Annotated in this window: 43 protein-coding genes and 2 pseudogenes (1 of these 45 running past the window's edge); 12 read left to right on the top strand and 33 right to left on the bottom strand. The window is 50.4% G+C overall.

The genetic code is table 11. The annotated features are described in order from the left end of the window. The 10 genes and pseudogenes from QW71_RS26510 to QW71_RS26545 form a co-directional block, all read right to left on the bottom strand. Positions 1-1,068: pseudogene (locus QW71_RS26510) on the bottom strand (hypothetical protein); the annotation flags it as partial. 125 nt (positions 1,069-1,193) lie between these two features. Beyond that, positions 1,194-1,331: a helix-turn-helix domain-containing protein gene (locus QW71_RS39295; protein WP_235441559.1), complete on the bottom strand. Its 138-nt coding sequence runs from the start codon at positions 1,329-1,331 to the stop codon at positions 1,194-1,196. After that, complete coding sequence (locus QW71_RS26515; RefSeq protein ID WP_039306402.1) at positions 1,328-2,095, bottom strand: hypothetical protein; 768 nt, start codon at positions 2,093-2,095, stop codon at positions 1,328-1,330. Before QW71_RS26515 ends, QW71_RS39295 begins: the two co-directional genes overlap by 4 nt. Before the next feature lie 125 nt (positions 2,096-2,220). Further along, positions 2,221-2,751: a helix-turn-helix domain-containing protein gene (locus QW71_RS26520; RefSeq protein WP_039306404.1), complete on the bottom strand. Its 531-nt coding sequence runs from the start codon at positions 2,749-2,751 to the stop codon at positions 2,221-2,223. 125 nt (positions 2,752-2,876) lie between these two features. Beyond that, on the bottom strand, positions 2,877-3,521 hold the full coding sequence (locus QW71_RS26525) for an AraC family transcriptional regulator (RefSeq protein ID WP_083442737.1): 645 nt from the start codon (positions 3,519-3,521) through the stop codon (positions 2,877-2,879). Next, positions 3,475-4,095, bottom strand: a complete 621-nt coding sequence (locus QW71_RS26530; RefSeq protein WP_039306407.1) for a hypothetical protein — start codon at positions 4,093-4,095, stop codon at positions 3,475-3,477. The genes QW71_RS26525 and QW71_RS26530 overlap by 47 nt, the downstream gene beginning before the upstream one ends. 27 nt (positions 4,096-4,122) lie before the next feature. Further along, on the bottom strand, positions 4,123-4,245 hold the full coding sequence (locus QW71_RS41875; RefSeq protein ID WP_268794634.1) for a hypothetical protein: 123 nt from the start codon (positions 4,243-4,245) through the stop codon (positions 4,123-4,125). A 49-nt stretch (positions 4,246-4,294) separates the two neighbouring features. Next, a pseudogene (locus QW71_RS26535) lies at positions 4,295-5,398 on the bottom strand (transposase); the annotation flags it as partial. 444 nt (positions 5,399-5,842) lie between these two features. Beyond that, positions 5,843-7,420, bottom strand: a complete 1,578-nt coding sequence (locus QW71_RS26540) for a response regulator (protein ID WP_039306409.1) — start codon at positions 7,418-7,420, stop codon at positions 5,843-5,845. Then, positions 7,417-9,327 (bottom strand): histidine kinase, encoded by a 1,911-nt coding sequence (locus tag QW71_RS26545; protein WP_039306411.1) that lies wholly within the window; start codon positions 9,325-9,327, stop codon positions 7,417-7,419. Before QW71_RS26545 ends, QW71_RS26540 begins: the two co-directional genes overlap by 4 nt. Before the next feature lie 486 nt (positions 9,328-9,813). Here QW71_RS26545 and QW71_RS26550 point away from each other — a divergent pair, with 486 nt between their 5' ends. Next, positions 9,814-10,704 carry a hypothetical protein gene (locus QW71_RS26550; protein WP_039306414.1) on the top strand — a complete coding sequence of 297 codons (891 nt, stop codon included), beginning with the start codon at positions 9,814-9,816 and terminating at the stop codon, positions 10,702-10,704. Between the two features lie 383 nt (positions 10,705-11,087). Here the strand turns inward: QW71_RS26550 and QW71_RS42295 are convergent, their stop codons facing one another. The 9 genes from QW71_RS42295 to QW71_RS26595 all read right to left on the bottom strand — a co-directional run bounded on the left by QW71_RS42295 (position 11,088) and on the right by QW71_RS26595 (position 21,252). Beyond that, on the bottom strand, positions 11,088-11,282 hold the full coding sequence (locus tag QW71_RS42295) for a DUF6199 family natural product biosynthesis protein (RefSeq protein WP_039306418.1): 195 nt from the start codon (positions 11,280-11,282) through the stop codon (positions 11,088-11,090). Positions 11,283-11,439: 157 nt separating this feature from the next. Next, positions 11,440-12,018 (bottom strand): TetR/AcrR family transcriptional regulator, encoded by a 579-nt coding sequence (locus tag QW71_RS26560; protein WP_039306421.1) that lies wholly within the window; start codon positions 12,016-12,018, stop codon positions 11,440-11,442. Further along, on the bottom strand, positions 12,008-13,414 hold the full coding sequence (locus QW71_RS26565; protein WP_235441560.1) for an MFS transporter: 1,407 nt from the start codon (positions 13,412-13,414) through the stop codon (positions 12,008-12,010). The genes QW71_RS26560 and QW71_RS26565 overlap by 11 nt, the downstream gene beginning before the upstream one ends. A gap of 171 nt (positions 13,415-13,585) precedes the next feature. Next, positions 13,586-14,818: an MFS transporter gene (locus QW71_RS26570; RefSeq protein WP_047013989.1), complete on the bottom strand. Its 1,233-nt coding sequence runs from the start codon at positions 14,816-14,818 to the stop codon at positions 13,586-13,588. Positions 14,819-14,851: 33 nt separating this feature from the next. After that, positions 14,852-15,436, bottom strand: coding sequence for a TetR/AcrR family transcriptional regulator (locus QW71_RS26575; protein ID WP_052770264.1), 585 nt, complete (start codon positions 15,434-15,436; stop codon positions 14,852-14,854). Between the two features lie 555 nt (positions 15,437-15,991). Then, positions 15,992-17,956 carry a glycoside hydrolase family 127 protein gene (locus tag QW71_RS26580; protein WP_039306424.1) on the bottom strand — a complete coding sequence of 655 codons (1,965 nt, stop codon included), beginning with the start codon at positions 17,954-17,956 and terminating at the stop codon, positions 15,992-15,994. A 55-nt stretch (positions 17,957-18,011) separates the two neighbouring features. Further along, a complete protein-coding gene (locus QW71_RS26585; protein WP_039306427.1) occupies positions 18,012-18,869 on the bottom strand; it encodes a carbohydrate ABC transporter permease in 858 nt (285 codons plus the stop codon). Between the two features lie 3 nt (positions 18,870-18,872). Continuing rightward, positions 18,873-19,796, bottom strand: a complete 924-nt coding sequence (locus QW71_RS26590; RefSeq protein WP_039306430.1) for a carbohydrate ABC transporter permease — start codon at positions 19,794-19,796, stop codon at positions 18,873-18,875. A gap of 103 nt (positions 19,797-19,899) precedes the next feature. After that, on the bottom strand, positions 19,900-21,252 hold the full coding sequence (locus tag QW71_RS26595; RefSeq protein ID WP_039306433.1) for an ABC transporter substrate-binding protein: 1,353 nt from the start codon (positions 21,250-21,252) through the stop codon (positions 19,900-19,902). Positions 21,253-21,411: 159 nt separating this feature from the next. Here QW71_RS26595 and QW71_RS26600 point away from each other — a divergent pair, with 159 nt between their 5' ends. Beyond that, positions 21,412-22,302, top strand: a complete 891-nt coding sequence (locus QW71_RS26600; RefSeq protein WP_039306436.1) for an AraC family transcriptional regulator — start codon at positions 21,412-21,414, stop codon at positions 22,300-22,302. 128 nt (positions 22,303-22,430) lie between these two features. On the opposite strand, the gene QW71_RS26605 is transcribed toward QW71_RS26600, so the two are convergent. The 6 genes from QW71_RS26605 to QW71_RS26630 all read right to left on the bottom strand — a co-directional run bounded on the left by QW71_RS26605 (position 22,431) and on the right by QW71_RS26630 (position 32,986). Next, the gene (locus tag QW71_RS26605) at positions 22,431-26,009 is read right to left on the bottom strand and encodes a DUF5695 domain-containing protein (protein WP_083442738.1); all 3,579 of its coding nucleotides are present in this window, start codon (positions 26,007-26,009) and stop codon (positions 22,431-22,433) included. A 214-nt stretch (positions 26,010-26,223) separates the two neighbouring features. Beyond that, a complete protein-coding gene (locus QW71_RS38280) occupies positions 26,224-28,080 on the bottom strand; it encodes a sensor histidine kinase (protein WP_083442739.1) in 1,857 nt (618 codons plus the stop codon). 31 nt (positions 28,081-28,111) lie between these two features. Beyond that, complete coding sequence (locus QW71_RS26615) at positions 28,112-29,647, bottom strand: helix-turn-helix domain-containing protein (protein ID WP_039306439.1); 1,536 nt, start codon at positions 29,645-29,647, stop codon at positions 28,112-28,114. Between the two features lie 103 nt (positions 29,648-29,750). Continuing rightward, positions 29,751-30,584 (bottom strand): carbohydrate ABC transporter permease, encoded by an 834-nt coding sequence (locus QW71_RS26620; RefSeq protein ID WP_039306441.1) that lies wholly within the window; start codon positions 30,582-30,584, stop codon positions 29,751-29,753. Continuing rightward, positions 30,581-31,534, bottom strand: a complete 954-nt coding sequence (locus tag QW71_RS26625; RefSeq protein ID WP_083442741.1) for a carbohydrate ABC transporter permease — start codon at positions 31,532-31,534, stop codon at positions 30,581-30,583. The genes QW71_RS26620 and QW71_RS26625 overlap by 4 nt, the downstream gene beginning before the upstream one ends. 21 nt (positions 31,535-31,555) lie before the next feature. Then, positions 31,556-32,986 carry a sugar ABC transporter substrate-binding protein gene (locus tag QW71_RS26630; protein WP_039306443.1) on the bottom strand — a complete coding sequence of 477 codons (1,431 nt, stop codon included), beginning with the start codon at positions 32,984-32,986 and terminating at the stop codon, positions 31,556-31,558. Positions 32,987-33,263: 277 nt separating this feature from the next. Here QW71_RS26630 and QW71_RS42045 point away from each other — a divergent pair, with 277 nt between their 5' ends. The 6 genes from QW71_RS42045 to QW71_RS26655 all read left to right on the top strand — a co-directional run bounded on the left by QW71_RS42045 (position 33,264) and on the right by QW71_RS26655 (position 40,434). Beyond that, on the top strand, positions 33,264-33,695 hold the full coding sequence (locus QW71_RS42045) for a hypothetical protein (protein WP_306766070.1): 432 nt from the start codon (positions 33,264-33,266) through the stop codon (positions 33,693-33,695). A 536-nt stretch (positions 33,696-34,231) separates the two neighbouring features. Then, on the top strand, positions 34,232-35,056 hold the full coding sequence (locus tag QW71_RS42050) for a sensor histidine kinase (RefSeq protein WP_306766071.1): 825 nt from the start codon (positions 34,232-34,234) through the stop codon (positions 35,054-35,056). Continuing rightward, a complete protein-coding gene (locus QW71_RS26640; RefSeq protein WP_047013990.1) occupies positions 35,049-36,650 on the top strand; it encodes a response regulator transcription factor in 1,602 nt (533 codons plus the stop codon). Before QW71_RS42050 ends, QW71_RS26640 begins: the two co-directional genes overlap by 8 nt. Before the next feature lie 87 nt (positions 36,651-36,737). Continuing rightward, the gene (locus QW71_RS26645; RefSeq protein WP_039306445.1) at positions 36,738-37,694 is read left to right on the top strand and encodes a sugar ABC transporter permease; all 957 of its coding nucleotides are present in this window, start codon (positions 36,738-36,740) and stop codon (positions 37,692-37,694) included. 9 nt (positions 37,695-37,703) lie between these two features. Further along, entirely contained in the window at positions 37,704-38,606 is a 903-nt protein-coding gene (locus tag QW71_RS26650; RefSeq protein ID WP_039306448.1) for a carbohydrate ABC transporter permease, read from the top strand. A 76-nt stretch (positions 38,607-38,682) separates the two neighbouring features. Then, positions 38,683-40,434 (top strand): ABC transporter substrate-binding protein, encoded by a 1,752-nt coding sequence (locus QW71_RS26655; RefSeq protein ID WP_039306451.1) that lies wholly within the window; start codon positions 38,683-38,685, stop codon positions 40,432-40,434. A 415-nt stretch (positions 40,435-40,849) separates the two neighbouring features. On the opposite strand, the gene QW71_RS26660 is transcribed toward QW71_RS26655, so the two are convergent. Next, entirely contained in the window at positions 40,850-42,073 is a 1,224-nt protein-coding gene (locus QW71_RS26660; protein ID WP_039306454.1) for a helix-turn-helix domain-containing protein, read from the bottom strand. A gap of 175 nt (positions 42,074-42,248) precedes the next feature. On the opposite strand from QW71_RS26660, the gene QW71_RS26665 reads away from it, so the two are divergent. After that, a complete protein-coding gene (locus tag QW71_RS26665) occupies positions 42,249-43,601 on the top strand; it encodes an MFS transporter (protein WP_039306457.1) in 1,353 nt (450 codons plus the stop codon). Between the two features lie 951 nt (positions 43,602-44,552). Here the strand turns inward: QW71_RS26665 and QW71_RS26670 are convergent. Continuing rightward, on the bottom strand, positions 44,553-45,200 hold the full coding sequence (locus QW71_RS26670; protein WP_039306460.1) for a FusB/FusC family EF-G-binding protein: 648 nt from the start codon (positions 45,198-45,200) through the stop codon (positions 44,553-44,555). A gap of 331 nt (positions 45,201-45,531) precedes the next feature. Between QW71_RS26670 and QW71_RS26675 the strand changes: the two genes are divergently transcribed. After that, entirely contained in the window at positions 45,532-46,311 is a 780-nt protein-coding gene (locus QW71_RS26675) for a helix-turn-helix domain-containing protein (RefSeq protein WP_052770268.1), read from the top strand. A 27-nt stretch (positions 46,312-46,338) separates the two neighbouring features. Here QW71_RS26675 and QW71_RS26680 read toward each other — a convergent pair whose 3' ends face one another. The 5 genes from QW71_RS26680 to QW71_RS26700 form a co-directional block, all read right to left on the bottom strand. Continuing rightward, a complete protein-coding gene (locus QW71_RS26680) occupies positions 46,339-47,676 on the bottom strand; it encodes a glycoside hydrolase family 30 beta sandwich domain-containing protein (RefSeq protein WP_039306463.1) in 1,338 nt (445 codons plus the stop codon). Between the two features lie 200 nt (positions 47,677-47,876). Next, on the bottom strand, positions 47,877-49,886 hold the full coding sequence (locus QW71_RS26685; protein WP_039306465.1) for a beta-galactosidase: 2,010 nt from the start codon (positions 49,884-49,886) through the stop codon (positions 47,877-47,879). Positions 49,887-50,037: 151 nt separating this feature from the next. Next, on the bottom strand, positions 50,038-50,862 hold the full coding sequence (locus QW71_RS26690; protein WP_039306466.1) for a carbohydrate ABC transporter permease: 825 nt from the start codon (positions 50,860-50,862) through the stop codon (positions 50,038-50,040). Between the two features lie 12 nt (positions 50,863-50,874). Then, positions 50,875-51,765 (bottom strand): carbohydrate ABC transporter permease, encoded by an 891-nt coding sequence (locus QW71_RS26695; protein WP_039306468.1) that lies wholly within the window; start codon positions 51,763-51,765, stop codon positions 50,875-50,877. 77 nt (positions 51,766-51,842) lie between these two features. Beyond that, positions 51,843-53,183 (bottom strand): ABC transporter substrate-binding protein, encoded by a 1,341-nt coding sequence (locus tag QW71_RS26700; protein WP_039306486.1) that lies wholly within the window; start codon positions 53,181-53,183, stop codon positions 51,843-51,845. A 193-nt stretch (positions 53,184-53,376) separates the two neighbouring features. On the opposite strand from QW71_RS26700, the gene QW71_RS38285 reads away from it, so the two are divergent. Together QW71_RS38285 and QW71_RS26710 are read left to right on the top strand one after the other, a co-directional pair. Continuing rightward, entirely contained in the window at positions 53,377-55,179 is a 1,803-nt protein-coding gene (locus QW71_RS38285; protein ID WP_052770275.1) for a sensor histidine kinase, read from the top strand. A 257-nt stretch (positions 55,180-55,436) separates the two neighbouring features. Then, a complete protein-coding gene (locus QW71_RS26710) occupies positions 55,437-57,026 on the top strand; it encodes a response regulator (RefSeq protein ID WP_235441561.1) in 1,590 nt (529 codons plus the stop codon). 166 nt (positions 57,027-57,192) lie between these two features. Here the strand turns inward: QW71_RS26710 and QW71_RS26715 are convergent, their stop codons facing one another. After that, positions 57,193-57,671, bottom strand: the end of a protein-coding gene (locus tag QW71_RS26715; RefSeq protein WP_039306471.1) for a glycosyl hydrolase 115 family protein. The gene runs 2,365 nt beyond the window's last position; only the last 479 of its 2,844 coding nucleotides appear in the window; the start codon falls outside the window, past its right edge; its stop codon occupies positions 57,193-57,195.

Below are 57,671 nucleotides of genomic sequence, written 5' to 3' on the forward strand. Positions count from 1 at the left end.
CCACATTTCATAGGCCAGCACCTGATTGGTTACTTTGGGATCAGAAATCCGCTCCATATAATACTTAAAGGTTGTCTCATTTTTTTTGTTGCTGGCGTTAATCGGAGTGCCATCCGGCAGTTCCAGCGGCGGACCGTTCAGCCGTCTTGCAGCTTCGATCTGCTCCTGGACCTGCCTCACAGCCTCAGCGATCCTGATCTCCTCCCGCTTCACTTCCAACTGGCTTCGCGCATAGGCTCCAGCGGCACTCTTCTCCATCGCCAGCCGCAGCAGCAGGAGATATTCTTCGTTATGTATGAGCGGTACACTCTCCGCCGTGATCGACGGATCATAATCACAGGCCTTAACACCTGCCTGCTTGAAATAGCCGCTTAGATCCTTCCCTGCTTCATATTGAACCTTGGCTACACCCAGGGACGCCAGCTTCCGGCGTGCTTCCTCAGCCTCCGAGTGGACGGCTTCCATCTGCGTCTTGTTCCCGAACGCTTCGTAGACCTTGAAGGCCATCTGCGCCTTCGCGATCCCATCCCGCGCCGCGAAGATATCCTTCAGCTTGCTTAGCGCCGCAATACTCTCTACGGTCAAAAGCCCGGACGTTTGGATGATATTCCGCAGCTTCTGCACTGCCGGATCGTTATTCAGCTCATCCTTTCCCAGCAGGACGGTAACCGAAGTGATCAGATGCGATACACTCCTCTGCACAAAGGCTGGAATGGAAACCCGGCCAGCGGTATTTGACGTCCCAAAGCTTCCGAATGCACCAGCGAGAAGACTAAACTGCTGCGTAAGCTTGTCGGCCTGCCGTTTATTCTCCTCTTGCAGTCCTGTGACCCCCTTCAGGGCTACCCGGATGATATCCTCCAATTTCTCGGCTTCTACGGTTAATTCATTGATCAGGACCTGGGCCTTCACCAGGCGGTCTCCCAGGGGAATCCCGTCCCAGCCGCTGGACTGGCCCTTCAGCTGCAAATACAGCCGGTTGGTGTCCTGGCTTACCTGGCCTATTCTGGTCTGCAGGCGCTGGACTTCATCCTCGTTAAATATAAGCTTCGTGGAAGACAATATCATCCCTGCTTCCTTGTCAATATATATCCATTATTGTTATGCAGATTCCTTCTTTATCGGATTAATCTTCCATAAATATAAGAGATAACCATTGAAATGAAAGAGTAAGGGATGGTAAACACTTCAGGTTATTGATCTATTGACGCAGACAATACTTTTTGCTGATTACGGTATTCTACCGGACTCACACCTTCACTTTCTTTAAATACGCGGTTGAAGTTCTTGGTGTTCTCAAACCCGGATTTCTTGGCGATCTCGTAAATCATATCATCCGTTGCTTGGAGCAGCTGCTTCGCCTTACCGATCCGGACTTTCTTTGCTTGAAATAGCCGCTTAGATCCTTCCCTGCTTCATATTGGACCTTGCCTACCCCCAGCGAAGCCAGCTTCCGGCGTGCTTCCTCGGCCTGCGCGTGGACAGCCTCCATCTGCGTCTTGTTCCCGAACGCTTCATAGACCTTGAAGGCCATCTGCGCCTTCGCGATCCCATCCCGCGCCGCGAAGATATCCTTCAGCTTGCTTAGGGCCGCAATACTCTCTACGGTCAAAAGCCCGGAGGTTTGGAGGTTATTCCGCAGCTTCTGCACTGCCGGATCGTTATTCAACTCATCCTTTCCCAGCAGGACGGTAACAGAAGTGATCAGATGCGATACACTCTTTTGCACAAAGGCTGGAATGGAAAACCGGCCAGCGGCATTTGACGTCCCAAAGCTTCCGAATGCACCCGCGAGAAGACTAAACTGCTGCGTAAGCATGTCGGCCTGCCGTTTATTCTCCTCTTGCAGTCCTGTGACCCCCTTCAGGGCTACCCGGATGATATCCTCCAATTTCTCGGCTTCTACGGTTAATTCATTGATCAGGACCTGGGCCTTCACCAGGCGGTCTCCCAGGGGAATCCCGTCCCAGCCGCTGGACTGGCCCTTCAGCTGCAAATACAGCCGGTTGGTGTCCTGGCTTACCTGGCCTATTCTGGTCTGCAGGCGCTGGACTTCATCCTCGTTAAATATAAGCTTCGTGGAAGACAATATCATCCCTGCTTCCTTGTCAATATATATCCATTATTGTTATGCAGATTCCTTCTTTATCGGATTAATCTTCCATAAATATAAGAGATAACCATTGAAATGAAAGAGTAAGGGATGGTAAACACTTCAGGTTATTGATCTATTGACGCAGACAATACTTTTTGCTGATTACGGTATTCTACCGGACTCACACCTTCACTTTCTTTAAATACGCGGTTGAAGTTCTTGGTGTTCTCAAACCCGGATTTCTTGGCGATCTCGTAAGAAGTGATCAGATGCGATACACTCCTCTGCACAAAGGCTGGAATGGAAACCCGGCCAGCGGTATTTGACGTCCCAAAGCTTCCGAATGCACCCGCGAGAAGACTAAACTGCTGCGTAAGCTTGTCGGCCTGCCGTTTATTCTCCTCTTGCAGTCCTGTGACCCCCTTCAGGGCTACCCGGATGATATCCTCCAATTTCTCGGCTTCTACGGTTAATTCATTGATCAGGACCTGGGCCTTCACCAGGCGGTCTCCCAGGGGAATCCCGTCCCAGCCGCTGGACTGGCCCTTCAGCTGCAAATACAGCCGGTTGGTGTCCTGGCTTACCTGGCCTATTCTGGTCTGCAGGCGCTGGACTTCATCCTCGTTAAATATAAGCTTCGTGGAAGACAATATCATCCCTGCTTCCTTGTCAATATATATCCATTATTGTTATGCAGATTCCTTCTTTATCGGATTAATCTTCCATAAATATAAGAGATAACCATTGAAATGAAAGAGTAAGGGATGGTAAACACTTCAGGTTATTGATCTATTGACGCAGACAATACTTTTTGCTGATTACGGTATTCTACCGGACTCACACCTTCACTTTCTTTAAATACGCGGTTGAAGTTCTTGGTGTTCTCAAACCCGGATTTCTTGGCGATCTCGTAAATCATATCATCCGTTGCTTGGAGCAGCTGCTTCGCCTTACCGATCCGGACTTTCTTCAAATAGTTCACAAAATTCTCTCCCGTATAATCCCGGAAGGCCTGGCTGAAATAAGAATAGTTAAAGGACACTAGATTAGAAATAATGGTCATATTAATATTCTGCGCATAGTTCTCGTGAATGTACTGGATCGCCTGCTTCATTTCTTTATTATCGATCTGTACAGATTTCAAGGTTTGGAGGTTGCCATCTAGCAGCAGGAACAAGCTCTCTACTTCACGGTAATAGTCTTGGAAACAGCTGAACTGATATAAATCGCTAACCTTGTTGTACCGTTGCAGTCTTTCCGTTGATTCTTCTTTACCATACGATTGAATGGTTTGATCAAATACAATATCGTTCAAGGCTCTGCTGATTTCCTCAAGATACCCGATATTCTTCGGGCTGATATCCGCAGCGTCCAATATTTCACGCAGCAGTCCCAGCATCTCCTTCTCCCGCCCTGAACCCAGCATATTCGCAACCCTTTTGATGCTTGAAATAGCCGCTTAGATCCTTCCCTGCTTCATATTGGACCTTGCCTACCCCCAGCGAAGCCAGCTTCCGGCGTGCTTCCTCGGCCTGCGCGTGGACAGCCTCCATCTGCGTCTTGTTCCCGAACGCTTCATAGACCTTGAAGGCCATCTGCGCCTTCGCGATCCCATCCCGCGCCGCGAAGATATCCTTCAGCTTGCTTAGGGCCGCAATACTCTCTACGGTCAAAAGCCCGGAGGTTTGGAGGTTATTCCGCAGCTTCTGCACTGCCGGATCGTTATTCAACTCATCCTTTCCCAGCAGGACGGTAACAGAAGTGATCAGATGCGATACACTCTTTTGCACAAAGGCTGGAATGGAAAACCGGCCAGCGGCATTTGACGTCCCAAAGCTTCCGAATGCACCCGCGAGAAGACTAAACTGCTGCGTAAGCATGTCGGCCTGCCGTTTATTCTCCTCTTGCAGTCCTGTGACCCCCTTCAGGGCGGTCCGGATAATATCCTCCAATTTCTCCGCTTCAACGGTTAATTCATTGATCATGACCTGCGCCTTCACGAGGTGGTCTCCCAGGGGAATCCCGTCTCAGCCGCTGGACTGACCCTTCAGCTGCAAATACAGCCGGTTAGTGTCCTGGCTTACCTGGCCTATTCTGGTCTGCAGGCGCTGGACTTCATTCTCGTTAAATATAAGCTTCGTTGACGCCATGTCACCCTCCCGCTTTTGTCCGCACAGCAATATTTCCTATGTAATTTACTCAACTTTCGCAGCCTAAATCTCCAAACAAACCCTTGATATAGCTGGGTAAACTAGAGATCCAATCCTGGAGTTGACAAAAAACTGCTGTTCTGTTCTTCTTGGTTTTGGCCTCTGACATTTCGAGAAATAAATTCATGAGTTGCTGAAGTGCGGTCTGGTAATCCAGATCACGGACTTCATCGGCAAAGAGAAAAAAGAGTCCTCCGAGTGTCCGGTTATCACTCGATTGACGCCGTTCGTATTCCATCGCCAAATAACGGGTGAATACAATCGTGGTATGGCTAATCAGTTGGTCAAAAGAGCGTCCCTGGAACTCCGTCCCCAGTTTCAAATAGCTTTTAGTGACTTTGAAAAAGGTCTCAATACTCCAGCGCATGCCATAGATTCGTACGATTTCAGCTGCATCCAGCGTGAGATCTGTACTCAAAATCGCCAGCCACTCCCGTTTTTTATTCCGGTTGCGGACAAACACAAGCTTCACGGACAGACCGCAGGTCGTTTGGACGATGACGGAGCCTTTAATGTCCTTGGCAGTCGAGGGGGGAAGACTTTGAAACACTTCGCGCAGCGTCATTCGCTTGCCTTGAACCAGATAGCGTTGTTTCATTTCTTTCACCATGCCAATCACGTGAAGACCTTTGGCAGTGAGCTCGCGAAGCAATGGAGCTTGCGTAAACCAGCTGTCCATAAGGACGTAGTCGGCGGTGAATCCTGCACGTAGCGCTCGATCCAGCAAGGCCACAACCGCATCCGGTTTCCGGGAAAAGGCCTCCATCCGCCGTTTGTATCCATTGCTGCGTTTGGAAAGATTCGAAGTCATTTCGCATAGGCGATTAGCCAGTTTAGCTGAAGACAGCATGACAAAGTCAAGCGGAGCGAAGCTAAAACCGTCCGACCAACCGAGCGTTAGCATGGTGTACCCTTTGATAAATTTACCAGTGGAATGGTCAAAGACTCGTGCCAAGAGCTCTGCCTTTTTGCTCCGGTTTCGGCTGAGCACCGAATCGTCGATGATGAACACCCGCACACGTGTAGAAGAAATAAGCGATTCGAAGCCCTGCACAATTTGAAGACTTAAGGTCTGCAAAAAGCGCCGCCAAGCAAAAGAAGCTTGATGCGAGAAGACTAAACTGCTGCGTAAGCTTGTCGGCCTGCCGTTTATTCTCCTCTTGCAGTCCTGTGACCCCCTTCAGGGCTACCCGGATGATATCCTCCAATTTCTCGGCTTCTACGGTTAATTCATTGATCAGGACCTGGGCCTTCACCAGGCGGTCTCCCAGGGGAATCCCGTCCCAGCCGCTGGACTGGCCCTTCAGCTGCAAATACAGCCGGTTGGTGTCCTGGCTTACCTGGCCTATTCTGGTCTGCAGGCGCTGGACTTCATCCTCGTTAAATATAAGCTTCGTGGAAGACAATATCATCCCTGCTTCCTTGTCAATATATATCCATTATTGTTATGCAGATTCCTTCTTTATCGGATTAATCTTCCATAAATATAAGAGATAACCATTGAAATGAAAGAGTAAGGGATGGTAAACACTTCAGGTTATTGATCTATTGACGCAGACAATACTTTTTGCTGATTACGGTATTCTACCGGACTCACACCTTCACTTTCTTTAAATACGCGGTTGAAGTTCTTGGTGTTCTCAAACCCGGATTTCTTGGCGATCTCGTAAATCATATCATCCGTTGCTTGGAGCAGCTGCTTCGCCTTACCGATCCGGACTTTCTTCAAATAGTTCACAAAATTCTCTCCCGTATAATCCCGGAAGGCCTGGCTGAAATAAGAATAGTTAAAGGACACTAGATTAGAAATAATGGTCATATTAATATTCTGCGCATAGTTCTCGTGAATGTACTGGATCGCCTGCTTCATTTCTTTATTATCGATCTGTACAGATTTCAAGGTTTGGAGGTTGCCATCTAGCAGCAGGAACAAGCTCTCTACTTCACGGTAATAGTCTTGGAAACAGCTGAACTGATATAAATCGCTAACCTTGTTGTACCGTTGCAGTCTTTCCGTTGATTCTTCTTTACCATACGATTGAATGGTTTGATCAAATACAATATCGTTCAAGGCTCTGCTGATTTCCTCAAGATACCCGATATTCTTCGGGCTGATATCCGCAGCGTCCAATATTTCACGCAGCAGTCCCAGCATCTCCTTCTCCCGCCCTGAACCCAGCATATTCGCAACCCTTTTGATTTTATCTGCCGGCACCTGATAGCCGTTATCCTTAAGGCAAACCTCTTCGAATGTTACGATACCGGGTGCGGGCAGCATGAAAGTATGCTTCAAAGAAACAGCCGCCTCCTCATAAGCAGAGTACAGCTTCTCCATCCCATAATTCAGCCCGCTTACGGCGATGTTGAGGTGAGAATCTGCCTGCATCAGCTGCCTTGTTACAGTCCGTGCAGCAAGCGCTCCCTCCGTCAGAATAACAGCCTGCGAATTCCGGTCAAAAAACCGCACAAAGCGAAAATGAAATAAAGGCTGAAGCTGTTCTATTAACGCATGTATCTGCGCCTTAAAGGTCATCGTCCCTAGTGCCTGCAAATCCCCGGCATATTTAATCATCACTGCATGAAAACCGTGATCCATCCAATCCAGCTCCAGCTGGGCGAGCCGTTCTCTAACCTCTTCCGGCTCCGCTGATGGATGGCCTGCGTAGAAATTCAGCTGGCTCTCCATGTACTCCTCCCGCTGCTCAGAGGATGCGGACAGTGCATCTATCAATTCCTCTCTTCGTCCAAGCTCCTCTTCAGCCCGCTTGATCGCAGCAGCCAATTCCTCGCGGATCACCGGTTTGAGCAGATATTCCTTCACTTCATAGCGGATAGCCGCTTTGGCATAAGAGAAATCATCATACCCGCTGACAATTACTATTACAGGCTTCAGATGGAAGTCTTGTACCGACTTGATTAATCCGATCCCATCCATCTCCGGCATACGAATATCTGTAATCAGAAGGTCTATATTCACAGCTTTCAGTATGTCCAGCGCCTCAAAAGCATCGCAAGCCAAGTGAATTTTATAGACATCTTTATATTCCCGCTCAATCATGGCCTGAAGACCGCGGCGGATATTCTTTTCATCATCCACAATCAGGAGCTTTCTCATATAATCTGCGTTCCTCCTCTACCTGATGTTAATAAAGGCAGCTTAACGGTCACTTGGGTATAGCTTCCCCGCTTGCTCTCTATCCTGAGTCCATGTTCATTACCGTACACCATCTGAATCCGCTGATTCACATTTCGCAGCCCGATGCCGCTGCCCTTATTCAGCTCCGTTGTTTCCGCCGTCTCCCGGGGCAATGCATTGAATTCCTCTTCACTCATAATCAGCTTACGATTCAGCTCCTGCAGCTTATCCTCTGCAATTCCGATACCGTTGTCAGTCACCTCAATATAGAAGTAACCCCCGTCTTCAAAAGTATGGATAGCCACAATCAGGCCGTCACTTTTCATCAGAGCGGAATAAACCCCGTGCTTCAAGGCATTCTCCACAATAGGCTGCAGCGACATCTTCAATATTTCGTGATCCCAAAATCTGTCCTCCACCTCAATCTCCAGTTTCAGCTTCTCATCATAACGGATGCTCATAATAGCTATGTAATGCTGAATATGCCCCATTTCATCTCTCAGCTGCACCCGGTCACCTGTCCATCTGAGATTGTAACGCATCATACTGCCCAGGGAAGTGAGCGCATCCGATACGGTATATTGCCCCTCAACCTCTGCAAGCATCTTCAAATTTTCCAAGGTGTTGTATAAAAAATGGGCATCAATCTGATTGTGCAACGCCTGGAGCTCGGCTTCTTTCGTGGCTGCGCTGCGCTTCACCGCATCAGCGATCATTCCATTGATCGTATTCAGCATCTGCCGGAAATGGTGGGCCAGCTCTCCGATCTCATCGCCGCCTTTGACATCAATATCTACGCCAAAGTCACCGCCGCGCACTTGTTTCATGGAGTCCCGCAGAATATTCAGTTTGTTCAGTATGATGGACTGCATGAAGAAGGTTGTAATTGCCAGAAGCATCAGCAGGATTAGAATGACCACAATAACGGTGTTTCGGGTTTGATCTATCTTGGAATATGTAGTGTGTAATGAAATCACATTGATAAGCTCTGCATTGATTTTATCGATATGTTCCACGAGGTATAGGAAATCCTCCCCTTTGTGGGAGAGCAGCAATGATGACTTGCCTGCTTGCTTGTAGTTGGCGACGGCCTGCTGAATATCAGCTTCATCCAATCCCGGTAGCGGGTCTGTGCTGTTGGCATGCAGGTTGCCCTGCTGATCAAGTATGTAGAACCGGGAGTCCCGGTCACTGCTGTTGTTATAAGCTTTTTTGAAGAAATTCCCGATGGGCATATCGACTTTGACGATTCCAAGATGCTGGAAAAGATTCTGGCTGTTCATTTGATTAACTCCCGCCATCAAGGAGACTATAGAGCTTGAGCTTGGGTTCACAGCATCGTTGCTGTCCTGTAATATTGCATCTTCAGGTTGAATCTCCCATAGATCGTTTCTAGTTTGATTCATCATTTTAGTATAAAATGGCTTGTCCTTAATCCTTTCTTCATGATAAATGATCGGCCAGAGCTCACTAATCCATGGATTGTTCACGAAAAAGTGAATATTTGCGATATCCGAATTATTGAACAACACGGTTTGTAAATAGGTGAAGGAGTATTCCTGAAACCGCTTGATATCGTTCAACCCGGGCTCCGATTCAACGGTTACATACTCCCTCAGCTGCCGATCCGAAACCAGTAATCCGATTGACTGCTCCATGACTCCGATTTTGCTCATAATCTCTTGTTTCTCATTATCGGTCTGGTAACGGTTCTCCTTGATGATGTCTTTGATCGTATTCTGATAGAACCCGGTAAACAAATAGTTGGAAATTACAATAACCGGAACCAGAATAATCACGATATAAGCCCCAATCAGCTTGATTTGAATGGATAGATCCGCAAGCCACCTTTTAAGCTTCTCTGCTGTGCTCCTAACCCTGGCCATCTCCTGCCCCTTTTCTTCCAACCGCTTCTGTTATCTCAATTATATTTCATCATGTTTGAATTCATAAGGCAGCAAATTTCAGTAAGGGTTGCAGAATTTTAGTTATATTCGTTTAATGCTGGCACCAATCACGGCTCTTTCCTTCCCCACCTGTAAAAAACGCAACGTTTCCTGCAGATTTAACGCCTAGCTGTTCATTAGGAGCATTTCCGCTAACATGCGCGGTGCTGTCATCCACTTATAACCTTTAACTGAGTAGCTTGATTGCCCCGAACAAAGCAAGATCTGCGTTATCTGATTGTCGCGCCAGCCGTAATCGTTTTATCATAGTTGTATTTCATTTCTTCGCCCAGATATTCTTCTGCCTCTGAATGGTTGTTAAAATATACTAATTAACATTTCTATATATTGGAATATATGATTCAATATATAAGTAAAATGAATTATTTTCCATTAATATATTATAAGAAATTAGGAGGAGTTTTCATGAGGTTAAAATCATTTGTTTCTGGCGTTTTAATGGTAACGATTTTATCTTTTGGTCCAAACGCATCTGCTGCTTCAGAACAATCAGTTTATGAAGGGGTTGCCTACAGTAAAGTTGATTTAAGTGAGGTTGGAAGCTTATCTAAGATTGCACTCATCCAAGAGAAAGAAAAGTTATCTGTAAGCTTCGAGCTAAACGGTAAAGAATACGATATTGATGCCGTAAGCTTCGGGAAGGATGAAAATGGAAGGAAATATGCTACAACTGAAACTGCAGATGGTGTTTCTTTTAACCTTCTCGAATCTAATGGTTCTGTTACAGGTGTAATTTCAAATACAAAAATATCACCAATTAATCAAACAGTTGAAGAAAGTTTTGGTTTTGTTATTTCTAAAAGTGTGAGCCAAGCGGAACTGGAACAAACAATACAACAAGCACAAATCGAAAACAGCGAAATTCTAGAATCATCCGTACAGAGTATTCATACATTGCCAGCAAAGAAGTCTTTTAGCGACTCTCGTCTTCTAGCGAGTGATCTTCATGTTTTAGCAAGCGGGACTAGCATTCCTTTCTTACTACCTAGCGGAATGTCGGAAGGATGGGTTTTCTCTACACATACAACGCAACAATACTTTAGAGTGAGTAACCTACGTTATAATATCGCTTACAACTGGCCTTCTGATGGCGTTTCGTTATGGTATGACTATATGAACAGTACTCAAGCATATCATTCACCAGCATGGCCTGCAGCCGGTCAAACGAGCGTTAGTGGACAATGGGATATTGATGCGACTAAAGGTAAATTTGTAGCTCAAACTTCCGTGACAGCCCTTGTAAAAAATGTACCTTTGGGCTATACGGTTTATGATACAGTTGATGTTGGTAACTAATCACTCTTAGAAAATCCCAAATTAACCCCCTTTGTATTAGGTCAACTAGAAATTACTAGTGGGCCTTTTTTTATATCCGTTTTGAATAATTTCACTGAATGAGGTTCCAATCCACTGCGACGAGCGCCCTATTGGGAGATGACATGAGCGTTTAGGGGAGAACTTATCCTCGGACATAGTGTTTTACGGCAGAAGAAAAGAGTGAAGGAAATCCCGATAAAATAACCGTAATTCCTTGTTTCAAGAAATCACACCATCACGTGTACGGCTATAATTATAAGAGGGGGAATCTTCACTCTTTAATTGAATCCAATTACCTCCATTTTAGTGGAGGTTTAATAGCGTGTTTTTTAAGTATTCCTAATGGATACGATCGGCTTTCGTTAGAGAACTTTCGATAGCAGCACAATACCAATTACAAGAAAGATAAACCCTCCCAATCGATAAAAAATCAAAGAGCCAGCACTTGGTTCAACCTCTCCTTCAAACCTCCACCAGTTTGACATATACCATGAACTTCGCGGGCTAATAAGAGCTACAATCCCCAACACTGTGAATACAACTATGAAAATCCACATTATACACCTCCATAATTATATATATATTCCCATATTTCCCTGGTTATTTATATTGTAACGTAAAAGAATTAATTTTGTATGTTTCTGTTTCATGTAACTGATCCTTTTCCATAATTCCCGCCGTTTGTTCCTTCAAGTGAACTGGTAAACCTCCACCTTAAGGCATTAACCCCCTGGTAAACGTCTGTACACTTTCCTTAATGAATGCCTCAAGTGAGATTGTGCCAATGTCCAGATTGTTGGCGAAAACCCCGTAATTCATCGAGATGAAGGAATAGGCCTGAATCTCCGGATTGACATCGGTCAGCTTCCCCTTGCCGGCCATCACCGTGAAATAATTCGTCAAAATACTTATAAATTGTCTGGGATGCTTCAATGTTCTTTCCCTGAACCCCGGTAAATTATCCGCTTCTTTCACGCTGATCATAATCATTTTGCGGTTGCGGTTCATAATTTCATGGTAGGTCCGGCTGATCAGCAGCAAGTCTGTCTGTAAATCCCAGATCAGTTTCTCTTCAAACAGCCTGGTCATTTCTTCAGCATAATGAAAGCGGTCAAAGGCAGCTTCGAGCAGGTTCTGTTTACTTCCAAAGTGGCGAAACAATGTTTTCTCACTGAATCCGGCTGCGGCAGCTATTTCCAGGGTAGTTACCCCTTTATAACCCTTGCTTGCGATTAAATCGATTGCTGCGAGCAGCAATTTGTCACTGTTGCTTATACTGCTGTCAACGCTCACTTAGTCCACCTCCGCTTTGTATTTTAGCACTGCGCCCGAATTGAAGGAAGTAGAGCAAGACTATTACAGCAACCAATAACGCAAGCGCAACGAAAATATTGCTGTACACGAAAGCCGTGCTATTGTGCGGGAACGGGTTTAGATGAATAGCAGTTGTACCCATATCAAGGATTTTCCCGAAGACAGCGGCAGAGACAGCCCCGGCAATGAAATTAAACATGGACAAGAGGCCCATCCCAATCCCGATCTGCTCCTTCGGCAGCGTCCGTGAAACGGTGTTCGTCAAAGCAATCTGCATCAACGATTGACCGAGAACACTGAAGATAAGGAAGACCGAAATAAATACCGGTGACATCCCCACGACGAAAGACAAGCATAAGAAACCAAAGATAAGAATGCTGGCCGCTGTATATAGCAGATACGGATTGCCTTTCTCATCCGCCAGCTTGCCCCCTTTGCGTCCCATAAATGCAGTTACAAGGGCTGACGGCAGCATAATGATCCCCGTAACGGCCGGTGAGAGCTGGTTCACCTGGGATAGCAGCTGAGGTGTAGTGAACGGAGTCCCGAAGCCTATAGCCGCCATTACAAAGTATATTGCTAAACCGAAGGTAAACGGTCTGTTGCGGAACACAGCAGGTTTGATGAAGGGATCAGCAGCATAACGGATACGCACCATGAACAGGATCAGCATAACAACTCCTGTCACAGCATACCCCCTCCCTCCGTTAGTCAACGCGAGCAATAAGGCAGCAATGGTTCCTGCCAAAAGAACTCCGCCGATGAAGTCGATTGTGCTGTCTTTCCCTTTCTCGTCATCCAGATATTTGCGGTAAAACGGCAGCGTAAACAGCGACAGCAGGGGAATCACAAACAGCACCTGCCAGTTCCAGGCGGTGGACACGAAGCCGGCAATAATCGGGCCCAAGGCCGCGCCAAGAGAAGTCCCGATTACGTTAGTGCCTAACATCCGGCCGCGTTTCTCAGGCGCAAAGTAACGAATGGGGATGATCATGGCCAGCGCAGGAATGACCGATGCTCCAACAGCCTGCAGAATTCGGGCGGCGATCATCATCCAATACTCGGTAGCCAGAAGCCCCACTATGGAGCCGGCAGCCAAAAATAACAGGCCGAACGTCAGCAGATTCTTCAAGCTGTATTTGTCCGTCAATTTGCCGAAGGTCACTGTGCCAATGGCGTATACGATCAGATAACCGGTCACGATCCAGCTCACCTGCGATGGTGAAAGCTGAAACTGTCTGCTGATCACCGGAAGAACCACATTGAACATTGTTCCATTCATCACGGAGATGATCAGTGTAAAGACAAGAATACGCATTAATGGCGCGCCATGATTCGCCTGCATAGTATTCTTTAATTGAACATTGTCGTCCATTGCATTCATTCACCTCGTTTCTATTCTTACTAATGACTGTCAGTACTTACTGACATTTAAATAGATAATAGCTTACTTTTTTATAAACTGTCAACGGATAGCGGCTAATTCAAGAATATCAACTTAAAAAGGCATACGATAGAATCATCGCATGCCTTCGCACAGTAACTGTTATTCTGCCGGTACAGCAGACACCTGTTCACTTGTGACAGGCCTTCTGGATGGCAGTTTTAATAGAAGAGAAACCAGGAATCCCAGGAAAATAATTGACCCCAAGATCCCGAAGGAAAGCGGGTAGTTCTCCGTCTTTAATAATTTCAGGGCTAACAAAGGGCCCGTGCTGGCGCCTAAGAATAGAATAAAGGCGTTGAATGAAATTGCCGATCCGCGCGCACTTCCGCCCAGTTGGCTGACGATTGATATGACCACGGGAGTTACCAGGGCAATCCCCGCCACAAACATAACGCTCATCAGGACGATAACCGGCAGGCCCGGGTTCAAGCCTAAGGCAAGCAGCCCTGCTGAAGCTAAAGCTAATCCGCCCCGCAGAACAGCAGCCATCCCCAGTCTTTGGGCAATTCTTCCCGAGAAAGGTGACAACAGCATTCCCGCGATTCCCGCTGCACGAATCGAAAGGATTGCCTGTGCGGAGAGGCCAAACTTGGCTGAGCTTAGGTAACTTCCTAATACGGTATACATCCCGACCAAGGATAACAGCAGCACGAAGGTTATGGCAAAAGCCAGCAGCAGCTGTGTTTGTTTGAGCAGCCCGGCCATCTGTTTGAACTTTAGCAGCACATTTTCTTTCGGGCGGTGCAATTCATCCTTCGGGAGAAAACGAATGACAATGACTGCCGTAATCCCGTACACTACTCCCAGAATAAAGAAAATTTCGTGCCAGCCCCAATATTCGTTAACCAGCCCGCTAAACACCTGGCCTACGATCCCTGCCATCAACAGTCCGGAGCTTATAAATCCGAGAGCTGTGAGTCTTTTATGGGGAGGGAACATTTCCCCCGCATACACGAGTGAAATCGGCGCAAATGCAGCGGCAATAAGCCCTTGGGCCCCTCTGAGAACAATAAGCCCGTAGAAGCTATCCACAAATCCGATCGCAACGGTGACTAAAGTTAACCCGATAATACTTGCCGCCAGGAATATTTTACGTCCGTATCTGTCAGAGAACGGCCCGTAGAGCAGACAACCGAGAGCATAACAAAGTGAGAACGAACTCCCAATCCATGCTGCCTCACCCGGGCTGATCTGAAAGGCCTGCGTAAATACATCAGCCAAAGGAATTGTGATATACATGCTGGTTAAGATGACCAATCCGCACCAGAATAAAATGACTGTCATTAAAGAGTAGCTTGGATTGCCGCTCTGCTTGCTTATCGTCTGATTCATGAAATAAAGCTCCCCCGGTTTAATAAGATTTTTTTAATTTGCAGCAGCAGCAATTCCATTCATCACATGGATCAACAGATCGTTGATGTAATCCTCATCCGGGATTTTTTTATAGATCAGAATCTGAAAGTAAATGGGACCATAGAGCAGATCCAGGACGACATCCAGGTTAACCGCCGACTTCACTTCACCTTTATCGATGGCTGCCTGGAGCGCCTGTTTGGCTGTATTTCTCTTGATGATTAAGAATAGGGTGTAAAAGTCTTTGGCAATCTCATCATTCTCCGTAACGATGGTTAAGGTGGACTTCCCGATCGGGCTGTTCAGAATACGCGCCAAAGCTTCAAGCTGCTGCCTGAAGTTATCCTGAATCGGTTTATCGGCGTCAAAATCAAACTCGGATTCCGCGGTCATGAGAAACGCATCCAGTACAAGACGCGCTTTATTGTTCCACCATCTGTAAATGGTTGATTTGCCTACTCCGGCCTGTGACGCCACCGCCTCAATGGTTAAAGAGGAATAACTGTTTGCAGCGAGCATCTCAATCGTCGCCTCCAGAATCCCCTGTTTACTGCGGGCTTCTTTGTGTTTCACATGAATGTTTATGTCCGTGTTCAATTGTTTCACCCCCTGAATCGCAACTAATGCACACAAACAAACGAAACGATACGTTTCGTTAAATTATCTTATAAAAATTCATAATTGTAAATTTAAAATAATTATTTTCAGAAAACAAGTATATGTGAGCTCATTCCACAAGCTTATGTGTGTGAGGAGTAGATTAGCCGGCTGAGTGCAAACGAAAGTGTCCTCCCGCAGAGCTATGCGGACTCAGGGGACCTTATTTCGCGGAAAAACCAGTTTTTCTGCCTGTTGCGGACTCAGGAGCCGTTATATTGTTCGCTCGGGCTTAAAATGAGGGGAGTCGGGTCCGATAAGTGCATCTGAGTCCGCATAGCCTGCAAAAAGGCCTGATTTGGTCAAATAACGGCTCTCCAGTCCGCAAAGGTGCTGCCGCTGATGGACCGCAGGAGTGTGACGGGTGCCATACACAAAAAGAGATGCCCCGGCCAGCCATGCAACGGCTCCGAGGACATCTCTGATTACTCTGGTTACTCTATTAAGCTACACCGGTTAAATTCTGTTCTGCGGCAGCAGGAATATTATATCCACTTATCTGCCGGCTTCCTCCTCAATCCAGACGGACATTTCACCAACTCCGCGGTTAGCCCAGGCAAAGTAAGGGATGAATTTCAGCTGCACCTCCCGGCCGGTCCAGGAGGCTCCGCTGCTGTACAATCCCTCCGCTGCCCACTCCCCTTCCGGCTGTGCCCTGATCCCCGGGACGCTCAGAGTCTGAATGCCCTCCGGAAATCCCGGTTCTTCGGCCAGAGTATAGGCTTGCCCGGCCGGCATCCGCAGCTGGTACAGCCGCTTTCCGTTATCCGCCTCCTCCAGACAATAGACGAACGGGCCGCGCTGCAGGGCGACTTTGGAGAAAATCTGGCGGATATGCGGATGTCCCTTCATCCGGCGCACCGGCATTGCGAAGCACACCTCAATGGCATCGCCGGGCGCCCAGCTGCGGCTGAGATGAATATACCCGTCAGCACTTCCGCCGCTGTATGTACGGGCCTGGCCTTTTATGGATACTATCGCCTCATTGCTCCACTCCGGCATGCGCAGGGCGATCGTGAATTCCCGCTCCTGCTCCGGATCGACCACAAAGCGGACCTTGCCATCCGTGCCGTAACTGGAATGCTGTTCGAGCCTTAACGGCAACCCGTTCACCACCGTTTCCAGCTCCCCGCCGATATAGAGCTCCACGTATAAGGTATCACCTTGCGCAGAATACATGTAATCTCCAAGCGAAGCCAGCAGACGTGCGACATTGGGCGGGCAGCAGGCGCAGGTGAACCAGCCTTGGCGCTCTGCTTTTACGTGCTTATAATTCTTGTTCTTGCCCAGGACCTCCGGATAAACCTCCAGCGGATTCACATAGAAGAACTTGGTTCCATCGAGCGACATGCCGCTGATTACGGTATTGTAGAGGGCTCTCTCCAGCACATCCGCATATTTGCGGTGATGATCCAGGGCCAGCATACGCCGGGCAAAAAAGATCAGCCCTACAGAAGCGCAGGTCTCGGCATAAGCCAGATCAGGCGGTAAATCATAATCGGCCGTGAAGGATTCCCCTTGTTCCATGGACCCGATGCTGCCTGTAATGTACATCCGTCTATTCACGATGTTATCCCACAGCTTCCGGCAGGCGGCAAGCAGACCCGCATCCTTCGTTTCCAGTGCGATATCAGCCATCGCTGTACACATATACACCAGGCGAACCGCATGTCCCTCTGCAGTGGCCTGCTCCCTGACCGGCACATGGGATTGGTTGTAGAGGGGATCATGCACCATGTCGAGTTCCGGGAAATGCAAGGTACGGCCGCGCCGCTCCCATTCCTCTTCGAAATAATACGGCTGCTGCCCCCGCTGCTCCAGGAAATAACGCCCCAGCTCCAGATACTTCTTCTCCCCTGTAGCATGGAATAATTTCACGAGTGCCAGCTCGATCTCCTGATGCCCGTCATACCCGTGCAGCTTGCCGGGTTCGGTTCCGAATACGGAAGCTATGTAATCGGCATAGCGGCTGACCGCATCCAGCAGCTTTCTTTTCCCCGTGGCCCGGTAGTAGGCTGTTGCCGCTTCAATCAGATGTCCGGCGCAATATAATTCATGGCATTCTGCCAGATTGCTCCACTCCTGTCCCGGTTCCTTCAGCAGAAAGTAGGTGTTCAGATAACCATCTGCCCGCTGAGCGGCAATCAGGAGTTCAATCACCTCATCGGCAATGTCCTCAAGCGCGGAATCCCGCTGGGTCTCCAGCAGATAAGCAACCGCTTCGAGCCATTTGCCGACATCGCTGTCCTGAAAAACCATTCCGTTGAACCCGCCCTCCTCCCGTCCGGCAGCAATCTTGAAATTGCGGATCGCATGGCTGGGGACAGCCCCCTCAATACGGTCATTCAGCGCTTCCCACTGATAAGGAACCATAACTTCGCGGACCAGACGGATATATTCGGACCAGAATACATCTTGGATCTGAACCTTGCCGGATGCGGCTGTGGTAATTTCATTCATTATATGGAACGCTCCTCTCATCTCTGTTACAGAAATTTTACTTTCCTGTACGCAGCTACCCCTTGACTCCGCCAACCGTTAACCCCTCCATGAAGAAACGCTGGAAGAACAGGAACAGGATTAATATAGGCAGAATAGCCAATACGGCTCCTGCGATTAAGGCTTCATAATTATTGCCAAGCGGGGATACGAAGGAAGCCAGGCCGATGGGCAATGTGAATTGCTCTGTTGTCCGCAGCACAATTAACGGCCACAGGAAGTTGTTCCAGCTGTTCATCGCCTGCAGGATGGTAATGGCTCCGAAAGCCGGGGCCATCAGCGGCACCATAATTTTGAAGAATATCCCGTATTCCGAGCATCCGTCGATTCTGCCGGCATCCATGAAGTCTTTGGGCAATCCAAGCGCGAACTGGCGGAAGAAGAAGATCGGCAGCGGCGAGACAATGAAGGGCAGGATCACCCCCCAGATTGTATTGATCAGCTTCAGGGAAGTCATCAATTTATAGAGCGGCAGCAGAATAATCTCCACGGGAATCATCATAACGACAAGGACCAGTGTGAAGATCAGATTCCGGCCCTTGAAGCGGTACATCCCCAGACCGTATCCGACCATCGACGAAAAGAGCAGACTAAGCAGAGTAAACAACGTGGTGATCAGCAGACTGTTCTTATACCAGCCAAAATAGTTGCCGGCTGCACCAATGCCCGAGAATATGCTCTGATAATTATCCAGACTCATCAGATTGAAATCGAGCCGGACGTTGAGGCCGTAACGGAACAATTCCGTAGCCGGCTTAAGTGAGGCCAGAAACAAGGCATACAGCGGAAATAACATCAGCACTGCCAGTATAACGAACAATAGCATCAGTACCGCGGAGGACAGGCTAAACTTGGATTTTAGTTGAGGCTGCATCGTCTAGTCCTCCTTCTTGAACATACCGGTAAGTGTTAATTGCAGCAGGCTGACCACTAAAGTGATTCCAAGCAGGACGATGCCGATGGCGGAACCCAAACCAAGATTGAAATATTGAAAGCCCTGCTGATAGATATAACCGACTATAGTAAGGCCGATATTCTGTGGTGAAGGTTTGCCTGCCCACAACATGTAACTCTCTGTAAACATCGCATAACCGCCGTATATCGTGATCGTCACGACGTAGATCGTGATCGGCTTCAGCAGAGGAACAGTGATTCTGATCAATTTGCGGAAGGCGCCAGCCCCGTCGATTTCTGCCGCTTCATACAGCTCGCCGGGAATGCTCTGCAGGGCGGACAGGAAATACAAGACATTAATCCCGATCCATCTCCACCCGGCCAGTACAAGCAGGGCAAACATCCCCAAGCTGGAGCTGTAGAGCCAGCGCTGGCTGGAGATCCCGAACAGATGCAGAATGGTATTCATCAGGGCTCCATCAAGCTCCCCGAAGATCAGGCGGAAGACGACACCCGCTACAACAACCGAAGTCAGAGCTGGAATAAACAAGGTGGAACGAAAAAAATTGCTCCACGGCATCTTTTTCGAGTTCAGCAGTACCGCCAGCATCATCGGCACGGGAATTAGCAGCAGTAAGGTCAAGAGGGTATATCGGCTGCTGTTAAACAACGCGGCGCCAAAATCCTCATTCCACAAGCCTCTATAGTTGTCGACTCCTACAAATGACACTTCTCCCGGCAGAACCTCCTGGAAGCTCATCACCACGGCATTGATCAGCGGATAGGCAAAGAAGACGGCGAAAGACAATAGAAACGGCAAAACAAACACATAGGGTGCTATTTTTTGAGAATTTCCCAGGCGGGCTTTCTTAATAGGTATGGGGGGCAACTCTCTTTCAATCTGCATAGCCAAACCTCCACTCTCTGCTGGTAAGCATACTCATGAATCCATGCCTTAAAGGGGGAGATACATCTCCCCCTCTCCGTCCCATTCCAGGAAGACAAACCGCTTATTTCAGACTGTCCTGCACATCCTTCAGTACCTGTGCCGGGTCTTTCATGTCGATGAAGATCTGCGGAATCGCTTTATTGCGGATGGCATCGAATACTTCCGGTGACTTCTCACGGATATGAACCGGAGCGATTTCATCCTTGACGCTGAGCAGGGTGTCGAAGATATCCGTACCGAAGTAATCGGTGAATTTATTCGACTCCTTCATGGCCGGATCACTCCATACATCCGTACGGATCGGGTCAAAGCCGAGCTGCTTCCAGATTTGCAGATTCCCTTCCTTGGACAGCTTGGCATAAGCCAGGAATTCCTTGATCAGCTCAGAATTCTTCGCCTGATTGGTGATGGAGGTCGCTGTTCCGCCCATTCCTGCTGAACGGTTGCCGCCTTCTTCCCAGGCCGGCATTGGACGGATAATGACTTTTCCTTTGAGATCAGGGATATGGTCTGTGAACCGGTTCATGAACCAGAAAGGCATGAAGACGGATGCCGCGCTGCCTGAATCCATATAGCCGAAATATTCTTCGGTATCATGGCCTGCGCCCGGAGCAACAGCTGCAACTCCTTCCTTCACCAGCTGCTGGAAGAATTGCATCGTCTTCACATTGACGGGTGTATCCACGGTAACATTGCCGTCCTGATCCACCTGATCCGAGCCCTGCTGGCTGATCGCCGGCCACCACGACCAGTTGCCGTTGCCTTCAAAGGTAATCATCGGCTTGCCTGTCTTCTCCAGCATTTGCTTGCCTGCGGTTTCGAAATCAGCCCAGGTCTTGATGGTGTCGGGATTAATGCCTGCCTGATCCAGCATTTCCTTGTTGTAATACATTACAGTCGCGCCTACATGGTAGTCGATTCCATAGTAGGTATCCTCTTTGCTGTAGATTTCCACTCTGGATTTCACAATGCTGCCCAGCTCCGGTTCAACAATATCATTCAAGGAGACCAGCTGCGGGGTTCCCTTCATGAAATTCGGGAACTTGCTCTGCTCGATATCCACCAGATCAGGGGCGCCTACACCGGACTGCAGCGCGACCAGCAGCTTGGTATGCATATCATCATATGGAATAGTGGTTGCCTCAAGGGCAATCTCCTGGTCCGGATGGCTCTCATTCCAGCTTGCCGCCATACTCTCATAGAACTTCTGATGCGCATCCACAAAGGTCCAGAACACCACCTTTTGCGCCCCGGCCGCCGGTGTTGCTTCACTGCCTTCCGCCGGTTTGCTTCCATTGTTCTGCGCCGGTGCGTTAGCGGGGGATGTCTCTGTATTCCCGTTACCTCCGCAGCCGCTGAGCCCCATAGCCACAATCAGCAGTAATACGGTCATACCCAGAAATGCTTTTTTCATTCAGCTTCCTCCTTGAATGATATTTACCAAGCCCTTTCCTTTCATCCTTCCAACTTAGAAGAAAGCGCTTTATTTATAATAATACATGTTGTATCATGAGAAAAAACGGTGATTTCCAACCTGAATTTTAATCATTTCAACCTACTGGAGGCTTAGCTAATGCTCTCACCGATTCTCCATTTCATTTCCCCGCCGATTCCTTACTTCGTAGATTGCGGCCATGCCACTTATACGGCTGGTGAACATCATATCAACCGCAACTGCATCGGGGTATTCGATCTGATCGTTGTGCTGAAGGGGACCCTATCGGTCGGTGAGGACGGGAAGGAGTGGCAGCTGAAGGAGGGCGAGATTCTCATTCTCCGTCCGGACGGGCATCATTACGGCAGCTCTCCCTGCACCGGGGATACGAAGATTATCTGGATTCATTTCCAAACCTTTGGAAGCTGGAAGGAATGTGCAGACATGGATGAATGTCTGGACAACCAGAGTGCCTTAATTGAGAGTCATAAGCAGAAGGCCTACCTCAATCATGCCGACGTCTGTTCCATATACATCCCCAAGCATATGAAGATTACAAGCAAAGCAATGGAGGTGCTGGACCTGTTCTTCGAGCAGGAGCATGAACCGCAATCCCTGCGGAACTGGAAACGCCAGGCTTCCTTTCAGTCCTTCCTCCAGCATCTGGACCGCGACCTCGCCTCCCCCTCTGATGCTACCGCCATCCAGCTTGCCGAGCGGATTGAGCTCTACATCCGCCGCAACTATACCCGGGACATTAACAATCCGCTGCTGCAGAAGGAATTGAACTACCACTCCAATTATCTGGCCAAAAGCATGCTGAAAGCCTACGGCATGACACCTATGGCTTACCTCCAGAACTACCGTGTCGAGCAATCGAAACGTCTGCTGCTGCAGACCTCCTGGTCTGTGACCCGGATTGCCGAGGAGGTCGGCTTTCATCATGTCTCCCATTTCTCCTCCTGCTTCTCGAAGAAAGAAGGCCTGTCCCCGTCGGACTTCCGCAGCAGGTTTATCCGGAAACGCTGAGTGTGCACAGCCGGATCACATTCCAGGACAGTCGCTCCGTCCGCTTCATAAACAACAAAGAGGGAGTCCCCTATCTCACGGGTTCTCCCTCTTTGCGATATGCACTTCTCCTGGAAGCCTTCCGGAGGTCAGCTTACAGGCACTTCAGGTGTCACCGGTGCTTCAGGTGTCACCGGTGCTTCAGGTGTCACAGGAACCTCCGGTGCACCTGGATCAGGAGCACTGCTATCCGGCAGCGGAGTGACTTCGCCTTCAGGATGCTGTCCATCCGTTTCTTCAAGCGGCGGTTGGGCAAGCCCGGAATCCGGCTGCAGCGCATCTGGCTCCTCCAAGGAATCGGAAGCCGACAGCGCCGGCATCGCCCCGCCGAAGAGCGCGGTAATCTCGGAAGCACTGAGGGCACGGTTAAAGATTATGAAATCATCGACAGCGCCGTTCAGATTAGGATCACCGTATTGCGATCTGCCGATATAATTCTGCGAGGTATTGCCCAGGCTGGAAGGCTTCAGTGTCATGCCCGTGTTGACGGCAACCTGCACGCCGTCCAGGTAGAGACGGCCTGTCGTGCCGGACAGGGTCACAACCACATGCTTCCATGCTCCGGTGGCCAGCGGTGCAGCTGCCGAAAGCTGCTGCTCTGTGCTATTGCCGCCGGTGGTAATGGCAAAGCGCATCCCCCCGCCGCCAATCTGGGGCGCCAGGAACATATTAGCGGTTGTTCCTGTGCCAAAATCAAAGATTCTCGCCCAGTCACTATTGGCTGTAATCTTGACCCAGGCGGAGATCGTAAAGTCGTTCAGCTGACTGACCACGCCTGCCGGAAGTGAGGCATAAGCGCTGGTCCCGCTGAGATTCAGCGCATTGCCTGCACCTGTGCGGCCGGTAACCCAAGTGGAGGTTCCGGTCAGTGCCGCATGGTTCAAGCCGTAAGAGGAATCCGTAACCGTTGTTCCGGAGGACTGGTTCATGTTGTAGTTGACAACGATGGAGGAGACCGGGGTAGCGGTTCCCTGCTGGATCTTCACTTCATAGGAAGACCCCGTGCCGATATTCAGGCTGGCGGTTGCAGTCTGCCCGTTCACCGCAGTGAAGCTGCCGGAAGCTACATTGTTCACCGTTACGTTATAAGTTCCGGGGGCAAATCCGTTAAAGGCCACCTTCGTAACATGTGCGGTACCCGGTGTTGCATTACTGAGTGTGAAGCTGGCACTGGTCTTCGCCTTGGCGACGGTTGCCAGATTGTATTTGTCCCGCTCCAGGCTCATGCCCCATTTCTCAGTAATCAGATTCAGGCGCTGATATACACCGTCCTTAGGTGTAACGATGTAATTCCCGCTGCTCTCCGTGACCTCGCAGCCGTAGCCGTACAGGCCGAAGATCGGATCAACTGCCACATCGGAGCTCAGCAGCTTGATCGCGCCGAACAGGCCGAGATCCGCTTCGCCGGACATGCCGCGCCAGCCATTGAACAGCGGCCCGCCGTCAAGGCCAAGTGCGCCGTTATTGCCCTTCATCGCCTGATACGTCCAGGATACGGCGCCGATATCCGCCGGATCGGAGCTGATCTGCCCGGAGTTGATCGCGGTCAGATTCGCGAGCTTGGCGGCATAGGTTAAGCGCTGCTCTACTTCCGGAGTGGCGGAATTATTACGCACCCAGTCATCCATTGCCGTTCCGGCAAGCGCTGCCGTGTATTGGAACTGCCACCATGGCTCCCCGTTGATCGTTACCGGATCGGAGTAGAAATACCAGACCGGCATTTTTCCACGGACGGCACGGGTTTTGGTGTTGATTTTACTCTTGATCGTATTGTTGTTGTTCATCTTCGCCAGCATATACACGGCTTCTTCGCCCGTATTGTCATAGTTGTATTCGGAGCCGTAAGGGTATGCGGTACTGGCGAAATTGTTGTATTTCGTGTTCATTTTCGCAATGATATCATTGGCCTGGGCAGTATAGCCCTCTGCCTGCAGAGCCTTGATGATCTCCGGAGTAGTCACCTCTCCCATTAGGCCGGTATTCCAGTTGTAAGCTACAGGACCGTCATAGAGCGCTTTCATAATGTTATACGCCCGCAGCAGATAAGTATTGCTGGGCTGCGCATAGGTGATCAGGCCGGGGTACAGCTTGGAAATCTTGTACATGCTGAAATACGTATTGTAGATATGCGGGTAAGCGTACCCCCGGTAGGTCGGAGTAGTGTTCGGCGCGGCCATGAGGAAGTCAGGCACCAGGTAATCGGTATGATGGCCGGCCATCAGGTTCGTCCAGATCGTGGTCTCCAGATACTGGTCGAGTGCGGTAATTTCTGAGGTTACAGGCTTCTGGACGTTCTTCTCGGCGAGGAATTGGGCATGTGTATATCCCCAGTCATCCCCCCAGCCCCAGTACCCGGCAAAATTATTGCGTTTGCTATTGGTCTGCATCATCCAGTCATCGAACGCCTTGTCCCGGATATCTCCAGGCACGTTCCACTGCTGATTGTTCACCATGAAGGTGGCATGGCGCTGGAGTGCCGTATCTACCGGCTCAATAGCATAGAACTGCAGGGTCGTCTTTTCTCCGCTGCCGTAATTGACAGTGATGTTGTTGGGGCCGAGATGATTCATCTGCAGGGAGTACAGCTTGTGGTCGCCTGCTGTTGTGCCAAGGGAGGCTACCGTCGTTTCAGACGGATATTGCGCGGTTACGGAAGTGATGGTCTTGGAAGTGCGGAGGTCAAACTTGGCTGTCTGATTGGTTGGCACGACCAGGCTGGGAACTACAGTGGTATCGATCAGCCCCTCCGAGTACAGCCGGTCCTTGGTGGCCTGCTCACTGGCGGATTTGAAGAATTTGAAGGCATAGGTTTTGCTTGCTCCCGGCGCAAGTGTCAGACTGCTGTTCGGCAGGTAGCCGCGCCCCGTACTCTTGATCACATTGGAGTGGATGTAGTAGACCGAGAGGCCTTCCACCCAGCCCCCCTGATCGCCCGCCCATTTGCTGCCCGCATGATCCTGGATGCGCCAGTTATCCATATACTCGAAGCCTGCACCGGTGGTTGCATCCGGCACCAGCAGGAGCGAAGGCCCGATGCCGCTGGGGCGCTGCGCGGTTACATAGGAGCTGTTATTGCCGATGAAGGATTGGGTAACCACCCTGGTTTCATAGATCTGCTCATTGCTTCCGCCGGTCCAGAATTCGTTGAAGGGCAGCGGCAGGCCGAAGTCGCCGATCTCCAGTGTTTGTGTACTGGTGTTGGTCACTTGAATCTGCCAGAGCAAGTAATCGTTCACAAGAGAATAGCTTTCATTCACCCGGAAATTACGGATACCCTCGGCATTCGCGGAATTCTGATATATGATATTGACCGTACTGCCGGTCTGGCTCTGCGTACGCCCATCCGCGGATTTATTGGTTAAAGCCTTGGTCCAGGCGCCGTTGTTCAGCCGGTAAGTGAACATCAGCTCTCCCAGCCACTGGTGGTCTGCCGTATTCTGGTTGGGGGCATTGGTTGCATTCATGACATAGTTTGTGGGGAAGTTATCTCCGGTCAGCTTCAGGCTGGTAATGTCGCCGTTGGTACCGGTACTGACCTGAAAATTGCTGTTCGACAGATCATAAGCAAAGGCGGGCTGGGCAAACCACAGTAAACTTAAGGCTGCTGTGGTGAATACGGCGCTTAGCAGCGTCTTTTTCACGAATGGGGATTTCATTCTTCCCGGCATTGCGGTTCCTCCTTGAAAAGCGGAATGTACAGTATGTCTCTTCCTCCACTTTACTGGAATTCCTCTATGAATCTTCGAATCTGTGCGCTGCTCCTCCCCTCCCGGCCAGGTCCTGCACCCATTGTTGTATTTCAAAATTATAGTAATTCACCTACAATAATACATGCTATCCGGCGAAAAAAAATCGTGAATTCCAACCTCATTTTTAACCATTTCAACCTGCTTCACAGGGAATGAAGACCGTTACCGTGGTTCCCGCTCCCACCTCTGACTGAATCTGCAGTCCGGCCAAATTACCGTACATCAGGTTAAGCCGCTTTTTCACATTCCTCAGTCCGATTCCTCCGCCATCACGGTTCATCATGTCATCGATCTGCTCCTGCGGTATTCCGCTTCCGTTATCACTGACTGTGAAATGCAGCTGTTCCCCGTATTTGCGTCCGGCAATGCGTATCCGTCCGCCCTGCTCAAAGGGCTCCATACTATGAATGATGGCATTCTCCACAATCGGCTGGAGGAACAGCTTCGGTACAACAATCCCGGCTGGCAGGTCCATGATTTCATATTCCACCGCAAACACACCGGCATAACGCTTCCCCATAATATGGGTATAGCTTCTCAGCCAGTTCAGATCATCCTCCAGCAGAACATCCTCCTGCCCGTTGTTAACAGTGTATTGGAGCATGGTAGAGAGACTGACAATCATTTGACTGATTCCTGTTTCCTCCCGCTCCAGCGCCATCCAGTTGATAATATTGAGTGTGTTGTAGAGGAAGTGGGGATTCAGCTGAAGATTAAGGGCCAGCATCTCTGCCTCCTTCTCCCGTCGGGTGCTTGTATAATTCGCCTCTATCAATTCCAGAATCCGCTCATTCATCTGATTGTAACGCTTCACAAGAATGCGGAACTCCAGCTGTGACTGATCCGGAAGCTTGGTGGAGAAGTCTCCGGCGCCGGTTAATTGAATCGCGGCCATGATTTTTTTGATCGGCTTCGTGAGATGGCTGGAGATCAGATAAGAAACGGCAACCGACAGCAGCAGCAGCAGTAAGGTGATGATCATATCCGTATAACTGACGGTAGGCAAATTCCGCAATAGCTGCCGGTAAGGAACCACATACACCGTCGTCCAGCCCGTAATGCCGGACACGGCATAACCGATCAGGGCATCCCCCTTCCCGTCCTTGACGAGTGCAGTGCCGGAGGTGCCGTTGAATTGATCCTTATACCAGCTGTTATCATCCGTCATCCCAAGACGCGTATTGTCCGGGTAGGTAACAATCTGCCCTTCCCTTGACACCACATAGAAATAAGCCCCCTTCACAGCAGGCGTCTGGGCCATATATTGCCGGTAGTAATCCTCGTTGAAATTAATCAGCAGGACTGGCCGCTCTACCTCCTGCGGCCAGCTGCGGCTCATGCTGTCAATGATGGGAGAGATGTTCAGCAGGCGTCCGGTTGAGAAGACCATCCGGAACTTGGCATCCATACCGCCGAATTCCGGCTGTCCGAAGATGCGTGTCCAGTCATATGTGGGGAACCACAGCAGGCTGCCCTTCGCCTCCGCAATCTTCTGATAAATATAGGAATGTACGAAGCCTTGCGGAGGAACAGAGACCACCGAGGAGTTGGAGGTAAAGGCTGTGGAGCCTCCTCCGAAGGTATAATAGCTGGTAACGAGCTGCACCGTATAGAAATCCTGCCCGCTGCGGAAATACTTGTTCAGAATGGCCGTTGCCTTACGGTCCATCTGCAACAGCTCATAATCATTCTGCGGCTTCTGCCGGTCAAACAGGTTGAACAGATCCGGGTCCGAAATCAGGTCAACGGTTCTGGATTCAATATTGTCCAGCATCAGATCACTGATCTCTGTCTTCTTCTTCACGATCTCCAGGATACTGTCTTCGGCATTGCGGACAATAATTCTGGAGCTAGTCTTGTAGTTGATTACCGCATTCGTCACGGAAGGAACCGAGATCAGCACAGCAAAGCAGAGAATCAGTTTGGTTCTCAGCTTCATGTTTCGCCACAAGCTCCGCAGGCTGCGGTTCGTTAATCGGGTTCTGCTCATGATTCCTCCAAAGCCGGCACATGACTGGCTTTCAGCCAGAGCTGCGGGTTAATGTACGGTATTCTTCCGGAGTGAGGCCGGTCTCTTTCTTGAATACCCGGTTAAAATATTTGACATCATGGTACCCGAGCTGTTCAGCAACCTTATACACCTTGACACCTGAGGATGCCAGGAGTTCTTTGGCTTTGTCCAGTCTGAGCCGGGTCACATATTGATTGAAGGTCATGTTCATACGGATTTTAAACAGCTGGCAGAAGTAGCTGGAGTTGAAATGGAACATGGAGGCCACCGTTTCCTGTGACAGATCCTCCGTGTAATGGCTGTCGATATAAGCAAGACACCGGGATAACACACCGGTCTTCCGTTCCTGCTTCGCATCCAGTACCTTGCGGGCGATATTCTCCAGCAGACCGGCAGCGGCAGCTATCAGAAGCATATAGCTGCGGGCTTCCTCAGCAAAGACAGAGGCCTGCTGAAGCAGGACTCTCCGATCTTCTTCCCGCAACCCTTCCAAGCCGTAGATGACATTGAACACAAGCTGCCTCAGCTCCCGGATCAGCTCCTCCGGCATGGGCGGAGCCTCTTCCCCAAGCAGCCGGCTGAGTGCTTCGCCGGCTGCCGCTTCAAATCCGTTCTGCCCATCCCAGCCTGTAACCGCTCCGGTTAACAAGCTTACCAGCCTCGAGTCAGAGGTAAGCTTCCGGCTCGCATTCAGTCCGCCTTGCGCCGCATAATACACATGTATATCACCCGCCTCCGCATAGAAGACGCAGGCAGCAGCATCCCGGGCTTCAGCATAAGCCCGGGATGCGGTTTCAATCAGATTATCCGCCGGTGAACTAATTCCCGCAGTCAGCTTCAGCTGTACAAGAGCCTGATGTAATTCCTGATCAGGGAATGTACCGCTAGTGGCTGCTATCAGCAGACCCGGTTCTCGGCGGCAGGCAAATCCGCCGCAGACTCCGTAAGGCTGCAATCTGTCCATGACAGCTTCCGGCGTCATGTCCTCTCCCGTAGAAACCGCCAGCAGAGTGCCGCTGCCGCTGAAGCCCAGAATACTTATCACTTCTGCGGTATCTTCAGCGGAGTGCAGCTTGCCTTCGATCCATTGATTGAGGAGCCGCTGGCGGTAGGCCGGTTCGGCCGCATCCATTCTTACAGACAGCCGCTCATACTTCTGCAGCGAGGCCAGTTCCTGTTCCAGGCTCTTCTCCGTCTTCTCCAGAACTGACCTGAGCTTAAGCGGGTCCAGCGGCTTCAGCATATACTCGAACGAGCCCAAGCTCATCGCCTGCTGCGCATATTCGAAATGGCTGTATCCGCTGAGGTAGATCACCCGCCGCGGGGTGGCCGGCGGGGCCAGCTGCTCCAGGAAATGCAGACCGTCCATCTGCGGCATCCTAATATCGGTAATGATAATCTGGAAGCTGCGGACGCTGCACTTCTCCAGCGCCTCCCGCCCGTTCCTGGCTGTATAAATGCCATACTCCGGGCGCAGGCGGCGCAGCATTCCCGAGAGGCCGGACAGATGCAGCGGCTCATCATCCACCAGCAAAATATCGTACATGATATCCCCCCTTAGGCCCATCCGTTGTAACCACATCTTAATAGAGCGCTTCCAGTTTAGCAATCAATTTATGGTTGCGGTGACAGGTGCAGGTAAATGCCCTTCACCCTTTGATCCCGGTCATGGCAATGCCTTCAATGAAATGGCGCTGAGCAAGCAGAAACACCACCAGGGAGGGAACCACAATTACGGTTGTTGCAGCCATCATCAGATTCCACTGGGCGGAATAGGAACCCTGGAATAACGTCAGCCCCTGCATTAACGTATAATTTTTCTCAGAGGTGATAAAGGCAAGCGGCCCCAGATAGTCATTCCAGTTCGCCAGAAAGGTCAGCAGGCCGATGACGATCATCGCCTGTTTGCCGAGGGGAATAATAATCCGGGCATAAATCCGGAAATGTCCTGCCCCGTCCACCCTGGCTGCCTCATCGAGCTCGCGCGGAATTCCGAGGAAGAACTGCCGCAGCAGAAAAATATTAAATACTCCGCCGCCGAACCAGGCCGGTGCGACCAGAGGTACGAACGTATCCGTCAAGTGGAGTGCATTCCAGAACACATACTGCGGAATCATGACCACGAAGAACGGAATCATCAAGCCGGTCAGAATAACCGCAAAGACCTGATCCCTCCCTTTCCAGTCGATCCGAGAGAAGCTGTAGGCACATAAAGAGCTGGACAGCAGCACTCCCAGTACCGCAAGTGAAGTAATCACAGCACTGTTCACAAAAAAACGGCCAAAGGGATACGCATCCAGCGCCATGCGGAAATTATCCCAGCTCAGCAGCTTCGGAATCAGGACCGGCGGGATCTGATACAGGCTTCCCATATCAATCAACGAGGTGCGGATCATCCAGAATATAGGGAACAGGCAGAACAGGCTTCCGCAGACAAGTAGGATATACAGGACGGCCCGGCCGGGCCATGAGAGCTGCTTCACTGCCGTCCCCCCTTTCCTTCATAGTACACAAGCGATTTGGAGAACAGGAAGATCAAGGCTGTAAACAACGCGATAACTACAAACAGCAGGACTGAAATAGCGCTGGCGCTGCCCATCCGCGAGGACTTGAACCCTTCGTTGAACAGATACAGCACATAGAACAGACTTTTGCCCGCCGGCCCGCCCTGAGTCATGACAGAGGGCTGGACAAAGGCCTGAAACCCGTTAATAAAAGCAATCACTGTATTAAAAAAGATCACAGAGGACGTCATAGGAATCGTAATATATATCAGCTTATGCAGACGGTTGCCGCCATCGATCTCGATCGCTTCATACAAGTGGGCGGGAATTCCCTGCAGGCCTGCCAGGAAGATAACAATCGTGTTGCCGAGGCTCCAGAAGCTGAACAGGATCAGGGTAGGGACTACGGAGCCTGTATCCCCCAGCCACTGGGACGTAGGAAGATGGAGCCGCTCCAGCGTATAATTGACAATGCCGAAATCCGGCTGCAGCAGCCACATCCACACCATGGAGGAAGCGGCTAACGGAATAATCACCGGCAGGTAGAACACTCCGCGGAAGAAGGCCCGCCCGATGATCTTCTGGTTAAGCAGCATGGCAGCACAAAAGGAAATGATGATTCCCAGCGGCACACTGACGAACACATAGTAGAACGTAGCCTTGACCGCAGGGTAAAAAAACGGGTCGGCACCAGAGAAAAGGTTCGTATAATTGCCTATTCCGATCCATCGGGGCACCGTGCCCACGCTATAATCGGTGAAGCTGAGATACAGGCTTGCGGCAATCGGCACCAGCACGAACAACAGATACCCCGCCAGCACAGGGGAAGCAAACAGCAGCCCGTTCCGCAGCTCCCTGGCAGCACGCTTACTGCTGCGGGAGGCTCTGGCGGGCTTGCCTGCTTCCGCCACATTTGTAATTGAGTTCATATCCGGTATCCCCCAGCTGATTTAGTTGACCGGAGAGACATCGTAACGCCCTTTGATTTCCGGCTGAATCTTGCTCTCCAGCTCCTTCATGGCTTCCAGCGCCGTTTTGCGGCCCAGCCACACCTCATCCATGCCGGAGAATGTAATTGCATTGACCTTGGAGAAATTCTTAATGTAATAGGAACCGTTAGGAACTCCGTTATTCAGCAGATTGTTCATCATTGCATCCTTGAAGCCGGCCGGATGGGCCGGATTATTCTCTGCCCACTGGGCTACAAGGGCGGGATCGGTGTACCATTTGGTCATCGTAGGCATCCACAATCCGCCTTTATACAGGTCAATGGCTCCTTCCGGGTTCTCAAGGAATTTCGTCAGCAGCCAGGCTTCCTGCTGATGCACGCTTGATTCATAGATGACGGAGGCGCCGCTGATTCCCATGGGCACACTGCGTTTCATCTTGGGCAGCACACCGATATCATAGTTCACGCCTGCGGCACCCAGATCCAGGTTAATCCATTGCCCGTGCATCGACATGGCCGCAAGCTTCGATTGCAGCGCTACGGCCTGGGACGGGATCGATTTCATCTGCACCGGCGAGGGTGCCACATGATGGACATTGATCAAATCAGCCAGACGCTGGATAGCCTCAGCTGCATCCGGCTGGCTGAAGCCGAATTTGTTATCCTTGGTAATCCATTCTCCTTCATTGTTAATGACCGTCGCATGAACGGGACCATGCCAGGTTTCGAAGGAGACGCCATATTGTTTAATATTCTTCGGATCGAACGCGGGATCGGCGGCATTCTTCCCGTTTTTGTCCAAGGTCAGCTGCTTGGCAACTTCAACGAATTCATCCCAGCTCCAGGCCATGTCCGGCTTGGCAGGCGGATAGCCGACCTTGGCTTCATCGAACAGATCCTTGTTGTAGAACAATCCGAAGGTCTCACCAGCCGTGCTGATTCCATAGGCGAAGTCCTCGGAGGACTTGAACCAGATGTAATCGAGGAAATCGCTGCGCTTCAGTTCATTGTCCGCATCCAGCAGCTTGAACATATTCACGAATTTGCCGTCCTTCTGCCAGGGATCCGCCAGCTCTCCATGCATATACCCCAGATCCGGGGCCTCGTTGCCGGCGACCATTGCCGTAATTTTGGCATCATAATCCGCCTCCGGAATATGAATCGCATCCACCTTGATATTCGGATATTTGGCTGTAAAGCCTTGGGTTGCCTTCTCGATTGCCGCCTTCTCCTGCGGGCTGCCCCAGAATGTAAATTTCAGGGTTACCGGCTTATCTGACACCGCTGCGTTTCCTTGATCATTCCCCGCTGCCCCTGCATTAGCTTCCGTGTTGTTCTTCGGGCTTGAACAGCCTGACATCAGCGCTGTCAGCAGCATTCCCGCGAGCAGTAGCTTAAGCCCTCTCTTATACCCTTTTACCTGATGCTCCATTGTATCCTCCCCCTGAGCTCCCTTAATGTTCGGTTCTGTAATCATCATAAAGAATGCGCTTTCAATTTGAAATTCCAAATTTTTTATAATGGTGGATTATTTTCGGCAAGCAGATAAGATCCCCTACACAAGACAGTCAGGGAGAACCGCTGATTTCCCCAAATTCCATAAATGAAGACAATAAAAACCAAATGGATTACATATATTGGTTTACAGTTTGCAGATATACTCTTATGTAAGCGTTAACAATTAAGGACTGACGGAGGGGATAATATTCGTGTATACCCGTATCATCACCCTGATGAACAATCTGAAGCTCAGGACCAAGCTCTTTCTATCCTTTGGTTGTGTTGTCCTGATTCCGGTGCTGATTGTGGGGGTGTTCCTGACGAGTGAACTGCGGAATATGGCTCTGGATAACGCACTGGAGCAGATTACAGCCAATGTAGACCGGGTGAAAAAAAGAACCGGCGAGATGCTGAATGTCCCGCTCGATATCGCCTACCGGCTGTCCAATGACAGCCGGGGCTGGAGGAGGCCGCCAACCACCGTTATGAATCGGTCTATGATGTGGTGCAGGCTTACTGGGACTATCCGGACTTCCGGGAATTCGTCCGGCTATACAAAGAAATCTCGAGCATCCGGCTGTACATTGACAACCCGACGGTGCTGGACAACTGGGAATTCCTCCAGGCAGATGCTGCAGTAACGCAGGAGTCCTGGTATCAGACCGCCCTTGCCCAGAAAGGGCTGGTCTGCTGGAATTATATCCGCGACAACCGTAACGGCCAGTATTATCTCAGCCTGATCCGCAAGATCGATTTCCTGAAGCAGCGGACGACCGGCGTGCTGATTGTGAATGTGAATACGGAGAGGCTCAACTCCATTCTGGATCAGGAGACCTTCGAGACAATTATCGTTGATGAGAACGACAACATTGTTGCCTCGAACCGTGCAGATACGCTGGGCAAGACGCTGGAGGACATCGACTTCAAGCCGCTGTCTCCCCTTGCCGGACAAGGGCCGGCCGATGTCAGGATTGACGGCAAGCCCTCCAAAATGCTGATCGATGACTGGCATCCCGGGGGCAGCCTGAACAGCCTGCGGATCATCTCCATCTTCTCGGTAGAGAGCATCGTGGGTGAGCCCAACCGGATTATCTCACTGGCGTCTATGGTCATTATCTCGGCTCTGATTCTGGCGATTATCCTGATCTACTACTTCTCACGGCTGCTCACCGGACGCATGCTGCACTTAAGCAAGCATATCTCCAAGGTCGCGTCCGGGAATCTGGAGGCGAGGCTGGTGATAGACGGCAAGGATGAGATCGGCCAGCTGGCAAGGCAATTCAATCATATGGTAAGGAATATTAACGATCTGATGAGCGAGGTGCAGGAATCGAACCGCCAGAAGAACGCCACCCTGCTGAAGCAGAATGAGATTAAATTCAAGATGATGGCCAGCCAGATCAACCCTCATTTTCTGTTCAACGCCCTGGAATCGATCCGGATGAAAGCCCATTCCCGGGGCCAGACCGACATCTCCCAGGTGGTAAGGCTGCTGGGTAAGATGATGCGCAAGAATCTGGAGGTCGGCAATGGGAGAATAGCACTGCAAAGTGAGCTGGAGACCGTAAGCTGCTATCTGATCATCCAGAAATTCCGCTATAATGACCGGCTCGCCTATGAGCTGTATGTAGATCCGGCAGCGAATGCCCTACAAATACCGCCGCTGATTATTCAGCCGCTGGTAGAGAACTGCGTCATTCACGGACTGGAAAACCGGATGGACGGCGGAATGGTCAGAGTAGACATCAGGGTCGAGAATGCCCTGCTTAAGGTTGAGGTATCGGATAACGGAATAGGGATCTCAGCTGCCCGGATCGCTGAAATCCGGCAAATGCTGGACAACAAGGATGATTATGAAACCAATAATATCGGAATGCGCAATATCCACCTGCGTCTTCAGCTGACCTATGGCCTGGAATGCGGCCTGAACCTGGCCAGTCAGAGCGGATACGGCACGCAGATCAGCTTCGCCATCCCCCTAAGGAGTGATTCTTATGTATAGTGTATTAATTGTTGATGATGAATTGTCTATCCGTGAAGGACTTGTCACGCTGCTGGACTGGGAGAGCCTTGGCTACCAGGTGGTGGATACGGCGGCCAACGCGATTGAAGCGCGGCATAAGGTTGAGCTGTATTCCCCGGATCTGATGATTATCGATATCCGCATGCCCGGGAAGGACGGACTGGAGCTGATCCGGGAGCTGCGGGAGGATGAGGCGGATATGCATATTATCATCCTGAGCGGCTATGCCGACTTCAGCTATGCCAAGCGTGCGCTGTCTTACGGCATCGATAACTATCTGCTTAAGCCTGTCGATGAAGATGAACTGCAGCAGTATCTGTCCAGCCTGTCTGACGTGCTGAATGCACGGACTATAGACCGCAGGAATCATGCCGCCGTCAAGGTATGGAGCCGGGAGATGCTCGTCCAGTCCCTGCTGATGGAGAGCCGCCTGCACCCAGCAGCGCCAGCACTGATGGACCCGGCACTGGAATCCGGCCTGCTCTGGGATTCCTATCAGGTAGTCCTGATCCGGCTGCTGCTCCAGGATCATGCGGATAACGGACCTTCCACCGCCGTCAAGGCCAGGCTGACAGCAAGCTTTGAGAACAACAGCTGGGGCATCGTCTTCTCGCTGGATTCTTATCTGGGCGTGCTGCTGCAGCCCTCTTATCAGAAGGAGCTGGTCCGCAAATTAATCGTGCAGAATATCCGCGAAGCATCCGCCGCCGAGGGACTGGAATGTATTATTACCGCCGGAGACATGGTGGACAGCCTGGATGAACTCTCCGTCTCCCATCAATCGGCGCTGGCCCGGATGAAGGATCATTTCTTCTATGATGAGCCGGGGATGATCGGTCCGGACTCGCTGAAGATGAAGACGGGACTTCCGGCTAAGCTCCCGGATGCGGAGAGCAGCCTCTCACCGGTGATGGACCGGCTGTATTTTGCCATGGATACCGGGAACCTCACCGTGATCCCTTCCCTGATCCAGGAAGCCGGGGATATCATGACTGCCGCAGGCTTATCGGAGATGGCTGTGAAATCCTATTACGTCCGGACGGTTACGGGACTTTTCAATAAGCTCTCCCTGGAATTTAAGGAGCTGGGCCAGGCGCAGAGCCGGGTAGACGGGCAAATCCAGCAAATCTACAGGCATACCTCGCTTCCCCAATTGCAGCGCTATATCACGGATCTGCTGGAGCAATATGCAGGCGGAATTATCCGCGATGAGATGGATGTATTAATGAAGCGGATGCTGGACCTCATTCACCGGCATTATGACGAGAATCTGAAGCTGGAAACCCTGGCTGACGTGTTCTCTTACAGCAGTGCGTACCTCGGCAAGCTGTTCAAGAACAGTACGGGCAGCTCCTTCAACAGCTATCTGGACAATGTACGCATCGGGAGAGCCAAGGAACTGCTGGACCAGGGCTGCAAAATCCATCAGGCCGCAAGCGAAGTCGGGTTCAGCGATGTGGATTATTTCCGCGAGAAGTTCAAAAAAATCACAGGCCTCTCCCCCTCCGTCTACCGCCGGAAAGATTCACTGCAGGAGGATGATTTTTCAGAAAGCGCTTACGAAAAGAACTGATTTCCCCCTGTTTTCCCGCTTAAATCTTCGGGTGTTTCCCCATTTCCCGGAAGATTATGATAAAGCCATATCGAAGGAGGGACATAAATGAAAGCGATTACCCCCGCAATGAAGCCGGAGCTCAAGAAACCAGCTTCACGCTTCTGGGCCAAATTCCGGCAGCAGAAATATCTCTATATGATGGCGGTTCCCTTTGTCCTGTGGGCCTTTGTCTTCAGCTATCTGCCGTTATGGGGATGGATGATGGCCTTCCAGAAGTATAAGCCGGGCAAATCTTTTTTTGAGCAGAAATGGGTCGGCCTGCAGTATTTCAGGGAGCTCTTCCAGGATGAGCAATTCTTCAATGCCCTGCGCAACACTCTGGCGATGAGCCTCATGGGGCTGCTGGCCGGATTCATCATTCCTATCCTATTCGCCATTCTCCTGAATGAGGTCAGACTGCAGGTGCTGAAACGGTTCGTCCAGACGGTATCTTATCTGCCCCACTTTGTATCCTGGGTGGTAGCTGCCGGGATCATTACCAAGATGCTCTCTACCGACAACGGTGCAGTCAATGACCTGCTGCTGAGTCTCCATATTATTAGTGAACCGGTCCAGTTCATGGCCAAAGGCAATCTGTTCTGGGGAATCGTGACCGCCTCTGATGTCTGGAAGGAAACGGGCTGGAACACAATCATCTATCTCGCCGCGATCTCGGGGATCGGCCCGGAGCTGTATGAAGCCGCCAGAGTGGACGGCGCAAGCCGGCTGCAGCAGGTGCGAAACATTACACTGCCGGGCATCCGGGCGACGATCGTCATCCTGCTGATCATTTCCATCGGCCATCTCATCAGCATCGGGTTCGAGAAGCAATTCCTGCTCGGCAACAATCTGGTGCGCGACTATTCGCAGACACTGGATCTATATGCGCTGAACTACGGGCTCGGTATGGGACGGTTCTCCTTCGGGACGGCCATTAATATTTTCAACTCGGTGGTTAGTGTGATTCTGCTGTTTACGGCCAATGGTATCTTCAAAAAAATAACCAAGGAAAGCATCATTTAGGAGGCCCTTATGCTGATCAAAAAACTGGCCGCCGCGTCCTGGTCGGACCGCATCTTCGATTTGGTTGTCTATATTGCGATTACGGTGGTGACCGTGGCCACACTGTACCCTTTTCTCAATGTGCTGGCGATTTCATTCAATGACTCCACGGATAGCATCAAGGGCGGGATTACGGTCTACCCCCGGATGTTCACCTTCAAGAACTATGAGACGATCTTCGCCTTCTCCGGTCTCATTACCGGATTCAAGATCTCTGTCCTGCGTACCCTTATCGGGACCCTGCTTGGACTGATTAGCGCCTCGATGCTGGCCTTCACCTTAAGCCGGGCGGACTTTCAGGGCCGCAGGTTCGTCTCCACCTTTCTGGCGCTGACGATGTACGTATCCGGTGGACTGATTCCCTTCTATATTCTGATCAAGAATCTGCATATGATGGGCACCTTCGGCGTGTATGTCCTGCCTGGTCTGGTCAGTGCATTTAACGTGTTCGTCATCCGCTCCTTCATCGACGGCCTGCCTTACGCCCTGCAGGAATCTGCCAAGCTGGACGGGGCCAATGACTTCACCATCTACTGGCGGGTGATTCTGCCGCTGACCAAACCTGCGCTGGCGACCATCGCCCTGTTCCTGGCTGTCGGCCAGTGGAATGCCTGGATTGACACCTACCTGTACAACGGCTCGAATGACGCACTGACGACGCTGCAGTTTGAGCTGATGAAGGTCATTCAGAGCACCACCACCAATGCGGATAACTTCCGCGGCCGGAATATGACCGAAGTGATGGCGCAGATCTCCCCGGAATCGGTCAAAATGGCAATCACGATTGTTGTCACCGTACCTATTCTGATTGTTTATCCGTTCCTGCAGCGCTACTTCGTCAAAGGCATGACGCTGGGTTCGGTCAAAAGCTAGTCCGCTCACCGGTATCATCAGGCTGGCGCCTGTGTATACAATATGTTCTCACCAGACAAAGGGAGGGTTTCTATTCATGACAAGAAAGACAGCGAAACCGTATGTAGCGCTAATGGTCTTGACCTTGCTGCTCAGTGTACTGGCCGGCTGCGGCGGGGGCAATAATAACAGCAAGAATACGGCAGGGAATACCGGTACTGAAGCTACCAATAGCACTAATGCGGCTGCCACAGCAGAAGCTACGGCAGAAGCCGAAGATTTGAGTCCATTGACACTTTCCTTCTTCGCGGAAGATCCCAATCCGAACTGGAATAATATGAAGGATGAAGTTAGTACCGTCCTTACGGAGAAAACAGGCGTCACTCTCGATGCCGAATTCGCCGTAGGCGATCCGCAGCAGAAGATCGCGCTGATTGCTGCCGGCGGGGAATATCCCGACATCATCTCCGCCAAAGCGGATATCGGGAAGCTGGTGGATGCCGGTGCTGTCATTGACCTGACCGAACTGATCGACAAACACGCGCCCAATATCAAGCGGGTGCTTGGAGACAATCTGGCCCGGGCCAAATACACGAACGAAGACCAGTCCATCTATGCCATCCCTACCTGGGCTGCTGTGAATGAGAAGAAATTCGTCGCCGGCGGAGGCTTTGAGCTGCAGCACAGAGTGCTGAAGGAAGCCGGATATCCGGAGATCAAGACGGTCCAGGATTATGAGAATGTAATCAAGGCCTACCTGGAGAAACACCCTACCGATGAGAACGGCAACAAAAATATCGGCGTATCGCTGAACGCAGATGACTGGCATATGTACATTTCCGTAACCAATCCTGCAGTGGCGACTACCGGCGGTTCCGATGACGGGGAATATTTCATCGATCAGGAGACCCATGAAGCGATCTACCACTTCCGACGTCCCGAAGAGAAAGAATATTTCCGCTGGCTGAACCATATGAATGATATTGGCCTCCTGGATAAAGAAAGCTTCGTGCAGAAATACGACCAGTACAAAGCGAAAGTGGCCACTGGACGTGTGCTTGGCCTGATTGACCAGGATTGGGACTACAATGACGCGCAGCAGGCTTTGAAGACTGCCGGTAAATTCGATCAAACCTACGGCCATTATCCTGTGACCTTGACCAGTGAATACAAAGAAACCAGCTTCTGGCCTACCGGCTTCATGGGCGGCTACGGAATCTCCATCTCGACCACTAACCCTGATCCGGTCCGGACGATTAAGTTCCTGGATTATCTGGCTTCCGATGAAGGACAGATCCTGAACAACTGGGGCATTGAAGGCAAACATTATGTCCTTGAGAACGGCAAACGCGTCGTCCCTGCCGAAGTGCAGGACCGCATTAACAATGACAACACGGCCTTCACGAAAGAGACCGGCATCGGCTTCTACTGGAATATGATGGTCCACTACGGCGACGGGGCCAAGGATTCTACCGGCAACTATTACACCAAGAACTTCCCTGAGCAGCTGGTGCTCGGTTACAGCGATGTCGAGAAAGAAACGCTGGCGGCTTACAATGCCACTACCTGGAAGGATCTGTTCCCTAAAGAAGAGGAGTTCGCTGAGAAAGCGTACGGGGCAGCCTGGAACATTGCTCTCCCCGGTGAAGATGAAGTCTCCATTCTGGGCAATAAAATGAGAGATATTACGTGGAAACGCATCCCGCAGGCTATTCTGGCCAAACCGGCTGAATTCGATAAAATTTGGGATGACTACATGGCTGACCTCGAGAAAGCCGGCGTTAAGAAAATGGAAGCAGGCTACACCAAATACGTGCAGGACCGCGTGGAGCTGTGGAGCTCGAAATAAGGTGTTCATTATTGCTTGAGCCTGAAATGATTAGAGTAAAGGAGGCGTACTTAAGAGTTAGACTTGAAGCTTACTCGTCCCTGCGGTGAACATTTGGACTTCCGGCCGCTGTTGTCACCAGATTTCTTGATCTAATCCGCTGTTCGCGGTTGAAATCCGTTGACTGGGTGAACATTTGGACTTCCGGCCGCTGTTGTCACCAGATTTCTTGATCTAATCCGCTGTTCGCGGTTGAAATCCGTTGACTGCATATGCTTACGACGCGAGCTTTCCTACGGAAAGCTTTCGGGCGGTCGCTGACGCTCCTACAGTTCCAAAATCCCTTCCGCTACTCCTTCTTTTTGCTAAAGAATCAAAGTCCAACCAATAGTTCACAAGCAAAACCAACCGTGCGGGAAGCTGCACGGTTGGTTTTTTACTGGACATTATTTAATTTATCATGCAGCTCGTGGTAGGTCTGCTTAATGAAGTCCGCATATTCGGAAGGCGGATAATCCTTTACCTGATCGCTGGCAAACTGTGCATTCTGACGCGCCTCCTCCATCCGGCCTTGCCTGGCGAATATCTTCGCTTTGTATGCATAGGCTGTGAACAGGTTAGCCCGGTCAAGCGGATGATAGACCTGATCATTCAGGCTCACCTTAGACAGGCTGGCCAGAGCCTCCTCATCCCTCTCCAGATGGTAGAACGCAGTTCCGGTCATCAGATGGATGACAGGCATGAACTCGCTGTCTTTCGCCGGATAATGCTCCGCAAGTATCAGCACTTGCCCGTAACTCCGCTTGGCCAGAGCCAGTCTGATTTCGCCAAGGTGTACCAGCTCCAGCGACTCCGCAGCCTCCGTGAACTGTGCAAACAGTTTTGCCTTGTTCAAATATGCTTCTGCCTGCTTAAGGTCCCCGGCCTGCAGCTCCATCAAGGAGAGCACACGGTACAGATGGTCCGACAAAAGATAGACTCCTTCTTCGCGCGACAGCTTCAGTGCCGCCAAGGCAGCTTCACGGCAGCCGGAGTAATCTCCCAGCGCAGACAACGTAACACTTTCCGCATAATAAAGTTCGATTTCGAATAAAAGATCATTGCCTACCTTGTTGCTCATGTATTCCTTGCGTACACGTCGGATCAGCTCCAGCCCCTCTGCGTACCTGCTCTCTGCGAACATTAAGGCATATGCTATATGCTGAACCTTGGCGCGCTCCACGTATAAACCGAATCGTTCATAGATTAGAGCCGCCCGCTCAAGCTCTGCCTCTCCGCCTCCGGTGCCTGTATAAAAACAAGAGCTCACGTAAAACTCAAGCAGACGCGCAGCATCTATAGTCATAGGGAGGGTGCTCTCCATCAGCGGCTGGACCCGTGCTACGATTTCTTTGTAGTTCTTCTCTTTGAAAAGCTGCTCAATTTCACGGACCAGCGGACCCAGCTCCGCTTCGTGCTCGCCCTCCAGGAAATAACCCGCATCTGTGCCCAGACGCCCGGCAAGGAATTGCAGTGTATTCATTGAAGGCAACGCCCGTCCGTTCTCGATTTGGCTAAGCATGCTTTTGGTCATATGTTCTCCGGCCAGGTCAGTCTGCGTAAGGCCCTTGGCTTTACGCATTTGTTTGACTTTGTCGCCGATTGTCAGTTTAGTCGTCATCTGCTGTGCCAACTTTCTTTGGTTGCTTTTCTTCCAGTATAGCCTAATATTCAAGCGAGAAAAAGCCGCATCATGGCAAAAGTTAAATATAATTAAACTTTTCGTTGCAAAAAATAGATCCAGCCGCTACAATAAGTTTAATATAATTTAACTTTTGGAAAAGGGAGTGCTTGTAATGTCTGAACCAACGCCGGTGTCAGCAGCATCCAACCGCAATATCATTCTTTTCTTCAGCGGAAAATTCGCTTCTGTTCTCGGCTCCAGTATGTACACCTTTGTTGTCGGCCTGTATATTCTGCAGCTCACCGGTTCAGGAAGCAGCTTTGCGGTTACGTTGCTGTGCGGTATGCTGCCCAGTATTATTCTGTCGCCTTTCGCCGGCGTGGTGGCCGATATGGTGAACCGCCGCAAGCTGCTGATCGGCTCAGATGCTGCAAGTGTCTTGATTATGCTGCTTTCCTTTGCCGCCGTCTCCATTGAGGGTATGTCCCTCTTACCGATTTATATCTCACTGATCCTTCTGTCAATCTGCGCTACCTTCTACAGTATCTCCGCCTCCTCTTCCATGATGATGCTCGTTGACCGTGATTCCATCCAGCGTACCGGGTCCCTGAATCAAATTGCCAGTTCTGTCGGCCACCTGCTGGCTCCCATTCTCGCCGGTATGCTCTACGCCTTCCTCCCGCTTGAAGAATTCATGCTGCTGAACGCGGCAGGGCTTACCATCTCGACCGTGATGGGCTGCATGCTGAAGTTTAAACCTGCTCCGGAAGCCTTATCTGAAGCTGGGCTTGCAGATGGGCCTGCCGAAACCGGAAATCCGCCCTTTCGCGAACGCCTGGGCAACGTTGCTGCTGAGGTCCGCACGAATCTGAAAGAAGGCTTCTCCTATGTGATCCGCCGTCCCGTTATCCGCTCCCTCCTAATTATTGTGTTCTGGATTAATTTCTTTGTAGTCGCGCTGAATGTCGTGCTGCCCTTCGTGGCCGTACAGACCCTGGGGCTGTCTTCGAAGCAATACGGTGTACTTGAAGCCATGCTGGCAGCGGGCATGCTGCTGATGTCCCTGCTCCTCACCGTTCTCCGCCAGAGCAACAATCCGGTAAATACAATTATCGGAGGTTTAAGCGCACTGGGGCTGCTCTTCCTTGCGATGGCGCTTCCGCTGCTGCTTCATTTCACCGCTGCCGTTACCTTCTTTTTCTTCCTGCCGCTATTGATTCTGGTTGGTGTCGTCATTATGATCATCAATATTCCGATTCAAGTGTACTTACAGCAGAGTATAGAAGAAGAGTATCGCGGGCGGGTATTCGGGCTGGTTGAAGGTATCGCCGGTTCCATCGCTCCGCTGGGCATGCTGCTCTACGGGGTGCTGCTCGACTGGATTCCGGGCTCCATTATTCTGCTGGCCTCCGGAGCGGCTATCCTGGCGGTAACCTTAACCGGACGGAGAGGCTTAATCAGCAGCAATGCTGCTGAGCAGCAAAGCGTTCAGGTGGAGCATGGAGCAGAGCAGGCGGGGGCGTAGCGGAGTAAGCTTAGTGCTGCGAGTGATGAATGCTAGGGGTGCTACGAGCGCTGGGAGTGCTGCAACTACATTTAAAGATAGGAAGCGTTTTGCCTGTTGCTAACGGACATAGCCGCGCTTATTTCTAACGAACATCATTTTTACGCAATCTAACGGACATCAGCGCACTTATGTGCGGATATTCAACTGAAAATAGCCCTGCTAGGGAGCAATAAGCGCGCTACGGTCCGTTAGCCCGGTACAAAGTACCCTTTTCGGGTATATAAAGGCTCTACAGTCCGCAAGGATTAGCGTGATAGCTCTTCCCATAATATCTCCATAATATTTGGACCCTTCTCTTGCGGATACAAGAGTAGTGTAATGGCTAATGTTACAATAATGATCCCTCCCCACATAACATATAAATACCGTTGTCCCACTCGAAGCGAACAAGCCAATCCTAGAGCAATAATAAGTATATTAATGACCAGAATCATCGGAATTGAGATAATCCTACTTAAACCGGTATTAGGAAATTGACTAATTAAGATTAGATTAGGACTACGCTCGGAATAAGATCCGCCGCTACTTTTATAATGCTTGTTCCACTTTTCATTCAATGTCTCCTTAATTACTGGAATACAAGTTTGTGTCTCAGGTACAAATCCTGCACAAAATACAACATTTCCTTCACGATAACGCTCTTACCCCTGAATTGTTGTACAAAAGGCAGCATTTCCCCTCCTCCCAGCCTATTAAACAAACTATTCTTGCATTTCCTGCAACAATCCTCTCAAACACCCGGGTAACTCTGCCTTCGAGTTGTAATTTGTACAACATTTTACCCGAATCCGTTTGACCACCAGCGATGGGACGGAAGCTTTGAAATATTAGCTATAATTACGCAGTTTTTTCACTTAGAGGAGTATATAAAACAAAAGGCCGCCCTAAGGGCAGCCTTCTCCAGCAAACTTATTTTTGCACCGAGAGCACGAACCTCTCCAGCGAGCTTATATTAGTGATAGTCTGATTACATCCATGATTATCTATGCAGACGTATTGCCCCACAAAAGCAATGTTATCGGCTGAAGCAAGCTCAGGCTTGGTCTTGACTGTAAGGAAGGCAAGCTCCTGCTGGCGGTTGCAGAACAGGCAGTAGCCTTTCTTGTGGGTCGGTATAATTCTGCCCTCTACGCCGATGAACTGTCCTTCGTACGGATAGACGATGAACTGCTTATTCGTGGCAATGTCTGCCCAGGCCAGATACGTCACATAGCGGAAATCAAACGATTGTAAATCAGGTAGCTTCATCTTCTTATTCTTGGGAAACAGCTTCTGAATCTGCTTCAGTGTAATCGGCGGAAATGGCTCCAGATAAGGCTCGAAGCCGCTGATATACTGCTGGAAATCCTCGGCTTTCTCCAGGGTTGAGATAGGCTTCAGCATCTGCTCCTGCTCGGTGGTCAGCGAAGAAAACGCCTCCGTCACATTCACCTCAGCACTGTACCGTACGGTCTCCAGGACACGGCGATCTGCTACAGAACGCAGTGTTTTTAGCACGAAATCCGATTGTTTCTTAATATAATTATATTGATGGTTTCTAATAAATGTTGTAGTCACAGCTCTTCAGCCCCTTATTCATATTGGTCAATCCAATAAGGTGCAGAGCCTGCTAATTAGAAACGATAAAATCAGTTTGGGCGATCAAGATCTTCCTGCCGCACCCCACGCAAAGTATCGCCCCAGATCAGGCTCTGCATGAGGACTTCCTAGCTAATGAGCAATTCGTTGCCATCAGTGTAACCCCCTATTCAATAACATGCAAAAAGTATAGCAGGAAATTGCGGAGCCTACAATTGATAAGCTTACATCACTCTTAAGTTCAGCTTATAAAGATGGTAAGATAGGTTGGTGTTTATCAGCGCTTCAGCTGCAAGGAGGAAGGATCGTCATGGACATCCGCAAATACGAGCACCTTGTGCCGAATGTCTTTCTGTTCGTGGACCGCAGATCCTTTGCGGACTGGGAGATTATCAGCAGCACCATAGACTTCCATGATCTGTCGTTCATTGTGGAAGGCAAAGCGGATTACTTCATTGACGGGGAGAAATTCACTGTAGAAGCCGGGGATATGCTCTATGTCCCTTCAGGCAGTGTCCGGGAAGCCCATACCTTTGCCGAGGCCCCTATGCATTCCTTTGCGTTCAACTTCTTCTGGGAAGGGGAGGACAATTCTGTACACCTGCCGTTTGAGACCGTAACCAAGAACCGGATGACCAAGGAGATCCTCGATGATATCAGGGAGTTCTCGCATAACTGGATGGGCGGCCAGCCTTTTTATAGAATGAAGGCCCGGGCCATCTTCCAGCTGATCGTCTACCGCCTGCTTAATATTGCCCATCATCAGGAAACGCCGCTGCTTGATCCGAGAATCCATAAAGTCATGGCTTATATCATGGATCACTATGCGGAGGAGGTTACGATTAAAGCTCTGGCGGAGTGGATCGGACTGAACCCCGTCTACCTGGGTAAGCTGTTCAAACAGAATACCGGCTCCACCTGCAAAGAATTCCTGAACAGGGTCAGGGTCAATAATGCCGAGATGATTCTGTCTGCGGGCGGGTTCAATGTGTCTGAGGTGGCGGAGCACTGCGGGTATCATGATGTGGCGTACTTCAGCAATGTGTTCAAAAGCATGAAGGGGTATCCGCCGTCAGCTGCTTTGAAATGACGGCGGATGGAGTCATGTTAGTCTATTTTACAGAACAATGGTATTAAAAGATTCTGCATACAGCTTCAGCTTATAATGCGTCTCATCGTTAGCCAAAAGAATCGTTCTTGCTTCCTTGAACGGATTCGCGATCACCAGCACCCGTCTGCCTTCCGGCGTCCCGAATGCCAGTGCATTGCCTGTCCATCTGCCCTTCAGGCCGATTCTGCGGGAGCCGGGGCCAATGAAATGGGCGAAATGCTTCATGACGTAGAACTCGGGATTATGCACGGCCTTCGGTTCATCCGGATCTACCGTAATCATAGAGTTCTGCTCCCATCCCCAAGTACTGCGGCCTTTCGGCTGAAGCACCATGTTCCAGTAGATATAGGCGTTCACGCCATTGGTGAAGTAATGCTGATACAGGTTAAACACATATTTGGCATAAAACCAGGTGTTCTCCCCATCCCCGCACTCATTCTCCGTCTGCATGTAGCGCAGTTCAGGATAAGCCTGCACTGTACGCTGAATGCCATATTTGCCCGCCCATTGGTAGCCAACGCCTTGTACATATTTGTATGCTTCAGGATCGCTTAACACCGTGTGCGCATAGGCATCGAATCCGCTGTCCTTCTGTTTCATCCACTCATCCCAAGGCTCCGGCGCATTAATCGTACCCAGCCAAATCTCTGTATCCAGGCCATGCTGTTCAAAAGCCGGTCCCAGATAGTCACGGATGAATTCACGCAGCTGCTCACCTGTCCATACGCAGGAGGGGAATTTCTGATCCGCAACCACTTCGTTCTGCACATGAACCTGATGGATGGTGATGCCTTCCCCGGCATACGCCTGTACAAACTTCACAAAGTATAAAGCATACGCCTCCAGAATCTCCTTCTCCCAGCGCAGCGTGCCGTAATTATAAGCCCGGGGGAACTTCATCCAGGTGGGCGGACTCCAGGGCGAGGCGAATAATTTCAGCTCCGGATTCAGCTTCAGCGCCTCCCGGATGTACGGAATCAGATACTTGCGGTCCCGTTCGATGGAGAAATGCTCCATGGCGTAATCGCCATCAGTTTCATTCAGGCTGTACCATTCAAGCGCATAGTCACTCGCCCCGATCGGCAGCCGGCAAATACTGAATTTATGATCCCCTTCCGGATGGAAAAGCGAGTGCAGCACCGCGCTTCTGTCTTCTTCCGCCAGCAGGTTCAGCGCCTCGAATCCAAGCTCGTTGAAGCAGCCGCCGAACCCTTCAATGTTCTGATGAATTTCTCCGCTGAACGCCAGATCTGCTGCCGCGTCTGCTGCTGCACTTTCCAGGCTTCGGGATACCCATGGTTCATTCTCTGTACTTGATACCCAGACTATATCTTTAATGTCCATATTGCTGCCTCCTCATCCTATCTCCCTATGGGGAGGACGTAACTGCGGTGAATATTTGGACTTCCGGCCGCTGTTGTTCCCAGATTTCTTGATTTGTACCGCTGTTCGCAGTAGAAATCCGTGAACAAAGGCGGACGCATATGCTCCTACAGTTCCAAAATCCCCCTCCGTTACTTACTCCTCATAGTGAAAGCATTTTATTAACCTTCACTAATAATAAATACGCCCCAAGCCTCAATCTTCAGCTCCTCAGCATGCGCTACCGGATTACCGGATAGAAGCTCCTGTCCAGCTCCATACGGATACTGGAATGTAACAGACTCCGCCGAATAATTGTAGTAGTAGCGGATGGTACTGCCATGCCGGTTCACACCGGATTTGACGATTAACGGGAAGGACAGCTGCTGGTCTTCGCCCCACAATCCGGCAACCTGGAGCGAATCCCGCAGAATGACCGCCAGGGCGGCAGGCTCCGTCATACATCCTATATAGGTAGCGGTACCGTCACCGAAGGAATTTCTGGTAACCGCAGCATATTCGCCCCACTGGGGATGATCATAGCTGGCGAGTACTTCGGCCGAGTCTGGAACAAGCATTTCCATCCACGTTCTAACGGTATGAACGCCTGCTTTCGTTCCTTCCGGGAACAGCTTGCCGGTAAGTCCGGCAGAGGCATTAGGCGTGGCAAAATGGCTGTAAGTCACTCCACAGGCCTCATGAATTACGCCCGGCTGCGCTGAATGCCGCACCTTCACCTGCTCATCGGTGAATCCGCTTTTGAAGGAATAGACGGCATGGCCGCCGCTGCCCACATACTCATTCAGCCGCTGCAGCGCCTCGTCAGAGACGGCGTACAGGGCAGGCACGACAATCAGCTCATAGTCGCTCAAACGTGTGCAGGACGGCTGGATGAAATCGCAGGCGATATTCATTCTGTACAATTCATCATACATCCAGCGGACCACATCGTTATAAATCACACCGCCGGGCAGCTTGAACCACTCGATCGCCGACAGTGCTTCGTTGCTGACCATAACAGCCACTTTGCTGGTCTTCTTGAGTCCAATCAGCTGATCACTCAGCCGCTTGAAATCAGCACCGATCGTCCGGGCTTCCTTATACACCGGATTAGGCAGGAAGTCGTGACTGAGCAGCCCTTTCCAGTAGGTCTCGAACGAATTATGAATCGAATGCCAATGCCAGTAGGCAACCATAGAGGCACCCGAGCCTAAATGACTGAAGGCTTGCAGCCGCAGCTGCTTAGGGTACGGCGTCCACTCAGGAAAAGCCTGCGCCTGTGTCTCAAGGACGAAATAGTTATCCTGCTTGAGCGAACGGGTCATATCTCCCCCGAACGAAATCTCCGTACCGGTAAGATTGTCCTGCGACGGATGATAGATATCTACACCGGCAATGTCGAACGGAGCAGCTGCGGCAAAGTGATCCACGGACGGCTGCACCCCAAACGAATGCCCTCTCCATTCAAAATCAAAATTATGTGTCGTGAACTGCCCCGGCTGCTTATACTCCCCGACAATTCCAATCTGCCACGCCAGAAATTCATTTACCAGCCCGCGCTGGAATCTGGCAAATTCCGCACCCAGACTGCCGTTAATCGTGCCAACCATCGACGGGAAGTCCTCCCAGCTGTCGATCCGGTTGCTCCAGTAATCCAGGCCAAACTGATGGTTAATCGCCTCAAGCGTTCCATAGGTTTCTCTCATGTATTTGACGAATTTGAGCTGGACATTCGGTCCGGCGGTCTCATAATGCTTCGTTTCATTATCAATCTGGTAACCGATAACTGCCGGATGCTTGTGGACCACGGCCATCAGTTTACGGATGATCCGTTCTGCGTAGAACAGATACACGGGATGGGTAATGTCCATAATCTGCCGCGCACCGTACTTACCTTCACCTTGTGCCGTGACGGCCAGCACATCCGGATGCTCTTTGACCATCCATGCAGGAATAGCGTAAGTCGGCGTGCCCACAATGACATGAATTCCGGCGGCATGCATCGCATCCAGCACTCTTGTCACCGGACTGAAATTAAATACTCCGTTCTGGGGTTCATGGGTGCTCCAGGTGGACTCGGCAATACGCACGGTATTGATTCCCGCTTCCTGCATCATCCGGATGTCTTCATCCAGACGGTCATAAGGCATGTATTCGTCGTAATAAGCAACACCGTATAGCAAGTGATCCATTGTTGTCCTCCTAAAAGTTTTGATAGCATCTACTTCCCTGTGATTGCTTCGTACAAAACTCGCTTCGAAAGCATATGCTTAAGTTTTGATAGCATAACCTTCCTAATTTGCTTCGTACAAAACTCGCTTCGGAAGCATACGCTGTGTGATATTAACCTTTTACAGCACCGGCAGTAACGCCCTTCGTAATCTGCTCATTGAAGATCGCATAGATGACAATTGCCGGGATGGAGGTCAGCACCATGACGGCAAACTGTGAGCCATAATCAGACGAATACTGTCCGGCGAAATTCATCACTGAGAAAGGCAGCGTTTTCAGTGCATCCTTGCTGAGGAAGGTCGAAGCCATAATGAACTCATTCCAGCAGTTCAGGAAAGTCGTTACGACTACTGTTACCAGAGCAGGCGCGGTAAGCGGTGCGATGATCTGGAACACAATCCGGTAAATATTCGCCCCGTCCACAATCGCCGACTCTTCCAGCGCTTTGGGGATACTCCGCAGGAACCCGGTCAGGATGAACGTCCCCATAGGCACGGACACCGCAGTGTATGGTAGAATCAGCCCCAGATAGGAATCAGTCAAGCCCAGCGCTTTGAAGATCGCGAAGTTGGGCAGCAGGGTGGCATGGATCGGAATCATAATCCCGAGCAGGATGATGGTGAAGAATACAGAACGGAACTTCCAGTCCATCCGTGTAAACGCATACCCTAACGTTAAGGATAGCACAACGGTCAGGAGGATTGTAACCGTAGTAATGAACGCACTATTAATGAAATAACGCAGGAATTTGCCGTCTACCCAGGCATTGATATAATTCTGCCACTGCGGTGCGCTTGGCCATTTCAGGATGCTGGAAGAGTAGAATTCATTGCTGCTGAGGAATGAGAAATCCACCAGCCAGATTAACGGGAACAGTTGAACCAGGGCGACAAAAAGGAAGAACACCCATAGTATGGTTTTAGTGCTTTTGGTCATGGTGTTTCCTCCTTAGAATTCCGTAGCATCACTGCGGGTAAGTTTGTTGCTGAGATAGGTGGCCAGCAGGCAGACGACGATGAAGAGAATCGAAATGGCATTGGCATAGCCGTATTGGCTGGCCGAGAATGCCTTGTTATAGAGATACACAGCCAGGAATTGGGTGGAATCGCCGGGTCCGCCGTTGGTGGTCAGGAACACGGTTTCCATCTGCTTCAAGGCGGTAATCATAGCCAGTGTGATCTGCACCGTAATGACCGGTGACAGCAGCGGAACGGTGATCCGCAGGTGCAGCTTGAAGCCCGAAGCTCCATCGAGGGAAGCGGCTTCATACATTTCATCCGGGATTCCTTTGAGGCCGGCATAATAGAACAGCAGTCCCCAGCCGAATCCGGCCCAGATTAGAATGAACAGCATCGTAACCAGTGCCGTACTGCTATCCCCCAGCCAGGCATGCTTCAGGAACCCAAGGCCCAGTGTATCCAGCAGTTTGTTAAATGCACCGAAGGTAGGGTCGAGCAGCGACAGCCACATTTTGGAGATAACCACTACCGAAATCACGCATGGAATGAAAAAGATCGTTCTGAACCACTTCTCCGCTTTCCCGCCCAGGCGGTCCAGCATAATGGCAAAGAAGATGGCAATCGGATGCTGAATGAAGATGAAGCCCAGACCCAGCAGGACGGCATTCCTCAGCGCCAGCCAGAAACGGGTATCATGAAACAGCAGCTCTGTATAGTTAGCGAACCCTATGAATGCAGAAGGTGTGCCTGGTGCCAGGGTATCCCGGAACGAATAATATCCGCTGAGTACAATCGGGACCAGAAAGGTAAGGGAGAATAAGAGAATTCCCGGAAAGACGAACAGGAAGATGGCCATTTTATTGTTGAATACTTTTTGCATGGAAGTCTCACTCCATCCTTAAGATTGGAGAAGGGCAAGAAGATTCCTGCCCCGTCCCCTTTCACTCTCTATATTTGTTATTGAGATTCCGCTGCTTTCTGCAGGTCTGCGAGCAGCTCTTCAGGTGTCGATCCGCCGGCGAAGAACTTGCCGAACGCATTCTGGCCGTCATCTTTGAACTTCGGAGTTCCGTAATCAAGACCCAGTGAACCTGCAGTAGTGGTTGCTCCGGTAAGAACATCTGTCAGCTGTTTCTGCAGTCCGCTCTCCGTGCCGGTCAGCTCATACTTCTGGGCAGGAACAGCCGCGCCGGTATCCCAGACGGTTTTGGCCCATTGATCTGCTCTCATTAGATAATCGAAGAATTTCTTGGCTTCTTCCGGATGCTTCGAGCTGCTGACCAGTGAATAGCCGCCGCCGTTCCAGGCCAGAAGGTCTGTATCCTTGCCTTTGCCGCCATCCACTACCGGGAATTTCAGCACAGCGACATTATTACGGAAGTCTTCGGACAGACTTTCATTCGTAGCCATTCCCGCTTCCCAGGAGCCCATGTACCACATTGCCGCTTTTCCCTGCGTAAATAAGTTCTGGGATGCGCCGTAGTCTGCGGTCATGAATGATTCCTGGAACAGCTTGGCCTCTCTTGCCTCACCCAGCAGCTTGGCCGCCGTGATGAAGCTCTCATCGGTTGTGAAGTTCTTCTTCTGCTCCACCGCATCCAGCATCAGGCTCTGATCTCCGCTCACCCGGATGACCAGGTCCTGGAAGAATGCCGCGAAGCTCCACAGGTCTTTACCGTTCACCGACATCGGCTCAATGCCTTTATCGCGGAATTGTTTGGCTGCATCCAGCAGCTCCGCGTAGGTAGCGGGTACATTTATGCCATTGTCTGCAAATATTTTTTTGTTATAGTAGATGACCTCATAGTCGCTGTTCCGGGGCAATCCGTACAATTTATCATTGAAAGTGAATGACTTGTATACGCCCGGGAGGAAGTTGTAGGTCTCCCCTTCGTACCCGGCCGGGTCCAGCTCTTTTACATAACCAGCCTGAACCAGTGTATTAAGCTCCGCTCCCCCGTGCACCATAGTGATATCCAGCGCTTCGTTAGAGGCCATATAGGCTTTTAATTTGTTCTTAAAAGGCTCTTCGGCCAGCGTTTCGAGTTCGATTTTCACATTAGGATTCTCTTTGGTGTAGTTGTCGATCACCATTTGCTCGGCCAGGCCCTGGCCCGATTTCCGGTCCGGAAGGTTGGAGAACACGCGCAGTGTGACTTGTTCAGCGGCGGGATCGGCTGCGTTGCCGTTTGTACTGCCTGCACTCTCATTCTGATCGTTGCCCCCGCATGCACTGAGTACCGAGACAGCTGCCAGCGCTGTAATCAGCAATAGATTCCGTGTAACTTTTGTATTCATAACCATTTAATCTCCCCCTAGTTGTTGTGATCTGGCTCGCCTTCTTTGTTGTGACCACATCGTAACAGAGAACCTAATCCGGGGTCAGTAGAGAAAAAGAGAGTAAAGTTTAAAATTGTCGACTCCTCTTCCGGCACCCTTGTTTAAATGCAGCAATACGCATAAGATAAAAAACAAAAAGGTTAGTGATCACGTGCTGCGTTTCTATTTAAATATGAATCTGCGATATAAGATAACGATTCTTATCTTCCTTCTGATCACCGCAGTAACTTTTGCTATAGGCGGATATTCGTATACCATCTCAAAGAAACAGATCATTAACAAAGTAAGCAACTCCAATCAGAGTGTGCTTAAGCAGATTGACAGCAATCTCTCCCGGATGCAGAAGACGATTGCCGACTGGGTTACGGTATTCAGCCTGGCTTCCGTTGTACAGGAGACGTTAAGAAGCAATACTCCGGATTCTGTCGAGATAGAGGATCAGTTCTATAACGGACCGACCGCGTCCATGATGAACCAGATGCTTGTGACCGGTAATTTCGATTATCTGGCGCTGTACGGCAGCCTGTCCGCACCCATGTTTCAGGTCGCCACCGATGACAGCAGCGGGGCCTACAGCCTGGACAAGATCACTCCGCACAAAATTTATAAGGAATCCGTTACCCTGAACGGCGCCTCCTACTGGTTCCCGCTGACGGAAGAGAATAATGTCTTTATTCAGAGCAACCGCAATGACAAGCTTGGCATGACCCGGATTATCCGCGATATTGTAAACGGAAACAGAATCGGCTTTGTATTTGTCGGCATAAATCTGGAGACGATCCGCAGAACCTACCTGACGGATCTCTATGATCAGGACCACGGCATTCTTATTCTGAATGAGAGCGGTAAGCAGCTCCTGGCCGCAGGTAAAGAAACGTATGACAAGAAGGCAGTAGACTTCGTGATGAAGCAGGCCGAAGCCGGCATTCTGTCCGGTTATACCATCGTGAACCTGCAAGGCGGGGATACGCTGCTGAACTATAATATCAATGCCAATGGCTGGATAACACTGTACAGTGTGCCGCTCAGTTCGTTGACCGAGGAGCTTAACTCAATAAAGTCGGCTGTGCTGATCATGATTCTGGCCAGTTTGCTCCTTAGTATACCCCTGCTGATGTTTTTCTCCTCATTCCTGACTGCACCGATCAAGACCCTTCTGCTGTCGATGCGCCGCTTCCAGAACGGTCAGTTCGAAGAGAAGGTTAACATTAAATATTGGGATGAGATCGGCCAGTTAAGCCGGGGGTACAACAACATGGTCGCCAATATTAAGGCGCTGGTGGACGATGCTTATCTGCTCAAGCTTAAAGAGCAGGAAGCGGAGCTCAAGGCGCTGCAGTCCCAGATCAACCCCCATTTTCTGTACAACATGCTGGATACGATTTTCTGGGAAGCCGAATCTGCGGGGCAGGACAAGATCAGTGAGATGGTGATCAACCTCTCCAGATTGTTCAGATTAAGTCTTAACCAGGGCAAGAGCTTCACCAGCGTAGCCAAAGAGAAGGAGCTTATCGAGCTGTACCTGTCGCTGCAGAAAATGAGATTTAAAGACTCTCTGGATTTCGTGATTGATATCCCTGAAGAGCTGCACCCCTATGTCATTCTGAAGCTCAGCCTGCAGCCTTTTATTGAGAACGCGCTGATTCATGGGATTGAACGTAAACGCGGGGGCGGCTGTGTGAGTATCAGCGGACAACGGACCGGAGATCAACTGATGTTCGTGATTGAAGATAACGGGGGCGGCATGAGCAGCGAGACCCTGCAGAAGATTCTCACCCTGCCGGATGAATCGGATATTTATACGGCCCGGGATACCGGGGGATACGCGGTGCAGAATGTCCAAGCCAGACTGAAGCATTTCTATAAAGGGGATTTCACACTGCATTACACCAGCGTCCCGGGAGAGGGTACACGCGTGGAGATCATAATTCCGGCTATCTTGAATGATATTTAGGCTGAATATAAGAAGAAACGGCTTCGCCGTCCTCTGAAAGAGGCGGCATCCGTTTCTCCAAAAATAGAAGGATAATGGATAGCGTGAAACCTATAAATTCTTATATTTCAAGTGGAAACAGTTACGCCGTCCTTTAAAGGACGGAGCGTTTCAGCGAGAAATAGAAGGATAAGTTATCATGCGAAGCATATAAATTCTTATATTTTAAGAACATAACAAGAAGCGCAGAGGACCGGAGGGATTATCACTTGTTTAATATGATTATCGTGGACGATGAAGAACGGGCCCGTGTCGGGATCAGAACCTTAATCGACTGGCAGGCGCACGGAATTATGATTATTGCCGAGGCCAGAGACGGCCAGGAAGCACTGGATATTCTGGGTACCCACCCGGTCGACATCATGCTGACGGACATCCGGATGCCGCAAATGGACGGTCTGGAGTTAATCTCCATTGTCTCCGGGAAGTATCCCCATATCAAATCGGTGATTATGAGCGGATATGATGATTTCGCCTATGCCCAGCAGGCTATTAGAGTCGGAGCCAGCAACTATCTGCTGAAACCAAGCCGGAGACAGGAGATTCTTAATACAATACTGGATATCACCGAGCAGATTCAATCGGAGAAGCTGGAGATCAAATCGCTGGAGCATCTGCGGCAGGGCTTCCGGGAGAGTCTGCCCCTGCTGAAGGAGAAGACCTTAAGCCAGCTGGTTCTCACCGAGAGTCCTTCATATCCGCGGCTGCTGGCCAATCTGAAGATGAACAATCTGGTATTTCCTTATCTGCTGTATGGCGTGATTTTGCTGCGGATTGATAATTTCCGGCAGCTGCACCAGAAATATCTGCATGAGGATACGGAGCTGCTGAAATACGGGCTGAAGAATATTTGCGAGGAATCCCTTCCGGACACGATAGTATGTATCGCCTTTGAACATCAGGATGATATTGTCCTGATCCTTAATACGGATGAGCTACTGGATCATGAGGAATTAAGCGGATATATCCGGATCATTCAGGATAATATCCTGAGTTATCTCCGGTTCACGGTCTCTGCCGGAATCGGAAGTATAGATAAGAATCTTCAGCATTTACGGCGTTCTTTTCTGGAGGCATCCCAAGCGCTGAATACGAGAAACTACACAGGCACCGGCAAAATCGTGGAGTTCAGCGGGGAATTTGATGATGAAGCCTCCCAATCCTCTTACCCTCTGCATGAGGAGCAGGAGGTGCTTAAGGCTGTCCGGAACGGCTCCCCCGAAGAAATCGCCGGGAAGCTTACCCTGTTCAACGTGGCCCTGCAGCCCGAAACGGTATCCAGGGACCAGGTGATCAAGTCGAGCTTCGCCCTGTTCTTCGCGCTGTATAAATTATGCATTGAGAATAACGTCAACGTGAACAAGGTGTTCGGACAAAATCTGACCGAGCTGATCCAGGTTCTGTCCCGCTCCAGTCTGGATCACATTTTTCAGTCTCTGCTTGAGACTGCCCTTCTGGTCAGTGAGCATTTGACCTCCAAGAAAAACAGCAACAAATTGCTGGAAGCAGCCAAGCTCTATATCGGGCAAAATTACATGAAGGATATCAACCGCGAGATTGTCGCCAGAGAAATCTATATTACACCCGGCTATTTAAGCCTGCTGTTCAAGCAGCAGCTCAAAATCAGCTTCACCGATTACCTGCATAAGATACGCATAGAGCATGCATGTCTGCTATTCAAAGATCCCGGAATGCGGATCGAGGATATCGCTCTGCAGTCCGGGTATAATGATACGAAATATTTCTATCAGGTGTTCAAAAGGTATAAGGGCATTACTCCGAATCAGTTCCGCAGCAATGCGGAGTAACGGGAGTAAGGCGGAATGACGGGGAGTTACGGGGAGTTACGGGGAGTTACGGGGAGTAACGCGGAGTGACGCGGAGTGACGGTGAGTTACGGGGAGTGACGGTGAGTAATGCGGAGTAATGGAGAGTAAGGGCAGTGCGCATTGCGTTGCGGGCTTCCGCCGGAAGTCAGCTGTGATAGCTCTCCACCGGCCCCAGATAGGAATACGGCAGCGGTCCGGCAGACAATACCAGCTTCTGCAGGACAAGTCCGGCATCCAGTCCGTAAAAGCGCAGCGTATGCTGGCCCTTGGCCAGTACATGACGGGTAACCTGCGTATGAATATTGTCCATCACCGCACGGCACCACGGCTCATTGTCATGGTTGCCGCCTTCATAACCCGGAGGCAGCGCATCTGCGGTGACCGGCGGTTCCCCGTCGAATCCGGCGGCATACTTCAGGCCGCAGACTGGAGACAACTGGTTAGTCGGCGCAATATAGGCGGTCAGGCTGTATTCGCCGTCCTGATGGACGAGCAGCCGGTACTCCAGACAGGGCGCTTCCTGCGGCTGATCAAAGGAGCTGCCGGCGGGGAACATTTTGACCGAAGATAAGGTCCGTCCGTAGTTGTTAATGGTCTTCCACTCGGCTCCGGATTTCGCCACGC

Source organism: Paenibacillus sp. IHB B 3415, assembly GCF_000802655.2.
Lineage (GTDB): Bacteria > Bacillota > Bacilli > Paenibacillales > Paenibacillaceae > Paenibacillus_AQ > Paenibacillus_AQ phytohabitans.

Bases quoted from the DNA above. Each gene is read 5' to 3' on its own strand.
- QW71_RS26650 (WP_039306448.1), top strand. From the start codon at position 37,704: ATGCTGATCAAAAAACTGGCCGCCGCGTCCTGGTCGGACCGCATCTTC.
- QW71_RS26700 (WP_039306486.1), bottom strand. From the start codon at position 53,183: ATGAATACAAAAGTTACACGGAATCTATTGCTGATTACAGCGCTGGCA.
- QW71_RS26615 (WP_039306439.1), bottom strand. From the start codon at position 29,647: ATGTACGATATTTTGCTGGTGGATGATGAGCCGCTGCATCTGTCCGGC.
- QW71_RS26520 (WP_039306404.1), bottom strand. From the start codon at position 2,751: ATGATATTGTCTTCCACGAAGCTTATATTTAACGAGGATGAAGTCCAG.
- QW71_RS26570 (WP_047013989.1), bottom strand. From the start codon at position 14,818: ATGAATCAGACGATAAGCAAGCAGAGCGGCAATCCAAGCTACTCTTTA.
- QW71_RS26630 (WP_039306443.1), bottom strand. From the start codon at position 32,986: ATGGAGCATCAGGTAAAAGGGTATAAGAGAGGGCTTAAGCTACTGCTC.
- QW71_RS38280 (WP_083442739.1), bottom strand. From the start codon at position 28,080: ATGAGCAGAACCCGATTAACGAACCGCAGCCTGCGGAGCTTGTGGCGA.
- QW71_RS42295 (WP_039306418.1), bottom strand. From the start codon at position 11,282: ATGTGGATTTTCATAGTTGTATTCACAGTGTTGGGGATTGTAGCTCTT.
- QW71_RS41875 (WP_268794634.1), bottom strand. From the start codon at position 4,245: ATGGCGTCAACGAAGCTTATATTTAACGAGAATGAAGTCCAGCGCCTG.
- QW71_RS26545 (WP_039306411.1), bottom strand. From the start codon at position 9,327: ATGGCCAGGGTTAGGAGCACAGCAGAGAAGCTTAAAAGGTGGCTTGCG.
- QW71_RS39295 (WP_235441559.1), bottom strand. From the start codon at position 1,331: ATGATTTACGAGATCGCCAAGAAATCCGGGTTTGAGAACACCAAGAAC.
- QW71_RS26680 (WP_039306463.1), bottom strand. From the start codon at position 47,676: ATGGACATTAAAGATATAGTCTGGGTATCAAGTACAGAGAATGAACCA.
- QW71_RS26660 (WP_039306454.1), bottom strand. From the start codon at position 42,073: ATGACGACTAAACTGACAATCGGCGACAAAGTCAAACAAATGCGTAAA.
- QW71_RS26695 (WP_039306468.1), bottom strand. From the start codon at position 51,765: ATGCAAAAAGTATTCAACAATAAAATGGCCATCTTCCTGTTCGTCTTT.
- QW71_RS26710 (WP_235441561.1), top strand. From the start codon at position 55,437: ATGATTATCGTGGACGATGAAGAACGGGCCCGTGTCGGGATCAGAACC.
- QW71_RS26605 (WP_083442738.1), bottom strand. From the start codon at position 26,009: ATGCCGGGAAGAATGAAATCCCCATTCGTGAAAAAGACGCTGCTAAGC.
- QW71_RS26525 (WP_083442737.1), bottom strand. From the start codon at position 3,521: ATGCTGGGTTCAGGGCGGGAGAAGGAGATGCTGGGACTGCTGCGTGAA.
- QW71_RS26640 (WP_047013990.1), top strand. From the start codon at position 35,049: ATGTATAGTGTATTAATTGTTGATGATGAATTGTCTATCCGTGAAGGA.
- QW71_RS26665 (WP_039306457.1), top strand. From the start codon at position 42,249: ATGTCTGAACCAACGCCGGTGTCAGCAGCATCCAACCGCAATATCATT.
- QW71_RS26515 (WP_039306402.1), bottom strand. From the start codon at position 2,095: ATGATATTGTCTTCCACGAAGCTTATATTTAACGAGGATGAAGTCCAG.
- QW71_RS26690 (WP_039306466.1), bottom strand. From the start codon at position 50,862: ATGACCAAAAGCACTAAAACCATACTATGGGTGTTCTTCCTTTTTGTC.
- QW71_RS26645 (WP_039306445.1), top strand. From the start codon at position 36,738: ATGAAAGCGATTACCCCCGCAATGAAGCCGGAGCTCAAGAAACCAGCT.
- QW71_RS42050 (WP_306766071.1), top strand. From the start codon at position 34,232: ATGCTGCACTTAAGCAAGCATATCTCCAAGGTCGCGTCCGGGAATCTG.
- QW71_RS26565 (WP_235441560.1), bottom strand. From the start codon at position 13,414: ATGGACGACAATGTTCAATTAAAGAATACTATGCAGGCGAATCATGGC.
- QW71_RS26540 (WP_039306409.1), bottom strand. From the start codon at position 7,420: ATGAGAAAGCTCCTGATTGTGGATGATGAAAAGAATATCCGCCGCGGT.
- QW71_RS26595 (WP_039306433.1), bottom strand. From the start codon at position 21,252: ATGAAAAAAGCATTTCTGGGTATGACCGTATTACTGCTGATTGTGGCT.
- QW71_RS26550 (WP_039306414.1), top strand. From the start codon at position 9,814: ATGAGGTTAAAATCATTTGTTTCTGGCGTTTTAATGGTAACGATTTTA.
- QW71_RS26655 (WP_039306451.1), top strand. From the start codon at position 38,683: ATGACAAGAAAGACAGCGAAACCGTATGTAGCGCTAATGGTCTTGACC.
- QW71_RS26675 (WP_052770268.1), top strand. From the start codon at position 45,532: ATGGACATCCGCAAATACGAGCACCTTGTGCCGAATGTCTTTCTGTTC.
- QW71_RS26580 (WP_039306424.1), bottom strand. From the start codon at position 17,956: ATGAATGAAATTACCACAGCCGCATCCGGCAAGGTTCAGATCCAAGAT.
- QW71_RS26600 (WP_039306436.1), top strand. From the start codon at position 21,412: ATGCTCTCACCGATTCTCCATTTCATTTCCCCGCCGATTCCTTACTTC.
- QW71_RS26590 (WP_039306430.1), bottom strand. From the start codon at position 19,796: ATGCAGATTGAAAGAGAGTTGCCCCCCATACCTATTAAGAAAGCCCGC.
- QW71_RS26585 (WP_039306427.1), bottom strand. From the start codon at position 18,869: ATGCAGCCTCAACTAAAATCCAAGTTTAGCCTGTCCTCCGCGGTACTG.
- QW71_RS26685 (WP_039306465.1), bottom strand. From the start codon at position 49,886: ATGGATCACTTGCTATACGGTGTTGCTTATTACGACGAATACATGCCT.
- QW71_RS26625 (WP_083442741.1), bottom strand. From the start codon at position 31,534: ATGAACTCAATTACAAATGTGGCGGAAGCAGGCAAGCCCGCCAGAGCC.